The organism is Streptomyces sp. NPDC058291, assembly GCF_042880855.1.
In the GTDB taxonomy this organism is placed as follows: Bacteria; Actinomycetota; Actinomycetes; order Streptomycetales; family Streptomycetaceae; genus Streptomyces.
Genome location: NZ_JBHVYK010000050.1, coordinates 1 through 55888, shown reverse-complemented (window position 1 = coordinate 55888; position 55888 = coordinate 1). Strand labels below are relative to the sequence as shown.

Annotated in this window: 54 protein-coding genes and 1 pseudogene (1 of these 55 cut by a window edge); 33 read left to right on the top strand and 22 right to left on the bottom strand. The window is 72.3% G+C overall.

The genetic code is table 11. The annotated features are described in order from the left end of the window. From ACFVYK_RS24060 to ACFVYK_RS24050, 3 genes are all read right to left on the bottom strand, one after another. The coding region annotated (locus tag ACFVYK_RS24060) for a gamma-glutamyl-gamma-aminobutyrate hydrolase family protein (protein ID WP_389777460.1) crosses the window boundary (this coding region is incomplete at its 3' end): on the bottom strand, nucleotides 1-322 show 322 of its 1275 nt. 953 nt of the annotated region lie to the left of the window's left edge. Between the two features lie 30 nt (nucleotides 323-352). After that, nucleotides 353-931: a hypothetical protein gene (locus ACFVYK_RS24055; protein ID WP_389777458.1), complete on the bottom strand. Its 579-nt coding sequence runs from the start codon at nucleotides 929-931 to the stop codon at nucleotides 353-355. Nucleotides 932-1140: 209 nt separating this feature from the next. Continuing rightward, on the bottom strand, nucleotides 1141-1989 hold the full coding sequence (locus ACFVYK_RS24050) for a hypothetical protein (RefSeq protein ID WP_389777475.1): 849 nt from the start codon (nucleotides 1987-1989) through the stop codon (nucleotides 1141-1143). Nucleotides 1990-2117: 128 nt separating this feature from the next. On the opposite strand from ACFVYK_RS24050, the gene ACFVYK_RS24045 reads away from it, so the two are divergent. The 5 genes from ACFVYK_RS24045 to ACFVYK_RS24025 all read left to right on the top strand — a co-directional run bounded on the left by ACFVYK_RS24045 (nucleotide 2118) and on the right by ACFVYK_RS24025 (nucleotide 7193). Then, entirely contained in the window at nucleotides 2118-2474 is a 357-nt protein-coding gene (locus ACFVYK_RS24045; protein WP_389777455.1) for a hypothetical protein, read from the top strand. 55 nt (nucleotides 2475-2529) lie between these two features. After that, on the top strand, nucleotides 2530-3732 hold the full coding sequence (locus ACFVYK_RS24040) for a glutathionylspermidine synthase family protein (protein WP_389777452.1): 1203 nt from the start codon (nucleotides 2530-2532) through the stop codon (nucleotides 3730-3732). A gap of 154 nt (nucleotides 3733-3886) precedes the next feature. Next, nucleotides 3887-5338 carry a glycine hydroxymethyltransferase gene (locus ACFVYK_RS24035; RefSeq protein WP_389777472.1) on the top strand — a complete coding sequence of 484 codons (1452 nt, stop codon included), beginning with the start codon at nucleotides 3887-3889 and terminating at the stop codon, nucleotides 5336-5338. 78 nt (nucleotides 5339-5416) lie between these two features. Beyond that, nucleotides 5417-6430, top strand: coding sequence for a tryptophan--tRNA ligase (gene trpS, locus ACFVYK_RS24030; RefSeq protein ID WP_389777450.1), 1014 nt, complete (start codon nucleotides 5417-5419; stop codon nucleotides 6428-6430). A gap of 184 nt (nucleotides 6431-6614) precedes the next feature. After that, nucleotides 6615-7193: a 2'-5' RNA ligase family protein gene (locus ACFVYK_RS24025; RefSeq protein ID WP_389777447.1), complete on the top strand. Its 579-nt coding sequence runs from the start codon at nucleotides 6615-6617 to the stop codon at nucleotides 7191-7193. Between the two features lie 226 nt (nucleotides 7194-7419). On the opposite strand, the gene ACFVYK_RS24020 is transcribed toward ACFVYK_RS24025, so the two are convergent. Together ACFVYK_RS24020 and ACFVYK_RS24015 are read right to left on the bottom strand one after the other, a co-directional pair. Continuing rightward, nucleotides 7420-8175, bottom strand: coding sequence for a decaprenylphospho-beta-D-erythro-pentofuranosid-2-ulose 2-reductase (locus ACFVYK_RS24020; protein WP_389777446.1), 756 nt, complete (start codon nucleotides 8173-8175; stop codon nucleotides 7420-7422). Further along, the gene (locus ACFVYK_RS24015; RefSeq protein WP_389777444.1) at nucleotides 8172-9545 is read right to left on the bottom strand and encodes an FAD-binding protein; all 1374 of its coding nucleotides are present in this window, start codon (nucleotides 9543-9545) and stop codon (nucleotides 8172-8174) included. The genes ACFVYK_RS24020 and ACFVYK_RS24015 overlap by 4 nt, the downstream gene beginning before the upstream one ends. Nucleotides 9546-9678: 133 nt before the next feature. On the opposite strand from ACFVYK_RS24015, the gene ACFVYK_RS24010 reads away from it, so the two are divergent. The 3 genes from ACFVYK_RS24010 (at nucleotide 9679) to ACFVYK_RS24000 (ending at nucleotide 12165) form a co-directional block, all read left to right on the top strand. Next, nucleotides 9679-10206 carry a phosphatase PAP2 family protein gene (locus ACFVYK_RS24010; RefSeq protein WP_389777441.1) on the top strand — a complete coding sequence of 176 codons (528 nt, stop codon included), beginning with the start codon at nucleotides 9679-9681 and terminating at the stop codon, nucleotides 10204-10206. Next, the gene (locus ACFVYK_RS24005; RefSeq protein ID WP_389777438.1) at nucleotides 10199-11149 is read left to right on the top strand and encodes a decaprenyl-phosphate phosphoribosyltransferase; all 951 of its coding nucleotides are present in this window, start codon (nucleotides 10199-10201) and stop codon (nucleotides 11147-11149) included. Before ACFVYK_RS24010 ends, ACFVYK_RS24005 begins: the two co-directional genes overlap by 8 nt. 98 nt (nucleotides 11150-11247) lie before the next feature. Then, nucleotides 11248-12165 (top strand): YihY/virulence factor BrkB family protein, encoded by a 918-nt coding sequence (locus ACFVYK_RS24000; protein ID WP_389777435.1) that lies wholly within the window; start codon nucleotides 11248-11250, stop codon nucleotides 12163-12165. Here the strand turns inward: ACFVYK_RS24000 and ACFVYK_RS23995 are convergent. Then, nucleotides 12119-13480, bottom strand: a complete 1362-nt coding sequence (locus ACFVYK_RS23995) for a D-alanyl-D-alanine carboxypeptidase (RefSeq protein WP_389777432.1) — start codon at nucleotides 13478-13480, stop codon at nucleotides 12119-12121. The genes ACFVYK_RS24000 and ACFVYK_RS23995 overlap by 47 nt on opposite strands. A gap of 91 nt (nucleotides 13481-13571) precedes the next feature. Between ACFVYK_RS23995 and ACFVYK_RS23990 the strand changes: the two genes are divergently transcribed. The 3 genes from ACFVYK_RS23990 to ACFVYK_RS23980 all read left to right on the top strand — a co-directional run bounded on the left by ACFVYK_RS23990 (nucleotide 13572) and on the right by ACFVYK_RS23980 (nucleotide 17142). Then, nucleotides 13572-13811, top strand: a complete 240-nt coding sequence (locus ACFVYK_RS23990) for an SCO4848 family membrane protein (protein ID WP_389777430.1) — start codon at nucleotides 13572-13574, stop codon at nucleotides 13809-13811. A gap of 2 nt (nucleotides 13812-13813) precedes the next feature. Beyond that, complete coding sequence (locus ACFVYK_RS23985; RefSeq protein WP_389777428.1) at nucleotides 13814-15403, top strand: metallophosphoesterase; 1590 nt, start codon at nucleotides 13814-13816, stop codon at nucleotides 15401-15403. Between the two features lie 185 nt (nucleotides 15404-15588). Next, nucleotides 15589-17142 (top strand): ABC transporter substrate-binding protein, encoded by a 1554-nt coding sequence (locus tag ACFVYK_RS23980; RefSeq protein ID WP_389777426.1) that lies wholly within the window; start codon nucleotides 15589-15591, stop codon nucleotides 17140-17142. Nucleotides 17143-17245: 103 nt separating this feature from the next. Here ACFVYK_RS23980 and ACFVYK_RS23975 read toward each other — a convergent pair whose 3' ends face one another. Then, nucleotides 17246-18691: a sensor histidine kinase gene (locus ACFVYK_RS23975; protein WP_389777423.1), complete on the bottom strand. Its 1446-nt coding sequence runs from the start codon at nucleotides 18689-18691 to the stop codon at nucleotides 17246-17248. Then, complete coding sequence (locus ACFVYK_RS23970) at nucleotides 18688-19377, bottom strand: response regulator transcription factor (RefSeq protein ID WP_389777421.1); 690 nt, start codon at nucleotides 19375-19377, stop codon at nucleotides 18688-18690. The genes ACFVYK_RS23975 and ACFVYK_RS23970 overlap by 4 nt, the downstream gene beginning before the upstream one ends. Before the next feature lie 164 nt (nucleotides 19378-19541). Between ACFVYK_RS23970 and ACFVYK_RS23965 the strand changes: the two genes are divergently transcribed. Next, the gene (locus ACFVYK_RS23965) at nucleotides 19542-21950 is read left to right on the top strand and encodes an MMPL family transporter (protein ID WP_389777469.1); all 2409 of its coding nucleotides are present in this window, start codon (nucleotides 19542-19544) and stop codon (nucleotides 21948-21950) included. 22 nt (nucleotides 21951-21972) lie between these two features. Here the strand turns inward: ACFVYK_RS23965 and ACFVYK_RS23960 are convergent, their stop codons facing one another. From ACFVYK_RS23960 to ACFVYK_RS23915, 10 genes are all read right to left on the bottom strand, one after another. Next, on the bottom strand, nucleotides 21973-22809 hold the full coding sequence (locus tag ACFVYK_RS23960) for a TetR family transcriptional regulator (RefSeq protein ID WP_389777419.1): 837 nt from the start codon (nucleotides 22807-22809) through the stop codon (nucleotides 21973-21975). A gap of 11 nt (nucleotides 22810-22820) precedes the next feature. Further along, a complete protein-coding gene (locus ACFVYK_RS23955) occupies nucleotides 22821-23348 on the bottom strand; it encodes a thiol-disulfide oxidoreductase DCC family protein (RefSeq protein ID WP_389777416.1) in 528 nt (175 codons plus the stop codon). Between the two features lie 5 nt (nucleotides 23349-23353). Continuing rightward, a complete protein-coding gene (locus ACFVYK_RS23950; protein ID WP_389777413.1) occupies nucleotides 23354-23770 on the bottom strand; it encodes a hypothetical protein in 417 nt (138 codons plus the stop codon). Between the two features lie 102 nt (nucleotides 23771-23872). Next, on the bottom strand, nucleotides 23873-24280 hold the full coding sequence (locus ACFVYK_RS23945; protein WP_389777410.1) for a VOC family protein: 408 nt from the start codon (nucleotides 24278-24280) through the stop codon (nucleotides 23873-23875). A 274-nt stretch (nucleotides 24281-24554) separates the two neighbouring features. Continuing rightward, nucleotides 24555-25172 (bottom strand): Uma2 family endonuclease, encoded by a 618-nt coding sequence (locus tag ACFVYK_RS23940; protein ID WP_389777407.1) that lies wholly within the window; start codon nucleotides 25170-25172, stop codon nucleotides 24555-24557. A gap of 165 nt (nucleotides 25173-25337) precedes the next feature. After that, nucleotides 25338-26117 carry a succinate dehydrogenase iron-sulfur subunit gene (locus tag ACFVYK_RS23935; protein ID WP_389777405.1) on the bottom strand — a complete coding sequence of 260 codons (780 nt, stop codon included), beginning with the start codon at nucleotides 26115-26117 and terminating at the stop codon, nucleotides 25338-25340. Further along, nucleotides 26117-27871, bottom strand: coding sequence for a succinate dehydrogenase flavoprotein subunit (gene sdhA, locus ACFVYK_RS23930; protein WP_389777402.1), 1755 nt, complete (start codon nucleotides 27869-27871; stop codon nucleotides 26117-26119). The genes ACFVYK_RS23935 and sdhA overlap by 1 nt, the downstream gene beginning before the upstream one ends. A 19-nt stretch (nucleotides 27872-27890) precedes the next feature. Further along, nucleotides 27891-28373: a succinate dehydrogenase hydrophobic membrane anchor subunit gene (locus ACFVYK_RS23925; RefSeq protein WP_389777400.1), complete on the bottom strand. Its 483-nt coding sequence runs from the start codon at nucleotides 28371-28373 to the stop codon at nucleotides 27891-27893. A 5-nt stretch (nucleotides 28374-28378) separates the two neighbouring features. Beyond that, entirely contained in the window at nucleotides 28379-28759 is a 381-nt protein-coding gene (gene sdhC / locus ACFVYK_RS23920) for a succinate dehydrogenase, cytochrome b556 subunit (protein ID WP_078504082.1), read from the bottom strand. Between the two features lie 271 nt (nucleotides 28760-29030). Continuing rightward, complete coding sequence (locus ACFVYK_RS23915; RefSeq protein WP_389777397.1) at nucleotides 29031-29585, bottom strand: 2-oxo-4-hydroxy-4-carboxy-5-ureidoimidazoline decarboxylase; 555 nt, start codon at nucleotides 29583-29585, stop codon at nucleotides 29031-29033. A gap of 242 nt (nucleotides 29586-29827) precedes the next feature. Between ACFVYK_RS23915 and ACFVYK_RS23910 the strand changes: the two genes are divergently transcribed. The 9 genes and pseudogenes from ACFVYK_RS23910 to ACFVYK_RS23870 all read left to right on the top strand — a co-directional run bounded on the left by ACFVYK_RS23910 (nucleotide 29828) and on the right by ACFVYK_RS23870 (nucleotide 39646). Beyond that, nucleotides 29828-31444, top strand: coding sequence for a glycoside hydrolase family 20 protein (locus ACFVYK_RS23910; RefSeq protein ID WP_389777467.1), 1617 nt, complete (start codon nucleotides 29828-29830; stop codon nucleotides 31442-31444). A 122-nt stretch (nucleotides 31445-31566) separates the two neighbouring features. Beyond that, nucleotides 31567-32121: a hypothetical protein gene (locus ACFVYK_RS23905; protein ID WP_389777394.1), complete on the top strand. Its 555-nt coding sequence runs from the start codon at nucleotides 31567-31569 to the stop codon at nucleotides 32119-32121. Nucleotides 32122-32566: 445 nt separating this feature from the next. Continuing rightward, nucleotides 32567-32911, top strand: coding sequence for a hypothetical protein (locus ACFVYK_RS23900; protein WP_389777392.1), 345 nt, complete (start codon nucleotides 32567-32569; stop codon nucleotides 32909-32911). Nucleotides 32912-33141: 230 nt separating this feature from the next. Then, nucleotides 33142-33768, top strand: a complete 627-nt coding sequence (locus ACFVYK_RS23895; RefSeq protein ID WP_389777390.1) for an RNA polymerase sigma factor — start codon at nucleotides 33142-33144, stop codon at nucleotides 33766-33768. A gap of 115 nt (nucleotides 33769-33883) precedes the next feature. Continuing rightward, nucleotides 33884-34984, top strand: coding sequence for a hypothetical protein (locus ACFVYK_RS23890; protein WP_389777388.1), 1101 nt, complete (start codon nucleotides 33884-33886; stop codon nucleotides 34982-34984). 164 nt (nucleotides 34985-35148) lie between these two features. Then, nucleotides 35149-35577: pseudogene (locus tag ACFVYK_RS23885) on the top strand (ATP-binding protein); the annotation flags it as partial. Between the two features lie 343 nt (nucleotides 35578-35920). Further along, nucleotides 35921-36580 carry an RNA polymerase sigma factor gene (locus tag ACFVYK_RS23880; protein ID WP_389777385.1) on the top strand — a complete coding sequence of 220 codons (660 nt, stop codon included), beginning with the start codon at nucleotides 35921-35923 and terminating at the stop codon, nucleotides 36578-36580. Beyond that, a complete protein-coding gene (locus tag ACFVYK_RS23875; protein ID WP_389777383.1) occupies nucleotides 36580-37695 on the top strand; it encodes a hypothetical protein in 1116 nt (371 codons plus the stop codon). The genes ACFVYK_RS23880 and ACFVYK_RS23875 overlap by 1 nt, the downstream gene beginning before the upstream one ends. Nucleotides 37696-38065: 370 nt before the next feature. Continuing rightward, nucleotides 38066-39646 carry a methylmalonyl-CoA mutase gene (locus ACFVYK_RS23870; protein ID WP_389777380.1) on the top strand — a complete coding sequence of 527 codons (1581 nt, stop codon included), beginning with the start codon at nucleotides 38066-38068 and terminating at the stop codon, nucleotides 39644-39646. A gap of 80 nt (nucleotides 39647-39726) precedes the next feature. On the opposite strand, the gene ACFVYK_RS23865 is transcribed toward ACFVYK_RS23870, so the two are convergent. Next, on the bottom strand, nucleotides 39727-39957 hold the full coding sequence (locus ACFVYK_RS23865; protein WP_389777377.1) for a hypothetical protein: 231 nt from the start codon (nucleotides 39955-39957) through the stop codon (nucleotides 39727-39729). A 211-nt stretch (nucleotides 39958-40168) separates the two neighbouring features. Here ACFVYK_RS23865 and ACFVYK_RS23860 point away from each other — a divergent pair, with 211 nt between their 5' ends. The 9 genes from ACFVYK_RS23860 (at nucleotide 40169) to ACFVYK_RS23820 (ending at nucleotide 49770) form a co-directional block, all read left to right on the top strand. Further along, nucleotides 40169-41398 carry an amidohydrolase gene (locus tag ACFVYK_RS23860; RefSeq protein WP_389777465.1) on the top strand — a complete coding sequence of 410 codons (1230 nt, stop codon included), beginning with the start codon at nucleotides 40169-40171 and terminating at the stop codon, nucleotides 41396-41398. Between the two features lie 287 nt (nucleotides 41399-41685). Then, on the top strand, nucleotides 41686-42744 hold the full coding sequence (locus ACFVYK_RS23855) for a BMP family protein (RefSeq protein ID WP_389777374.1): 1059 nt from the start codon (nucleotides 41686-41688) through the stop codon (nucleotides 42742-42744). Nucleotides 42745-42911: 167 nt separating this feature from the next. Further along, complete coding sequence (locus ACFVYK_RS23850) at nucleotides 42912-44471, top strand: ABC transporter ATP-binding protein (protein ID WP_389777462.1); 1560 nt, start codon at nucleotides 42912-42914, stop codon at nucleotides 44469-44471. Beyond that, the gene (locus ACFVYK_RS23845; RefSeq protein ID WP_389777371.1) at nucleotides 44468-45595 is read left to right on the top strand and encodes an ABC transporter permease; all 1128 of its coding nucleotides are present in this window, start codon (nucleotides 44468-44470) and stop codon (nucleotides 45593-45595) included. The genes ACFVYK_RS23850 and ACFVYK_RS23845 overlap by 4 nt, the downstream gene beginning before the upstream one ends. After that, a complete protein-coding gene (locus ACFVYK_RS23840; RefSeq protein ID WP_389777369.1) occupies nucleotides 45595-46881 on the top strand; it encodes an ABC transporter permease in 1287 nt (428 codons plus the stop codon). The genes ACFVYK_RS23845 and ACFVYK_RS23840 overlap by 1 nt, the downstream gene beginning before the upstream one ends. After that, nucleotides 46878-47279 (top strand): cytidine deaminase, encoded by a 402-nt coding sequence (locus tag ACFVYK_RS23835; protein WP_389777366.1) that lies wholly within the window; start codon nucleotides 46878-46880, stop codon nucleotides 47277-47279. The genes ACFVYK_RS23840 and ACFVYK_RS23835 overlap by 4 nt, the downstream gene beginning before the upstream one ends. Nucleotides 47280-47364: 85 nt before the next feature. Next, entirely contained in the window at nucleotides 47365-48648 is a 1284-nt protein-coding gene (locus ACFVYK_RS23830; RefSeq protein ID WP_389777363.1) for a thymidine phosphorylase, read from the top strand. A 131-nt stretch (nucleotides 48649-48779) separates the two neighbouring features. After that, nucleotides 48780-49364, top strand: coding sequence for a Uma2 family endonuclease (locus tag ACFVYK_RS23825; protein WP_389777360.1), 585 nt, complete (start codon nucleotides 48780-48782; stop codon nucleotides 49362-49364). A 52-nt stretch (nucleotides 49365-49416) separates the two neighbouring features. Beyond that, a complete protein-coding gene (locus ACFVYK_RS23820) occupies nucleotides 49417-49770 on the top strand; it encodes an STAS domain-containing protein (protein ID WP_389777358.1) in 354 nt (117 codons plus the stop codon). Here ACFVYK_RS23820 and ACFVYK_RS23815 read toward each other — a convergent pair. Both ACFVYK_RS23815 and ACFVYK_RS23810 read right to left on the bottom strand, forming a co-directional pair. Further along, the gene (locus ACFVYK_RS23815; RefSeq protein ID WP_389777355.1) at nucleotides 49654-50670 is read right to left on the bottom strand and encodes a sigma-70 family RNA polymerase sigma factor; all 1017 of its coding nucleotides are present in this window, start codon (nucleotides 50668-50670) and stop codon (nucleotides 49654-49656) included. The two genes, ACFVYK_RS23820 and ACFVYK_RS23815, sit on opposite strands and share 117 nt — an antisense overlap. A 184-nt stretch (nucleotides 50671-50854) precedes the next feature. Further along, a complete protein-coding gene (locus tag ACFVYK_RS23810) occupies nucleotides 50855-52174 on the bottom strand; it encodes an MFS transporter (protein ID WP_389777352.1) in 1320 nt (439 codons plus the stop codon). A 63-nt stretch (nucleotides 52175-52237) separates the two neighbouring features. Here ACFVYK_RS23810 and ACFVYK_RS23805 point away from each other — a divergent pair, with 63 nt between their 5' ends. Then, a complete protein-coding gene (locus ACFVYK_RS23805; protein ID WP_389777349.1) occupies nucleotides 52238-53200 on the top strand; it encodes a LysR substrate-binding domain-containing protein in 963 nt (320 codons plus the stop codon). Between the two features lie 18 nt (nucleotides 53201-53218). Here ACFVYK_RS23805 and ACFVYK_RS23800 read toward each other — a convergent pair whose 3' ends face one another. Further along, entirely contained in the window at nucleotides 53219-53980 is a 762-nt protein-coding gene (locus ACFVYK_RS23800) for a prolyl oligopeptidase family serine peptidase (RefSeq protein ID WP_389777346.1), read from the bottom strand. A 112-nt stretch (nucleotides 53981-54092) separates the two neighbouring features. On the opposite strand from ACFVYK_RS23800, the gene ACFVYK_RS23795 reads away from it, so the two are divergent. Both ACFVYK_RS23795 and ACFVYK_RS23790 read left to right on the top strand, forming a co-directional pair. Next, nucleotides 54093-55256 (top strand): adenosine deaminase, encoded by a 1164-nt coding sequence (locus ACFVYK_RS23795; RefSeq protein WP_389777344.1) that lies wholly within the window; start codon nucleotides 54093-54095, stop codon nucleotides 55254-55256. A 139-nt stretch (nucleotides 55257-55395) separates the two neighbouring features. Beyond that, complete coding sequence (locus ACFVYK_RS23790) at nucleotides 55396-55749, top strand: ATP-binding protein (protein ID WP_389777341.1); 354 nt, start codon at nucleotides 55396-55398, stop codon at nucleotides 55747-55749. Nucleotides 55750-55888 lie beyond the last annotated feature (139 nt).

Sequence of the window (55888 nt, the reverse complement as noted above, 5' to 3'; positions counted from 1 at the left end):
TCGACAGATGACCGTGCCGGGGCTCCGGGGCGGCGGTCACCCGGGCGCCCTCCCCGTGCGCGATGCCCTGGTGACCCAGACAGACGCCGAGCACCGGCACCGGGGCCTCGGCGAGCACCCGGGCGCTGATGCCGAAGTCACGTGCCGTGGCGGGATGCCCGGGGCCGGGCGACACCACCACGTTGTCGAAGGCGGCGAGGTCGACGGCGTCCGCGGGGGCGTCGTTGAGGACCACCACCGGCTCCTCGCCGTTCACCTCGGCGATCAGCTGGAACAGGTTGTACGTGTACGAGTCGTAATTGTCGATGAGCAGGGTCTTCACCCGCCCACCTCCCTAGGGTCGTTCTTCGGCTTACGCGGTGCGTCGTTTGTGCCGTCCGCGCAGCGCCTGGAGCGGTGGATACAGCCATTTCTTGAAGAAACGCTGAAGGCGGGGCATGAGAATCCACGTGACGAGGGCCGTCACGCACAGACAGAGGAGCAGTGTGCGAACAATCGGATTGAGTCCGCCGAGATAGGGAAGCGCAATGAGATTGAAAAGGAGCACCGGCGGGAAAACCGCGCTCATGTTCACGAACCAGAGCTTCCATTTCGACGGCGGGGCCGGCGTCTTCGGTGCGGGGGACTGGGATTCGAACCAGGCCTTGGAGCCCCGTACGCTTCTGCGGTCGGTCTGCCGGGCGATGCCCAGTGCCCGTTCGTCCCACTCCACCTTGGCCGTGGAGGCCTCCCAGGCGCGGGCGGTGCCGTCGCTCGCGAAGCGATAGACCACATGCCATTCCGCCTCTCCGTCGACAAGGACACCGCCCCCCAGGAATCCGGGCTGCTGTGCGCTCGCGCCCAGCATGGCCCACCCCCAGGAATGGAAGTCGGCCTCTCGGCCCGGCACCACTCGATATGCGGCGGTGACGGTGACGGGATTACTGGTCACACCGACGAGTACGCAGGAGAGAGCGCTTGCGTTCACAGGTTCTTCAAAGTTCTACGACTGTCGCGGACTGTCCGAAAAGCGGCTTTGGGTGGGGCTCGTCACTTGTGTGGGCGGAATCGAAAAGAAAAAAGCGGCTGCGCATCCGATTCATCAGCGGACGAGCAGCCGGGAGCACAGGGGCGCAGGTGACCTCAGGGGACGGACGGCCTTCACTCAGCGGGCGGCGAAGCTTCCGGCGCCTCCCCGAACCGGGCCAGCGCCAACGCGCCCGCGACGGCGACGGCGAACCCCAGCACGGCCAGCCAGGCCAGCCCCTCGCGGGTCCGGTCCCCCAGCCACACCACCCCGACCAGCGCCGGCCCGATCGTCTCCCCGATCACTGTCCCGGCCGTGGCCGTCGTCACCGACCCGCGCTGCAGAGCCGTCGTCAGCAGCAGGAACGCGGCACCGCCGCCCACCAGCAGGGCGTACAGGGCCGGGTCGGCGAGCAGCTTCACGGGGGAGACCGAGTCGATCAGCCGGACCGACACCTCCACCACGCCGAACCCGCAGCCGGCGCCCAGACCCAGCGTCAGCGCCCGCCCCCGCTCGGGCAGCCGCCCGCCGGCCAGCCCCAGCAGCAGCACCGCCCCCGCCGCGCCGAGCATCCACCACGGCAGCGCCGCCGGCCCGCTCTCCTCGCCCTCCGCCCCGGAGGCCAGCCCCAGCATCGCCAGCCCCGCGCACACCACCGCCACAGCCGCCCACTCGGTCCGGCTCAACCGCACGTGCAGCAGCCGGGCCGCGACCACCGCCGTCACCGCGAGGCTGGACGCGAGGGCCGCGCCCACGGCGTAGATCGGCACCGAGCGCAGCGCGACGATCTGGAACACGAAGCCCAGTCCGTCCAGCCCCAGTCCGGCCACGTACCGCCACTGGCGCACGGCCCGCAGCAGCAGCGCCACGTCCGCCGCCGCACCGCCCCCGGCGTCCGACTCGGCGGCCGCCGCCCGCGCGGCCACCGCCTGCAACACCGTCGCCGCACCGAAGCAGACCGCCGCGCAGAGCGCGCACACCATTCCCAAGAGCACGAGAGGACTGTAGGCGAGGGCCCGCCGACGGGCCGCCATGGACCGGCTTCTCACCGGTGTCTAGGCTGTCGGCCGGACATCGCGCGTAGGGGCGATCCGACACGGGGAGACAGGACATGGCGGACATACGTCGACGGTTTCGTTCGGGCACGGTCGTGCTCGGGGGCGTGAGCCTGCTGGCCACGGCCCTCACCGCCTGCTCCTCCGACCCGGACAAGCGCTGTGTCGACCGCGACAGTTACACCCGCGCCAAGGGGTACAAGGTCGTCGCCGACAAGAACTGCAAGTCCGGCTCGACCACGTCGCACGGCGTCTGGTACTACGGCGGCAGCAAGAAGGGCTCCTTCGTCGACGGCGGCTCCCTCACCAAGTCCGGCAAGGGCTCGGGGGGTTCGAGCAGCGGCGGCGGCTCCGGCGGCGTCGATCGCGGCGGCTTCGGCGACGGCGGCCACAAGGGCGGCTCGGGCGGCTGAGCCGCCGGGCGACCGCAGGACCGGACGACCGACCGCCGAACAGGACACCGTCACCATGCGACGCCACACCGTCGAACCCCGCCCCGACTGGCAGCGCACCGTCGAGGAGCAGGGGCTCGTCTACCCCCTCACCCGTCATCCCGACGGTGTGCTGCGCCCCTACTGGGACGAGAGCGCCTACTACGCGTTCACCCTCGACGAGATCGAGGCGCTGGAGGAGACCGTCGAGGAACTGCACGCCATGTGCCTGGCGGCGGCCGCCCACCTCGTCGACTCCGACCGCCTCGGCGACCTCGGCATCACCGACCCGCGCGTCGCCGCGGCGGTCGCCGAGGCCTGGCGGCGGCGGGCCGAACTCCCTTCCGTCTACGGCCGGTTCGACCTCCACTACGACGGGACCGGCCCGGCCAGACTCCTGGAGTACAACGCCGACACCCCCACCTCCCTGGTCGAGGCCGCCTCCCCCCAGTGGTTCTGGATGGAGGACCGCTTCCCCGGCGCCGACCAGTGGAACTCCCTGCACGAACGCCTGGTCGCCGCCTGGCGCGGACAGGCCGCCCTGCTGCCGCCCGGCGCCCCGCTGCACTTCGCGCACTCCTCGGCCGACGAACTCGGCGAGGACCTCATGACGGTCGCCTACCTCAAGGAGACCGCGGAGCAGGCCGGCCTGGACACGGCCTGGACGTCGATGGAGGAGATCGGCTGGGACCCGCTGTCCGGCCGCTTCGTCGACGGCGGGCTCCGCTTCATCCGCAGCTGCTTCAAGCTCTACCCCTGGGAGTGGCTCACCACCGACCGCTTCGCCGGTCATGTCCTGGACACCCTCGACAACGGCGGCGGCACCGGCTCGACGCTGTGGATCGAGCCGGCCTGGAAGATGCTCCTCAGCAACAAGGCGCTGCTCGCCGTCCTGTGGGAGCTGTACCCCGGCCACCCCAACCTGCTGCCCGCCTACCTGGACGGCCCGCGCGAGCTGGCGCGCACCACCGGCTACGTCGCCAAGCCCCTCCTCGGCCGCGAGGGCGCCGGCGTCACGATCCACGAGAAGGGCGCCGCCCCCGTCGACGGCCCGTCGGGCGCACCGGACGGCGAGCTCCGCTGCTACCAGGAGCTCGCCCCGCTGCCCGCCTTCGACGGCAATCACGTCGTCCTCGGCGCCTGGGTCGTGCAGGACGAGCCGGCCGGGCTCGGCATCCGCGAGTCCTCCGGCCTGATCACCGACGAGTACGCCCGCTTCGTCCCGCACGTGATCCTCTGACCGGCACCCGGTAGGCTGGCGAGCGGGTCGTGACTGGCGCGCTGGGATGGGACGGACCATCGGGGAGCGGCCCTTGAGCAGTGAGAGTGCCGTGCGCCTGGGCCAGACCGAGACCGTGACCGCTCGCACGCCACGCAACCCGGAGGCCGACGACATGTCCGAGCACCAGCCCCTCTCCACCGAGTCCACCGCCTTCCGCGCCGCCCTCGACGTGATCCGCGCCGTCGAGCCGCGCGTCGCCGACGCCATCGGCCAGGAGGTGCACGACCAGCGCGAGATGCTCAAGCTGATCGCCTCCGAGAACTACGCCTCCCCGGCCACCCTCCTGGCGATGGGCAACTGGTTCAGCGACAAGTACGCCGAGGGGACCGTCGGCCGCCGCTTCTACGCCGGCTGCCGCAACGTCGACACCGTCGAGTCGCTCGCCGCCGAGCACGCCCGCGAGCTCTTCGGGGCCCGCCACGCCTACGTCCAGCCGCACTCCGGCATCGACGCCAACCTGGTCGCCTTCTGGGCCGTCCTCGCCGACCGGGTCGAGGCCCCCTTCCTGGAGAAGACCGGCGCCCGCCAGGTCAACGACCTCTCCGAGGCCGACTGGGCGGAACTGCGCCAGGCCTTCGGCAACCAGCGCATGCTCGGCATGTCCCTGGACGCCGGCGGCCACCTCACCCACGGCTTCCGCCCCAACATCTCCGGCAAGATGTTCGATCAGCGCTCCTACGGCACGGACCCCGCGACCGGCCTCATCGACTACGACGCGCTGCGCACGTCGGCCCGCGAGTTCCAGCCGATGATCATCGTCGCGGGCTACTCGGCCTACCCCCGCCTGGTGAACTTCCGGATCATGCGGGAGATCGCCGACGAGGTCGGCGCGACGCTGATGGTCGACATGGCGCACTTCGCGGGCCTGGTCGCGGGCAAGGTCCTCACCGGCGACTTCGACCCGGTCCCGCACGCCCAGATCGTCACCACCACCACCCACAAGTCGCTGCGCGGCCCGCGCGGCGGCATGGTCCTGTGCGACGACTCCCTCAAGGACCAGGTCGACCGCGGCTGCCCGATGGTCCTCGGCGGCCCGCTCCCGCACGTCATGGCCGCCAAGGCCGTCGCCCTCGCCGAGGCCCGGCAGCCCTCCTTCCAGGACTACGCCCAGCGCATCGTCGACAACTCCCGCGCGCTGGCCGAGGGCCTGATGCGCCGGGGCGCGACCCTCGTCACCGGCGGCACGGACAACCACCTGAACCTGATCGACGTCGCCTCCTCCTACGGCCTCACCGGCCGCCAGGCCGAGGCCGCGCTGCTCGACTCGGGCATCGTCACCAACCGCAACGCCATCCCCGCCGACCCCAACGGCGCCTGGTACACCTCCGGCATCCGCATCGGCACGCCCGCGCTCACCACCCGGGGCCTGGGCACGGCCGAGATGGACGAGGTGGCGGGCCTGATCGACCGGGTCCTCACCACCGCGGAGCCGGGCGTCACCAAGTCGGGCGCCCCGTCCAAGGCCTCCCACGTCCTCGACGAGAAGGTCTCCGACGAGATCTCCCGCCGGGCGACGGACCTGGTCGCCGGCTTCCCGCTCTACCCCGAGATCGACCTCGGCTGACACGCCGTCCCGGGCGGCCCCGCCCAGGCCGCCCGGGACGCGTTCCGGCCGCTGTCCGGGCTCTGCGACAATGTGGGCATGGCCTCAGACCGACCTCGCGTGCTCTCCGGAATCCAGCCCACCGCAGGCTCGTTCCACCTCGGCAACTACCTCGGCGCCGTCCGTCAGTGGGTGGCCCTGCAGGAGTCCCACGACGCGTTCTACATGGTCGTCGACCTGCACGCGATCACGGTCCCGCAGGACCCGAAGGAGCTCAGCGCCAACACGCGGTTGGCCGCCGCCCAGCTCCTCGCGGCCGGTCTCGACCCCGAGCGCTGCACGCTGTTCGTCCAGAGCCACGTCCCCGAGCACGCGCAGCTCGCCTGGGTGATGAACTGCCTCACCGGCTTCGGCGAGGCCAGCCGGATGACGCAGTTCAAGGACAAGTCCGCCCGGCAGGGCGCCGACCGCGCGAGCGTCGGCCTGTTCACGTACCCGATCCTGCAGGTCGCCGACATCCTGCTGTACCAGGCCGACGAGGTCCCGGTCGGCGAGGACCAGCGCCAGCACATCGAGCTCACCCGCGACCTCGCCGAGCGCTTCAACGGCCGCTACGGCGACACCTTCACGATCCCGAAGCCGTACATCCTGCGCGAGACGGGCAAGATCTACGACCTCCAGGACCCGTCGATCAAGATGAGCAAGTCGGCCTCCACGCCGAAGGGCCTCATCAACCTGCTCGACGAGCCGAAGACCACCGCCAAGAAGGTGAGAAGCGCGGTCACGGACACCGACACGGTGATCCGCTACGACGCCGAGAACAAGCCGGGCGTGAGCAACCTGCTCGGCATCTACTCGACCCTCACCGGCACGAGCGTGGCCGAACTGGAGCGGCAGTACGAGGGCAAGCTCTACGGCGCGCTCAAGACGGACCTCGCCGAGGTCGTCGTCGACTTCGTGACGCCGTTCCGGGACCGCACCCAGCAGTACCTGGACGACCCCGAGACGCTCGACTCGATCCTCGCCAAGGGCGCGGAGAAGGCGCGCGCGGTCGCCGCGGAGACGCTCTCGCGCACGTACGAGAGGGTGGGCTTCCTGCCCGCGAAGCACTGAGGGCGCTCGGAGGCGCCCGGGGCGCACCGCACACACGTTCCTGCGGGCAGAGCGCTGCACATCACTTCCCCTGCGCCTGCCCACAGCACAGCCGTGGCCGTACAGTCGATAGCCGTACGACTGAGCACGAACCCGGCGCCACACCCCGCCATCACGACATGACGACATGACGACAGGAGAAGACGTGGGGACCGTAACGATCGGCGTGTCGATCGCGGTCCCGGAGCCTCACGGCAGCCTGCTCCAGGAGCGGCGCACAGGCTTCGGCGACGCCGCGGCTCACGGCATCCCCACCCACGTCACGCTGCTGCCGCCGACCGAGATCGAGGCGGGCGCGCTGCCGGCCGTGGAGGCGCACCTCGCCGCGGTCGCCGCGGCCGCCCGGCCCTTCCCGATGCGGCTGTCCGGCACCGGCACCTTCCGGCCGCTGTCGCCGGTGGTGTACCTGAGGGTCGTCGAGGGCGCCGAGACCTGCGCCCGGCTCCAGCAGCGCATCCGCGACGCCTCCGGGCCCCTGGTGCGCGAGCTGCAGTTCCCCTACCACCCGCACGTCACCGTCGCCCACGGCATCGACGAGGCGGCGATGGACCGGGCCTTCGAGGAGCTCGCCGGCTACGAGGCCGAGTGGCCCTGCACCGGGTTCGCCCTCGCCGAGCAGGGCTCCGACGGCGTCTGGCGCAAGCTGCGCGAGTACCCCTTCGGCGGCGCGGTGGTCCCCCCGCAGGCCGCCCGCCTGGACTGCGACTCTTTGCGGACGCGTTAGCGGCGGCTCGGGCCTGTCGGTTTGGTCAGTTTGCAGACGCGGGGCCCGGCACGCGCATCTGCGGCGTTGTCGTCGGTCGCCGATTCCCGCTCTCGGCTTCGCACGAGCGGGAGGGGCCCCACCGCGTCGACTCCCTCCTCCGCCTCGCGCCCGCACGCACCAAGCCCCGCTCACGGCGGTGACCAGGCGCCGTCGGACTCCCGCAGCCTGATCCAAACGACAGGCCCTAGATCGGCAGCCGTCGGAACAGTCCCCGCGGGACGTGCCGCAGGGCGGCCATCGCCACGCGCAGCAGGCCCGGCGTCCACACCGTCTCCGAGCGGCGGCGCAGTCCCAGCTCGACGGCGCCGGCGACCGCCTCCGGCGTCGTCGCGAGCGGCGGCTGCGGCATTCCGGCGGTCATCCTGGTCCGGACGAACCCGGGGCGCACCACCATGACGTGCACGCCCGTGCCGTGCAGCGCGTCGCCCAGACCCTGGGCGAAGGCGTCGAGCCCGGCCTTGCTGGAGCCGTAGATGAAGTTCGAGCGGCGGGCCCGCTCGCCGGCGACGGAGGACAACACGACCAGCGAGCCGTGTCCCTGCGTCTGCAGGGCGCGCGCGGTGATCAGGCCCGCCGACACCGCCCCCGTGTAGTTGGTCTGCGCGACGCGCACCGCGGCCGCGGGCTCGCGTTCGTCGTTCGCCTGGTCGCCGAGGACGCCGAAGGCGAGCAGGACGAGGTCGACGTCGCCCTCGGCGAACACCTTGCCGAGCGCCGCCTCGTGGGCGTCGGGGTCCAGCGCGTCGAACGGGACGGTGTGCGCGTCCGCCCCCAGCAGGCGCAGTTCCGCGGCCGCCGCCTCCAGGGCGGGCGACGGGCGGCCCGCCAGCCACACCGTGCGGGTGCGGCGGGCGATCAGCCGGCGCGCGGTGGCCAGGGCGATCTCGGACGTGCCGCCGAGGACGAGCAGGGACTGGGGGAGGCCGAAGGCGTCCTTCATGCTGGCTCCTGGAAGTTGAGGCGACGGGCGAGGTCCGAGACGAACACCCCGCGCGGGTCCAGCTCCGCGCGCAGCGCGCGGAAGTCGTCCAGCCGCGGGTACATCGCGGCGAGCAGGTCCGGCCGCAGCCGGGAGTCCTTGGCGAGGTAGACGCGGCCCCCGGCCGCGGCCACCTCCTCGTCGAGCTCGTCGAGGAGGACCCCGAGGCCGGGCAGCCCGGCCGGGACGTCCAGGGCGAGGGTCCAGCCCGGCCGCGGGAAGGACAGCCAGCCCGGGTCGGCCTCCCCGAACCGCTTGAGGACGGCGAGGAAGGACGGGCAGCGGCGGTCCGAGACCCGCCGCACGATCCGGCGCAGAGCGTCCTCCCGGCCGTGTCCGACGACGAACTGGTACTGCACGAAGCCGTCGCGGCCGTAGACGCGGTTCCAGTGCGGGACGCCGTCCAGGGGGTGGAAGAAGGCGGAGAGCCGCTGGAGTTCGCCGGTCCGTGCGCGGGGAGCCCTGCGGTACCAGAGTTCGTTGAACAGTCCGACGCTCGTGCGGGTGAGCAGCCCCTGCGGCAGGAAGGCGGGCGCGGCCGGCAGCCGGGACGGGCCGAACGACAGCGGAGTCCGGCGCGCGCGGCGGGGCAGCGCCTCCAGCGGCGCGTGGTCGCCGCGGGTCAGCACCGCGCGCCCGGTGGCCGCGCCGCGGGCGAGGAGGTCGATCCACGCCACGGAGTAGCGGTAGCGGTGGTCGCCGGTCGTCAGCCGGGCCATCAGGTCGTCGAGGTCGGCGGCGCGCTCGGTGTCGACCGACATCAGTGAGGTCTCCACCGGCTGCAGCCGCACCGTGGCCGTCAGGACGATCCCGGTCAGGCCCATGCCGCCGGCGGTCGCGTCGAACAGGGGGCTGCCCGGCCGCACCGTGCGGATCGTGCCGTCGGCGGTCAGCAGTTCGAAGGACGTCACATGGCGGGCGAAGGAGCCCGAGACATGGTGGTTCTTGCCGTGGATGTCGGCGGCGATCGCCCCGCCCACGGTCACGTAACGGGTGCCGGGGGTCACCGGCACGAACCAGCCGAGCGGCAGCAGCACCTCCATGAGCCGGTGCAGGGAGACGCCCGCGTCGCACAGGACGACGCCGGCGTCGGCGTCCACGACATGGATCCGGTCCAGTCCCGTGACGTCGATGACCGTCCCGCCCGCGTTCTGCGCCGCGTCCCCGTAGGCCCGCCCCAGACCCCTGGGGATGCCGCCCCGGACCCCGCAGTCGCGGACGGCCGCCACGGCCTCCGGATAGCTCCGGGGGCGGATCACCCGAGCGGTGGTGGGAGCCGTACGGCCCCATCCCGTGACGGAAACTGTCTCGGAAGCGGTCTCGGCAGGCATGTCCGCGACCGTATCGCCCTGATGTGAACGAATAGTTCTGAAACATGAAAGACATCCCCGAAATGGGTGATTAATGGGATGTCGCCCCATATTGCCGGAGTTCCGCCGGGGTCGACGGGAACAGTGGATCCCCATGGACGAACTGGATGACCTGGGCCACCCGGGCGACCTCGACCATCGGATCCTGACGGCGCTGCGCGCCCGGGGCGCGGACCCCGGCGTCGCCCGCGCCGCACGCACCCTGTCCCGGGCGGGCGAACACGGCGCGCTGTGGATCGCGGCGGGCGTCGTGGGAGCAGCGCTGGACGGCCCGCGCCGCGCCGTCTGGCTGCGCGCCACCGCGCTCACGGCCGGCGCGCACCTCGCCAGCATGGGCGTGAAGCGGATCGTCCGCCGCCCGCGCCCCACCCACGTCGAACCGCTGGTGCGCACCGCCGGCCGGCACTCCTTCCCCAGCTCGCACGCCGCCTCCGCGGCCGCCGCCGCCGTCGCCTACGGCGCGCTCGGCGCCCACGCCGTCCCCCCGCTGGCCGCCGCGATGTGCCTCTCCCGGCTCGTCGTCGGCGTCCACTACCCCTCCGACGTGGCGGCCGGCGCGGCCCTGGGCGCCCTCACCGCGTGCCTCGGAGCGCGCTGGACGAAGGGAGGCCGACGTGGCTGAGGCACTGCTGCACCAGCAGCGCACGCGCCGCCCGCAGCCGCCCCGGCCACCGGTCCGCCCCGGCACCCTCCTCGGCGGACTCCTGCGCACCGCCCGCCCACGGCAGTGGATCAAAAACGTGCTGGTCGTCGCCGCCCCCGCCGCCGCGGGCCGGCTGTTCGCGCCGCACACCCCCGCCCGGCTCGCGCTGGTCTTCGTCCTGTTCACCGCCTGCTCCGCCGCCGTCTACCTGGTCAACGACGCCCGCGACGCCGAGGCGGACCGGGCCCACCCCACCAAACGGCACCGCCCGGTCGCCGCCGGACAGGTGCCCGCGCCCGTCGCCTACGCCGTCGGGGGCGCCCTCGCGGTCCTCGCGCCGCTCGCCGCGGCCCGGCTGACCACTCCCGCCGTCGCCGCGCTCCTGGCCGCCTACCTGGTCATGCAACTGGCGTACTGCCTCAGCCTCAAGCACGTCCTGGTCCTCGACCTCGTCGTCGTCACGACCGGCTTCCTGATGCGCGCCACGGCCGGCGGACTCGCCCTCGGCATCCCCCTGTCCCGCTGGTTCCTGATCACCACCGGGTTCGGCGCGCTGTTCATGGTCGCGGCCAAGCGCTACTCCGAGGCCGTCCAGATGGCCGGGCGCCCGGGCGCGACGCGCGCCCTGCTCACCGAGTACACCACCGGGTACCTGCGCTTCGTCTGGCAACTGGCCGCCGGGGTCGCCGTCCTCGGCTACTGCCTGTGGGCCCTGGAGGAGGGCGGCGTCGCGCACACGAGCCTGCTGCCCTGGCGGCAGCTGTCCGTCGTCGCCTTCGTCCTGGCGGTCCTGCGCTACGCCGTCTTCGCCGACCGGGGCGCCGCCGGAGAGCCCGAGGAGGTCGTCCTCGGCGACCGCGCCCTCGCCCTCATCGCGCTGGCCTGGCTCGCCATGTACGGGCTCGCGGTGGCCGATTGGTAGCCGCCCGCGGCGCCCCGCCGGCGACTGCCCCGCGCTTTCGGGGTACCCGGGCCCGAGGACTTCCGCGTCAGCCGCGCGGAGCGGGGCAGAGTGGGATCATGGACTGGCTGAAAAAGCTTCCCGGAGTGGGGCCGTGGGTCGCGCGCCTCATGGCCACGCACGCGTGGCGCTCGTACGAGCGCCTGGACCGGGTGAAGTGGACGCGACTGGCCGCCGCCATGACCTTCGTCAGCTTCGTCGCCCTGTTCCCGCTGCTCACCGTCGCCGCGGCCATCGCCGCCGCCACGCTGAGCCAGTCCCAGCAGCAGGAACTCCAGGACAAGATCGCCGCCCAGGTCCCCGGCATCTCCGACCAGCTCGACGTCCACAGCCTCGTCCAGAACGCCGGCACCGTCGGCTCCATCGCCGGCGCGCTCCTGCTGCTCACCGGCATCGGCTGGGTCGGTCAGATGCGGGACTGCCTGCGCGCCGTGTGGGAGTGCCCCGACAAGGACCAGAACCCGGTCCTCGCCAAGGCCAAGGACGCGGGCGTCCTCGTCGGCCTCGGCGGCGCGGTCCTGCTGACCATCGCCATCTCCACCCTGGCCTCGGCCCTGGTCGGCTGGATCACCGACGAGCTGGGCATCGACCAGGCCGGCTGGGGCAGCGTCCTGCTGCGCGTCGCCGCGTTCTCCGTCGCGGTGCTCGCCGACTTCCTGGTCCTGCTGTACGTCCTGACGCTGCTGCCCGGCGTCGAACCGACCCGGCGCCGGCTCGTCGTCGCCGCCCTCATCGGCGCCGTCGGCTTCGAACTGCTGAAGCTGCTGCTGAGCGGCTACATGCAGGGCGTGGCCGCGAAGAGCATGTACGGCGCGTTCGGCGTGCCCATCGCCCTGCTGCTGTGGATCAACTTCACCTCGAAACTGGTCCTGTACTGCGCGGCCTGGACGGCGACGGGCAGCGCCCCCGACAACCCGCGGGACATCGACGTCAGCGACGACGTCGTACCAGGTCCGGCAGCGGCCAGCGGCGGTTGACCAGGAACGCGCCGCCCGCGAGCAGCACCAGCAGACCGCCGGTGATCGCCAGCGCGATCCACATCCCGCCGGATCCGCTCCCGGCCACCGCGCCCGCCACCGGCTTGTGCGACGCGTTCCCCGCGCCGCCGGCCTGGCCGTCCTGCGCGGCGGACGACGGGTTCGCGCCGGGCTGCGCGCTGCCCTGCGCGCCCTGCGGCCGGACCAGCTCGCCCACCGGCGTCACCTTGCCGGCCGCCTGGAAGCCCCAGTCGAGCAGCGCGGCGGCCTCCTTGTAGACCTCGTTGTGGTCCGTCTTCGACGGGTTCATGACCGTCACCAGCAGCACCTTGCCGTTGCGCTCGGCGACGCCGGTGAAGGTGGCCCCCGCGTTGGTGGTGTTGCCGTTCTTCACGCCCGCGATGCCCGGGTACTGCGTGATGTCGTAGTCGCCGCTCAGCAGCCGGTTGGTGTTCTGGATCGCGAACGACCCGCGGGTGAGCCTGCCCTTCTTGTTCTTCGTCGTCTCGCCGGGGAACTTGGCCGAGACGGTCGAGCAGTACTCCCGGAAATCCGCCTTCTGCAGGCCCGAACGGGCGACCAGCGTCAGGTCGTACGCCGAGGACACCTGCCTCGGGGCGTCGTAGCCGTCGGGGGAGACGACGTGCGTGTCGAGGGCCTGCAGCTCCTCCGCGTGCTCGTTCATCTCCTCGACCGTGGCCGCCACACCGCCGTTCATCGCCGACAGCACGTGCACGGCGTCGTTGCCGGAGCGCAGGAAGACGCCGAGCCACAGGTCGTGGACCGTGTACGTCTCGCCCTCCTTTATGCCGACGAGGCTGGAACCCGACCCCATGCCGGCCAGGTCCTTCGGGTCGACCTTGTGCACGGTGCTCTTGGGGAACTTCGGCAGCACGGTGTCCGCGAAGAGCATCTTCATCGTGCTCGCCGGGGGCAGCCGCCAGTGCGCGTTGGACGAGGCCAGCACGTCGCCCGACTCGGCGTCCGCGACGATCCACGACCGCGCGGTGAGGCCCCCCGGCAGCACCGGCGCACCGCCCGCGAGGGCCACCTGCGTCCCGGGCCGCCCGAGCCTCGCGCCGCCCACGGTCGACATGTCCGCCGGGGGAGTGGCCGACGGACTGCCCGTCGGCGAGGCCGAGGGCGAGCCGGTGGGCGACGCGGACGCCCGCGCGGACGGCGAACCGGACGCCGCGGGCGAGGGCGAGGGCCTCGGCGCGGCGAGCGAGACGGGCGCGGTCAGCGCGAGAGACGCGAGGGTCGCGGAGGTGACCAGCAGGGCACGCCTGACGGTCTGTTTCATGGGTGCGGGCACGACGGAGAAATTACCCGGCGGACGACGGGAAGTCGCGCCGCCCTCCCCACCCCGGTCACGGAACAGGACACCGGACGGCGATACTGAACGCATGACGCTCAGCCGCCGCCTCTCCTGGTTCCTGCTCGTCTTCGGGGTGTGGAGCTGGATCATCTGGATCACTTTCGTCAAGAACCTGGTCAAGGACGGCAGCGGACTCGCGTTCGACGACGGCCGGCCCACCGCGTACTTCTGGGTGCACCTCACGCTCGCCGTCGTCTCCTTCGTATGGGGGACGGCCATCGGAGCCCTCGGGTTGCGTGGTCTGCGCGCACTGCGGCGGGCGTCATAACCGTGGTGATCGTCTTCGCGCTGCTCGCCCTCACCGTCGTGGCCGCCGCCAACTGGTACCTGTGGCGGCGACTCTTCCGCGACACGACCCGCGGCCCCGGCCGGGCGCGCCGCGGCGGCGCGACGCTGATCGCGGGCGGCTGGACACTGGCGATCGGCGCCCTGGTCGCCGAACGCACCGGCGCGCCCTTCTGGCTGCAGCGGATCCTGGCCTGGCCGGGCTTCCTGTGGCTGGCCCTCTCGATGTACCTGCTGCTGGCCGTGCTCGCCGGCGAGGCCGTACGGCCGCTGCTGCGCCGCCTTCTGGAGCGGCGGCCCCGCGTCGGCACGCCCGCCGAGGCGTCCGGCGCCCGCCCGCGTCCGCGACCCGCCCCGGTGGGAGCACCCGCCCCCGAACAGCCCGCCCCCGAACAGCCCGCCCCCGAACAGCCCGCTCCTGGACAGCCCGCTCCTGGACACTCCGGCCCCGACCGGCCCGCCCCCGGACAGCCCGGCTCCGACCGGCCCGGCCCCGAACGGCCCGAGGCCGGACAGCCGGAACCCCGGCAGGGCGAGTCCGAACGGCCGAAGCCCGGACAGCGGGAGCCCGAGCGCCGGGGGCCCGGGCAACGGGGTCCCCAGCGGCGGAAGTCCGAACAACAGCAGTCCGAGGGGCTGGAGTCCGAGCAGCGGGTGGAGCCCGGGCCGGTGGAGGCCGGGGTGGCGGGGGCCGGGCAGTCGGGGGCCGGGCCGGCGGCTCTCGGGGCGCCGCTCGCCGGGACCGCGTCCGGGCCGTCCCGGCGACTGTTCGTCTCCCGCGCGGTGGCGGGCGCGGCGGCCGCGGCCGCCGTGGGCACGGTCGGCTACGGCACCTACGGCGTGCTGCGCGGCCCCCGCGTCAAACGGGTGACCGTACCCCTCGCCAAACTCCCGCGCGCCGCCCACGGCTACCGCATCGCCGTCGTCAGCGACATCCATCTGAGCCCGGTCCTCGGCCGGGGCTTCGCGCAGAAGGTCGTCGACACGATCAACGGGACCCAGCCGGACCTGATCGCGGTGGTCGGCGACCTCGTCGACGGCAGCGTCAAGGACCTGGGCCCGGCCGCAGCTCCGCTCGCGCAGTTGAAGGCGCGGCACGGCAGCTACTTCGTGACCGGCAACCACGAGTACTTCTCCGGCGCCGCGCAGTGGGTCGAGGAGGTGCGGCGGCTCGGCCTGGACCCGCTGGAGAACGCCCGCACCGAGCTGCCCTGGTTCGACCTGGCCGGCGTGAACGACGTCGCCGGCGAGAGCGAGGGCCAGGGCCCCGACTTCGGCAAGGCGCTCGGCGACCGCGACACCGCGCGCGCCTGCGTGCTCCTCGCCCACCAGCCCGTCCAGATCCACGACGCCGTACGCCACGGCGTCGACCTCCAGCTGTCCGGGCACACCCACGGCGGCCAGCTGTGGCCCGGCAACCTCCTCGCCGCCGCCGCGAATCCGACCGTCGCGGGCCTGGAACGCCACGGCGACACGCAGCTGTACGTGTCCCGCGGCGCGGGCGCCTGGGGCCCGCCCACGCGCGTGGGCGCCCCGTCCGACATCACCGTCGTCCAGCTGGCCTCGAGGCGCTGACGCGAACCTGAGAAGAACCTGTGAAACCCGGCGGAAACACCCGTCGGTAAGTTCTTTCTCATCTCGTCAGAATTCTCTTCCGCCACCAGAAACTCCTGTGGTTAGGTGAGCCCGCCGCCAAGGGGAGCGGCACTTTTTCTTGTGGACTGGGCCCTTCTGGCGGCCTGGGGAGGCAGGACACCACCATGCGATCTGTTCGCATGCGGATACTCATGACGCTGCTGGTTCTCGCGGTGATCGGGGTGGGCGGCTGGCAGTTGCTGCCGTCGAAGGAGAACAGCGAGGCGGCCATCACGGTCGGCACCACGGACACCGTCAGCTCGCTCGACCCGGCAGGCGCCTACGACGCCGGTTCCTGGGCCCTGTTCAGCAACGTTTTCCAGTCGTTGCTGACGTACGAGCCGGGCGGCGTCTCGCCCGTGCCGGACGCGGCCAGGAGCTGTGACTTCGCCAAGGGCAACCTGACGACGTACACGTGCGAGCTGCGCGACGACCTGACGTTCGCCGGCGGCGGCAAGGTGACGGCCGAGGACGTGAAGTTCTCCTTCGACCGGGTCAGGACGATCGACTCGGACGTCGGTCCGACGTCCCTGTTCTCGACCTTGAAGTCGGTCACCGCCAAGGGCCTGACCGTCACCTTCCACCTGGGTTCGCCGGACGCCACCTTCCCGTTCAAGGTGGCCACCGGAGCCGGTTCGATCGTCGACCGCACCCGCTACCCGGCCGACGCCCTGCGCGAGGGCGGCGACGTCGACGGCACCGGCCCGTACGAGCTGACCGGGTACACCAAGGGCAAGAAGGCCGAGCTGTCGCCCAACCCGCGCTACCGGGGCGCCGTGGCCACCGGCTCGCCCGTCGAGCTGCGCTACTACGCCGACCCCGAGGCCCTCCAGAAGGCCTGGAAGGCCAAGGAGGTCGACGCCGCCACCCGGCAACTGCCGCCCGCGGCCCTCGCCGCCCTCAACACCAGCGACCCCGGCCAGCGGGTGACCGAGGCCGACAGCTCCGAGACCCGCAACCTGTACTTCGACACCCGCTCCGGCTCGCCGCTGCACGACAAGGACGTCCGCAAGGCGATGGCCTGGCTGATCGACCGAGAGCAGCTGGCGTCGACCGTCTACGACGGAACCGTCGAGCCGCTGTACTCGCTCATCCCGACCGGCATCACCGGCCACACCACCTCCTTCTTCGACAGCTACCCGGACCAGAACTCCGAGAAGGCGCGCAGGCTCCTGCGGAAGGCCGGCGTCGGCATCCCGGTGACGCTCACCTACGGCTACGGCCTGGGCAGCGGAGCGGCGGCGGCCGAGGCGGCGGAGCTCAAGCGGCAGCTGGAGGCGAGCGGCCTGTTCGAGGTGAACGTCAAGGGTTACGAGTGGACCGACTTCCAGAAGCGCTGGGCCACCGGCAAGCTCGACGCGTACGCCGTCGGGTGGGTCGCCGACTATCCCGACCCGGACACCTTCGCCGCCCCGCTCGTCGGCACCGGGTCGACCATGAACACCGGGTACAGCGACAAGGCCGTCGACGGGTTCATCGCCGACAGCCGGCAGTTCGCCGACCGCAGCCGGGTCGCCGACGACTTCCGCGAGCTGCAGCAGGCCATCGCCGACGACGTGCCGGTCATCCCGCTGTGGCAGCGCAAGGAGTACGTCGTCACCACCGCCGACGTCGGCGGCGGCCAGTACCTGGCGGACGGCAACGGCGTCTTCCGCCTCTGGAAACTCGAGTGGATCTGAGCCGTCCGGGCCCTGGCCGTGCCCCCGCCGGATCCGCGGACGGCCGCGCGGGACATCGGGACCGGCACGCCCACCGCACACCCGGGCGCCGCGCCCGCGCGGCTCAGGCGCAGGTCCGGGTGTGGACCGGCAGGGTCACCGTCACCTCGAGGCCCTCGCCCGGCGCCGTGCGCACCGTCACGTCACCGCCGTGGGCCTGGACCACCCCCTGCACGATCGCCAGCCCGAGGCCGCTGCCCGCGCCGCCGCCGGCCCGGAAGAAGCGGTCGAAGACCCGCGCCGCGTCCTCCGGCCCCAGCCCGGGCCCCTTGTCCTCGACCGACAGCCGCACGAGCCCGTCCGTGCGCAGCACACCGAGCCGCACCGGCACGTCCGCCGCCGTGTGGGTGCGCACGTTGGCCACCAGGTTCCCCAGCACCTGCCGCAGCCCCGACTCGTCGGCCCGCACCAGCACCGCCCCGTCCGCCTCGACCGTGACCGGCCGGCCGGGCTGCTGCGCCCGCAAATCCTGCGCCGCGTCCCGCGCCAGCCGGCACACGTCGACGTTGCGCAGCCGAAGCTCCGGCCGCTGGTCCAGCCGGGCCAGGGTGAGCAGCTCGTCGACGAGCCGGCCCATCCGGTCCACCTCGCCGTTCATCCGGTCCCAGGCCCGCCTTCGCTCCTCCGGCTCGCGCAGCATCCCCTGGTCGTACAGCTGGAGATAGCCGCGGATCGCGGACAGCGGGGTGCGCAGCTCGTGCGAGGCGTCGGCGACGAAGCGGCGCAGCTGGGCCGCGCTGCGCTCGCGCGTGCGGTAAGCCGTCTCCACCTGGTGGAGCATGGAGTTCAGGGCCAGCCGCAGCTGCTCGACCTCCTGGGTGGGATGGTGGCTGGAGGGCACCCGCCGGGTGAGGTCCCCCTCCGCGATCGCCGACGACGTCTCCACCATGTCCTCCAGCGGCCGCATCCGCCGCCGCACGCTGAACAGCGTCAGACAGGCCAGCAGGGCCAGCAGCAGGGTCCCCATGGCGAGATCGAGCCGCAGGGCCTTGGCGATGCCCTTGTGGAGGGCGTCCGTCGAGGTCGCCAGCAGGACGTACGTGCCGTCGGACAGCCGGGTCGCCGTCACCCGGTAGGCCGCCCCGTGCACGCTCACGTCGTGCGGATCGGCGTCACGGGTGAGCGCGCCCGGGTCCGTGACGGCGTCCGCCAGCCCCCGCTGGGCCTCGGTCGGCGCGACGCCGAAGAGGGCCACCGCCTCGCCCCGGCCGTCCACGGCGGTGAACACGGAGTCCGGCGCCGGCCGGCCGCCGGAGCCCTCGGGCGCCAGCCGGTCCCGTACGAAGCCCAGCACGCTGAGCGAGTCGATCTGGCGCAGGGTGAGCTGCGAACTCCCCAGCGAGGTGCGCGTCTTGGTGAGCTCGGAGTCGACCTGGCCCAGCAGGTAGTGCCGCATCGCCATGAGGCTGACGGCGGTGGCGGCGACGATGCCGAGCGCCAGCAGGCCCACGTTGGCCGCCGTCAGCTTGGCCCGCAGCGAATGCACGCCGTGCCGGTGCGCCCGCCTCATGCCAGCCTGTATCCCACGCCCCGCCGGGTGGTGATCACCGGCGGCCCCAGGGCGTCCAGCTTGCGCCGCAGATAGCTGATGTAGGTCTCGACGACCGTCGACTCCGGCGGCGTGTGCTCGTACTGCCAGACGTGGCGCAGGAGTTGCTCCTTGGGCACGACCCGGCCGCCGTTGCGCACCAGGAAGCGCAGCAGCGCGTACTCGGTGGGCGTGAGCTCGACCGAGCGGCCCGCGCGGTGCACGCTGTACGTCGTCTCGTCCAGCTCCAGATCGCCGTAACGCAGCGGCGGCCGCTGGGGAAGGACGTCGGCCGGCCGGGTGCGGCGCAGGACGGCGGTGATCCGCGCGACCACCACGTCGATGTCGAACGGCTTGGTGATGTAGTCGTCGCCGAAGCCGAGGGCGCCGACGATCTCGGCGGGCGCGTCCCGCGCGGTGAGGAACACCAGCGCCAGGTCGGGACGGCGGCCGCGCAGTTCACGCCCGAGCGCCCGTCCGTCGCCGTCGGGCAGCATCACGTCGAGCAGCGCCACGTCCGGCCGGGTCCGCTCGGCGAGCGCGAGGGCCTCGCGGACGCCGCCCGCGACCATCACCTCGAAGCGGTGGTAGCGCAGGGCGATGGCGAGGACGTCCGCGATGCTCGGTTCGTCCTCCACGACCAGCACGGTGCCGGAAGCCGTTGTCATGCCCCCAGTATCGGGGGGTCGCGGGCGTCCGGGCCGGTTCGCGCTTTGGAGTTCCTTGAGAGTCACGGCCGTCACATGTCGCCGCGCGCCCCCCGCCGCCGATCCTGGTGCCCAGGACCTGGGGGACCCGTCGATCTGTGTGAGGAGTTGCGACCGTGGCGGCATTGGCTCGCTGGTGCTACCGGCATCGGCTGGTGGTCCTGTTGGTGTGGGTGGGGGCGCTGTTCGGCCTGGGATTCTCGGCCTCGACGGCGGGCACGGACTACGCGAACGTCTTCTCCCTCCCCGACACGGACTCCAAGAAGGCGTACGACCTGATGGAGAAGGCGTTCCCCGCGCGCGCGGGCGACACCGACACGGTCGTGTGGAAGGTCGACGAGGGCTCGGTCCGCGACCGGGACGTGCGGTCCCGGATCCAGCCCGCCCTCGACGACATCGCGAAGATGCCGGGCGTCGGCGGCGTCACCAGCCCCTACGCGGGGGCGGTCACGCAGGTCTCCGGCGACGGCCGGATCGCCTACGCCCAGATCACCTTCACCGAGCAGGCGAACGCGGTGCCCAAGGAGCTCGTCCAGGACGTCATGGACACCGCACAGGGCGCCGAACGCGGCGGTCTGGAGGTCGAGTTGGGGGGTCAGGCGATCCAGCGGGTGCAGGAGCCGCCCACCGGCCTCGCCGAGATGGTCGGCCTCGCGGCGGCCGCGGTCGTGCTGTTCCTCGCCTTCGGCTCCCTGTTCGCGATGCTGCTGCCGCTCGCCGTGGCGGTCTTCGGCGTCGGCATGGGCCTGTTCTCGACCCAGCTGCTCAGCCACGTCACCGACATCCCCGACCTGGCCCCGCTGCTCTCCTCCCTGATCGGCCTCGGCGTCGGCATCGACTACGCCCTGTTCATCGTCACCCGGCACCGCAAGGGCGTCCTGCGCGGCCTCGACCCCGAGGAGTCGGCGGTCACCGCCCTCAACACCTCCGGGCGGGCGGTGCTGTTCGCGGGCGGCACGGTGTGCATCGCGCTCGCCGGCATGCTGGTGACGAACCTGCGCTTCCTGGACGGCGTCGTCATCGGCACGTCCCTGACGGTGGTGCTGAGCGTCCTGGCCGCCACCACGCTGCTGCCCGCCCTGCTGGGCTTCCTCGGCGTGCGCGTGCTCAGCCGCAAGCAGCGCAAGCGTCTCACCGCGTCGGGCCCGGAGCCGGAGAAGGCGAGCACGCCCGCGGCCCGCTGGTCGGCGAGGGTGCAGCGCCGGCCCCGGACGATCGCCGCGATCGCGGTCGTCGTCATGGCCGTTCTCGCGCTCCCCGTGCTGTCGCTCCGCCTGGGCGCCACCGACCAGGGCAACGACGACGGCGCCACGACCACCCGGAAGGCCTACGACCTGCTCGCCGAGGGCTTCGGACCGGGCTTCAACGGCCCGCTCCAGGTCGTCGTGGACGGCGGCGACGCCACCGCGCTCGTCCAGGGCGTCAAGGGCGCCCCGGGCGTCGCCCAGGTGGCCGCGCTGCCGCCCGCGCACGGCGTCACCGTGATCCAGGTGGTCCCCACCACCTCACCGCAGTCGAAGGAGACGGACGCCCTCATCGACCGGCTGCGCGAGGACGTCGTCCCGCAGGCCGGGGTGACGGCGCACGTGGGCGGCGTCACCGCGGTCTCCAAGGACTTCGCGACGGTCACCGGGGACCGCCTGCCCCTGTTCATCGCCACCATCATCGGCCTGGGCTTCCTGCTCCTGCTGGTCGCCTTCCGCTCCCTGGTCGTGCCGCTGACGGCCGCGGTGATGAACCTGATCGCGGCGGCGGCCTCCTTCGGCGTCCTGGTCGCGATCTTCCAGTGGGGCTGGGGCCTGGACCTGCTCGGCCTCGGCAAGGAGGGCCCGATCAACGCCTTCCTGCCGGTCATCATGCTGTCCCTGCTCTTCGGCCTGTCGATGGACTACCAGGTCTTCCTGGTGAGCCGGATGCACGAGGAGTGGGTGCACACCCGGGACAACGCGCGAGCGGTCCGCGTGGGCCTGGCGGAGACCAGCCGGGTCATCAACTCCGCCGCCCTGATCATGGTCTGCGTGTTCCTCGCGTTCGTGCTCAGCGGCGACTCGGGCGCGGCGATGGCGGGCGTCGGTCTCGCGGCGGCCGTCGCCCTGGACGCGTTCATCCTGCGCACGGCCCTCGTCCCGGCCGCGATGCACCTGCTCGGCGACTCCAACTGGTGGCTGCCGCGATGGCTGGAGACGCGGCTGCCCCACCTGGCGGTGGAGCCGAAGGAGGACGAGCCGCGCGAGGCGCCCGCCACGGCCGACGGCGGCCCCGCCTCCGCCGTCCACGGCTTCGTGCGGGACGCGGCCGGCGACCCTGTCGAGGGGGCGACGATGACCCTCATGACGCAGGGCGGCCGGCGGCTGGACCGTGTGACCTCCCTCGCCGACGGCTCCTACATCCTCTCGGTACCCGGCCCGGGAACGTACCTGCTGTCGACGACCGCCTCCTCGTCGGCCGCCCACGCGCGGCGGCTGACGGTCACGACGGACCCCCTGGTCTTCGACGTCGAACTCACCCAGGACGAACTGGACAGCGTGAACTGAGCGGCGACGGGGCCGCCGCGGTCTACACCCCGGCGGCCTCGTCGCCCCCGTCGCCCCATTCCTCGTCCTGCCCGGCCTCGCCCTCGGCGGCCCCCTTCTTCGGGGTCCTCCCGGCGGGGTCCGGCAGGGCGTTGGTCATGCCGGGGAGGAAGTCCGTGAACAGCTCATGCACCTCGAGGACGAGCGGACGCAGCACCCGGAACCGGGCCAGCGCCACACCCCGCGCGGTCAGCCGCGCTCCCCGGCCGGCCAGCCGGTAGCTGCGCTCGCGCCCCTCCGTGCGGTCGTAGATCCAGTACATGACGAGGCCCATCTGCGAGAGCCACATCAACTCGGGGAGGACCTCGCGCAGTTCCGCCGGCACCTTCGCCTTCGACCCCGCGAGCACCTCCCGGTGGACGGCGATGGCCTGCACGCGCGCGGGCTCCGACTCCGCGGAGAACGGGCTGAGCGGGCTGTCGGGGTCGGCGGCGTTCTTGAAGAACTGGACGGCGAACTCGTGGTACGGCCTCGCCACGTCCAGCCAGGTCCGCAGCACCCCCGCCAGCCGGGCCTCCAGGCTCGTCTCCCGCGCCAGGATGTCCCGCACGGCCTCCCGGTGCTCCGCGGCCAGCCGGTCGTAGAAGCCCTGGATCAGGTGCTCCTTGCCGGCGAAGTAGTAGTACGCGTTGCCGACCGACACCCCCGCCTCCTGGGCGATGGCCCGCATCGTCGTCCGGTCGTAGCCGCGTTCCTGGAACAACCGCATCGCGGTCTCCAGGATCAGCGCGCGCGTCTGCTCGGACTTGGACGCCGGAGCGCCCTCGGAGGGCTGGGGCGGGGGAGCGGCCTCGGCGGGACCGTCGTTGTCAGCGGGCACGGAACGAGAGCCTAGTCAGTGCGGCAGTGGCCGTCTGCACAGGTGGGCGGGTGGTGGGTCCAGCCGTCGAACGGGTCGTACGTCCACCCGTCGCCGCGGCGGTAGACGCCCCCGCCCCAGCCGGCGCCGCGCCGGCGACCCTGCCGCCACCTGGCGGCGGAGAGCACGGCGGCCCGCGCGACCTTCGCCCCGGCGGGAGTGCACAGCCGGTGGGACAACGGGCGGTGCTCGCGCAGCGCCCACAGGGTGACGATCCAGGCGGCGGCGCCCTGGTAGACCTGGCCGGCGTCGCCGACGACGGTGATCTCGTCGAGGGTGGCGCGATGGTCGAGGCCGGGGTAGCGGGCGCACGCCTCGGCGGAGCCCGCCGGCACGAACTCCAGCGGCACCAACTGCGGCTGTCCGCGCAGCCAGTCGCTCAGGAACCCGCACAGCGGGCACTCGGCGTCATGGAGGACGGTGAGCCGGCGGACCGGGACGCGGCGGGCGTCCCGGTCGGCGGTGGCCTGTGCGGCCGGTGCGGCCTCAGGGGCCGTCATGGTGTTCACGCCCCGGTCGCGGGCGCCGACGGAGCGGTCCAGCCCTGCGGGGCGACCGGCGGCACCTGCTCGCGCTCCATGATCCCGCGCCGCCGGATCCGGTTCAGCACGTAGACGTTGGCCAGGTGCATCGCCCCGAGCACCAGCAGCACCACGCCCAGCTTCGTCGACAGGGCCTCGAAGACGCCTCGGACGTCCTCGACGGTGTCGTCGCCGCTCAGGTAGAGGGCGACGAAGCCGAGGTTGACGAGGTAGAAGCCGACCACCAGAAGGTGGTTGACGGCGTCGGCGAGCTTCTCGTTCCCCTGGAGCACGTCGGCGAGGAAGACCCGCCCGTTGCGGCTGAGGGTCCTGGCCACCCAGATCGTCAGGCCGATGCTGACGATCAGGTAGATGACGTAGGCGATGACCGTGCGGTCCATGTTCCCCACCTTTATCTTGAACGCGTTCAAAACGCTGTCGAGGTTGACTGTAGCGCTGTTTTTGAACACGTTCAACACTGCGTCGGGACGGAGCCGCGGCCCCTAACGCCGGCCCAGCTCGGGCCGCTTGGAGTAGTCCGTGAAGCCCAGGACGTTCCCCCAGGGGTCGGCGATCTCGACGGTCCATCCGGTGGCCACGGCGAACGGCGGGTCGAGCGGGGGGATGCCGGCCTCGGCCAGCCGACCGGCCGTCGCCCGCGCGTCCGCCACCTCCAGCCATACGCGCGTGGCCGGCCACGGCGGCGGACGGCGCCCGAGGGCCTCCTCCCGCCGCAGCAGGACGCCGGGGGTCTCGCCCCCGACCTTCAGCGACGCGATCCCGCCCTCGTCGAACCGGAACGCCACAGTGAACCCGGCCCGCTCGTAGAACCCCACGGCCTCGCCGAGATCCCCGACCGGCAGCAGCACGTTGTCGAACCCGAGCAGGTCGTACGACTGATCGTCTGACATGCAGTCAGATTAAGTACGGAGGCGCGGACGGCTGCCAGGACCTGACCGGGGGGTCACCCGGCCGGAGGACGGGCCGCGCGCGACAGCCGCCGCTGGGTCGCAGGCGACCCGGAGGACTGCCCGCGCCGCCGGCTCGGCCCCGACCCGCAGTGGTACACGTCGTGGTGACGGGGGGTCAGTCGCTCGCCCTCGGCCGGCCCGCCGCGAGGATCTCGGCTGCGCTCAGAGTGACCTCGGCGCGGACCCGGAGTGGTACATGTCGTGGTGACCCGGCTCAGTCGCTCTTCTTCGGGCGGCCCGCCGCGAGGATCTCGGCGGCCTCCAGCGTGACCTTGGCCCCGATGACGTCGGGCAGCGTGACGGACTGGCCGGGCGCGTAGAACTGGTGGTTGTCGTAACCGCCCACGACCGGCTCGGTGAGGACGTGGACGCGCTGGTGCCTACGGTCGACGATGACGTAGACGGGCACCTTCGCCTGGGCGTACGCGGCGACCTTCGTCCTGAGGTCGTCCTTCCGGTTCCCCGAGGTCACTTCCAGGACCAGACGGAAGCAGCCGGGGTCGTACGCGTTGTTCTCCACGAAGTGGTCGTCGATGTCGGCGTCGACGATCACGAGGTCGGGAATGGCATAGTCCTCCGCGCCCGTCGGCAGCCACAGCCCGACGTTCTGCAGGACCTCGGTCTCCGTGCCGTGCAACCCAGCAGCGATGAAGGGAATCATGAGCTGGGTCAGGGCGCGGGCGTGCGGGGCGTCCGGTGACGGTGTCACGAGGAGGTGGCCTCCGATGATCTCGACGCGGTAGCCCGGATGACGCTCCATGATCTCGTCGGCGATGGCCGTCAGCGAGAACGGCTCGTCGGCGTAGGGCTGCTCGACGGATGCAGCGGACATCGCGTGCCTCCTCGGGGCTGGTGTCGAGACCATCATCGTAGGCCGGGCACCACGCCGGTGTCCTTCTTGATCACGTCCACCCGATCGTGGCGCCGGCACGCCGAAGGGCCCCGCCCCGGCGTGAACCGGGAGACGAGGCCCTCGACGACGTGCCGGAGAAAGGCGTCAGAAGCGGCGCGTGATCAGCGCCCGCTTCACCTCCTGGATCGCCTTGGTGACCTCGATGCCACGCGGGCAGGCGTCCGTGCAGTTGAACGTCGTGCGGCAGCGCCAGACGCCGTCCTTGTCGTTCAGGATCTCCAGCCGCTGCTCGCCCGCCTCGTCACGCGAGTCGAAGATGAAGCGGTGGGCGTTGACGATCGCCGCCGGGCCGAAGTACTGCCCGTCGTTCCAGAACACCGGGCAGGACGACGTGCAGGCCGCGCACAGGATGCACTTCGTGGTGTCGTCGAACCGCTCGCGGTCCTCCGCGGTCTGGAAGCGCTCGCGCGTCGGCTCGTTGGTGTCCTTCGTGATCAGGAAGGGCATCACGTCGCGGTAGGCCTGGAAGAACGGCTCCATGTCGACGACCAGGTCCTTCAGGACCGTCAGGCCCTTGATGGCCTCGACCGTGATCGGCTTCTCGGGGTTGATGTCCTTGATCAGCGTCTTGCACGCCAGACGGTTCTTGCCGTTGATCCGCATCGCGTCCGAACCGCAGATGCCGTGGGCACAGGAGCGGCGGAACGTGAGGGTGCCGTCGACGTCCCACTTGATCTTGTGGAGGGCGTCCAGGACGCGCTCCTTCGGGTCGATCTCCAGCTGGAAGTCTTCCCAGACCGCCTCGGCCGAGACCTCGGGGTTGAAGCGGCGCACGCGGAGGGTGACCGTGATGTACGGGGAGTCGGCGAAGCCGGGCTCGGGGGCGCCGGCCGCGTCCGCCTTGTCGAGGGTCGGGGTTGCCATCAGTACTTACGCTCCATCGGCTGGTAGCGGGTCTGGACGACCGGCTTGTAGTCGAGACGGACCGTCTCGGTGCCGTCGTCGCCCACCTCGCGGTACGCCATGGTGTGGCGCATGAAGTTGACGTCGTCGCGGTTGGGGTAGTCCTCGCGGTAGTGACCGCCGCGGGACTCCTTGCGGGCCAGCGCGGAGATCGCCATGACCTCGGCCAGGTCCAGGAGGTTGCCCAGCTCGACGGCCTCCAGCAGGTCCGTGTTGAACCGCTTGCCCTTGTCCTGGATCGACACGTTCCGGTAGCGCTCGCGCAGCTCGGCGATCTTCTCGACCGCCGTCTTGATCGTCTGCTCCGTGCGGAACACCATGACGTTCGCGTCCATGGTCTCCTGCAGCTCGCGGCGCAGGACCGACACGCGCTCGGTGCCCGTCGACGCCCGCAGCCGCTCCACCTGGGAGACGACCAGCTCGGCCGGGTTCTCCGGCAGCTCGACGAAGTCCGCCTTCTGGCTGTACTCGGCGGCGGCGATGCCCGCCCGGCGGCCGAACACGTTGATGTCCAGCAGCGAGTTCGTGCCCAGACGGTTGGCGCCGTGCACCGACACGCAGGCGACCTCGCCGGCCGCGTACAGGCCCGGGACGACCGTGGTGTTGTCGCTCAGGACCTCGCCCTCGACGTTCGTCGGGATGCCGCCCATCGCGTAGTGCGCGGTGGGCTGGATCGGGATCGGGTCCGTGTACGGCTCGATGCCGAGGTAGGTCCGCGCGAACTCGGTGATGTCCGGGAGCTTCGCGTCCAGCTGCTCCGGCGGGAGGTGCGTGAGGTCCAGGTAGACGTGGTCGCCCTCGGGACCGCAGCCGCGGCCCTCGCGGATCTCCGTGTAGATGGACCGGGACACGACGTCGCGGGACGCCAGGTCCTTCATGACCGGCGCGTACTTCTCCATGAAGCGCTCGCCGTCCTTGTTGCGCAGGATGCCGCCCTCACCGCGGGCGCCCTCCGTCAGCAGGATGCCCATGCGCCAGATGCCGGTCGGGTGGAACTGGAAGAACTCCATGTCCTCCAGCGGCAGCCCGCGCCGGTACACGGCCGCCTGGCCGTCACCGGTCAGGGTGTGCGCGTTCGACGTCACCTTGAAGAACTTGCCGCAGCCGCCGGAGGCGTAGATCACGGCCTTCGCCTGGAAGACGTGGATCTCGCCGGTGGCCAGCTCGTACGCGACGACGCCCGCCGACCGCTTGACGCCGTCGACCTCGGTGATCAGCTGGTCGAGGACGTAGAACTCGTTGTAGAACTCCACGCCCTCCTTCACGCAGTTCTGGTACAGCGTCTGCAGGATCATGTGACCGGTGCGGTCGGCCGCGTAGCAGGACCGGCGGACCGGGGCCTCGCCGTGGTTGCGGCTGTGACCGCCGAAGCGGCGCTGGTCGATCGTGCCGTCGGGCGTCCGGTTGAACGGCAGGCCCATCTTCTCCAGGTCGAGGACGGAGTCGATGGCCTCCTTCGCCAGGATCTCGGCGGCGTCCTGGTCGACCAGGTAGTCACCGCCCTTGACCGTGTCGAAGGTGTGCCACTCCCAGTTGTCCTCCTCCACGTTGGCGAGCGCGGCGGCCATGCCGCCCTGCGCGGCGCCCGTGTGGGAGCGGGTGGGGTAGAGCTTGGTCAGCACGGCGGTGCGGCTGCGCTTCGTCGACTCGATGGCGGCGCGCATACCGGCGCCGCCGGCGCCGACGATGACGGTGTCGTACTTGTGGATCTTCATGATTCTCGCAACCCCGTGCCTAGCGGATGTTCGGGTCGAAGGTGAAGATCACCAGCGTGCCCAGCAGGATGGTGAACACCGTGGCGGTGTAGAGCAGGCCCTTCAGCCAGAGCCGGGTGTTCGCGCGCTCCGCGTAGTCGTTGACGACCGTGCGCAGACCGTTCGCGCCGTGCAGCATCGCGAGCCACAGCATCAGCAGGTCCCAGACCTGCCAGAACGGGGAGGCCCAGCGGCCGGCCACGAAGGCGAAGCCGATCTTGGAGACGCCGCCGTCCAGGACGAGCTGGATCAGCAGGTGCCCCAGGACCAGGACGACCAGCACGACGCCGGACAGGCGCATGAACAGCCAGGCGCCCATCTCGAAGTTGCCCCGGGTGGACTTCGGGGTCTTCCTCGTGCGCTGGCGCGGGGCCTCGATGACGGGCGCCGGGTTGTCGACGCTGTAGAGCGGGCCGCCCTCGACGGGGCCGACGCCGGCTGCGGTGGATTCAGTGGTGGCCATCGGTGTCAGCTCCCGAACAGTTCACGAGCGGCGTGGCCGAGGACGGGGTAGATCGCCCCGAGCATCAGCACCAGCCACAGGCCGACGACGCTCCAGAGCATCTGCTTCTGGTAGCGCGGGCCCTTCGACCAGAAGTCGACGGCGATGACGCGCAGACCGTTGAGCGCGTGGAAGAGGATGGCGGCGACGAGGCCGTACTCCAGCAACGCGACGATCGGGGTCTTGTAGGTGGCTACGACCTTGTCGTAGTCCTCGGGGGAGACACGCACGAGCGCGGTGTCGAGCACGTGGACGAACAGGAAGAAGAAGATGAGGACGCCGGTGACTCGATGAGCCACCCAGGACCACATTCCTTCCCGGCCGCGGTACAGCGTTCCAGCCGGCACGGAAGAACCCTCCGGGAGCGGGGATCAGGGCCTGCCGGCTTCGGCGTCGGACGGGCCCGGCCGGGTACGGTCCACCGGCCCCCAGCATCGTAGCGATGCGTCGGCGCCGGGCTTACGCCGGGCCTACCGGTGTGATCAAAGTGGCACGCGGATGGGTGAGCGTCCCCGGCTCCCGGGGCGGGTTGTGCGGGCATGTGCCCCGGGCTGTGGCGTTATGCGCCCTCTGCGGATCCGTCGTGCCCGGCCGCGCCGTGCGGCCGTGTCGCCCGGGTCAGAGCCCCGCGCCCCGGAAGCGGCTCGCCAGACGTGCCTTCCCGAGGCGGCGAAGCTCCTCCGCCGCGACCACCCGTTCGTCCTCCGGATCGTTCGCCAATCGTGACCGGATGCCCTGCAGGACGTGGTCCAGGCGCTCGTCCGGCGGGACGGCCGCCAGGCAGATGACGAAGGCGTGGCCGAAGCGCGCCTCGTAGGCCGCGTGCGCCGCGCTCAGCGCCGTGTGGGCCGCGCCGTACGCGTCCTCCGGCAGGGCGGGGAGGGCCTCCGCGGCCAGCGCCTCCGCCAGATCGCCCGACGTCAGGTCGTACGCGGCCTCGTCCGACGCGGCCAGCAGGGCGTCCAGCGTCGGGTAGGGGCGGTGGTCGGCGACGCGACGGGCCCAGCTGAGACTGCGCAGGCAGGCGAGGAGGGTGCGGTGCGCCTCGTCGACGGGGGCGGTGTTGAAGCCGTCGAGCAGGGGCACGCGTGAGGTCCGGGTCTGCGCCGGTATGGCGAGGCAGCCGGAGAGCGGGGAGGGAGGGTGCGCAGGCAGCGTGGATCCTCGCGTCACGTGTGATGTGGCAGGGGATGCCGTGAAAGATGTGTCGCTACGTTATCGAGAGCGGTCAGGACGTGTCCGACGGACGCTCGAACTTCACTCGAACGAGAGAGTTTCCGAACGTGTCGTAGACCCCGTCGCGCGGTCTCGACGCGCCTCCCCGGGGTGAGGGTCGTACGGTGGGCGGGGTGAGCAGGCACAGGCATCGGCGTCCGACGCCGAACGGGAAGCCACAGCGCGGGCCGCAGCGGACGGTGGCGCTGCGGGCGCTGACGGCGGGCGGACTGGTGGCCGCGCTGGGCGTCGGACTGGGCGTGTGGGCCTCGTCGGGGCAGGACTCCGGCACGTCGGCCGGGTCGGCCGCCTCCCGGCAGGCCGCCGGCACCTCGGCCGGCGACTCCGCCGCCGTACCGCCGCCGGCCGCCCCGACGCCCAGCCGCTCGTACGCCCTGTCCACCGTCCCCCGGACCATCCCCGCCGTCCGCGCGCACACCCCGGCCCGCGGCCCCGGCTGGCGTCCCGCCTCCACCCGCCGGGTCGTGGTGAGCGACGCCGCCCTCGCCGACGAGGGGCGGCTGATCGCCGGCGAGCTGGGACTGACGTACGCCGGCCGCAAGAACGACGTGCGCGCCGGGGACCTGCGGCTGGCTCTCAACGACGACGAGGGCGCGAACCCGCAGTCGTACACCATGACCGTGCGCGGCGGGCGGGTCACCATCAGCGGGCCCTCCGACGCCGGCGTCTTCTACGGGACCCGCACCCTCAAGCAGGAGGTGCACGGCGGCCGAACCGCGCCGGAGGGCGTCGTGCGCGACCAGCCGGCCAAGCCGCAACGCGGGTTCACGCTGGACATCGCGCGCAAGTACTTCAGCCCCGGCTGGATCGAGGACCGGGTGCGCGAGCTCGGCGACCTCAAGTACAACCAGCTCGGCCTGCACTTCTCCGACGACCAGTCCTTCCGGATCCAGTCCGACACCCACCCGGAGATCGTCGCCCGCCAGCACCTAACCAAGGCCCAGGTGAAGAAGATCGTCGACCTCGCGGCGAGCCGGCACATCACCGTCGTGCCGGAGATCGACTCGCCCGGCCACCTGGGCGCCGTCCTCGCCGCCCACCCCGAGCTGCAGTTGCGCAACGCGGGCGGAGCGGCCACCCGCGGCGCGATCGACATCTCCAGGGACGACTCCGCGAACCTCCTCGACGACCTGCTGGACGAGTACGCCGGCGTCTTCCCCGGCGCCTACTGGCATCTCGGCGGCGACGAGTACCAGGCGCTGACGGTGTCCGACCCGGCCGCCTCCTACCCCCAGCTCGCCGCCGCCGCGAAGGCCCGGTACGGCTCCGGCGCGGGCGTGGCCGACCTGACCACCGGCTGGCTCAACGACCGCGCCGACACCGTCCGCGCCCACGACCGGACCCTGCGGGCGTGGAACGACGGCTTCTTCCGCGGCACGTCGGTCAAGCCGGCCTCCGACCTCGTGGTCGCGTACTGGACGGGCAAGGAGATCGGGGCCCGCCCGCCCGTGGAGTACCTGAGCGCGGGGCGCAAGATGCTCAACTACAACGACGAGTACCTCTACTACGTCCTCGGCGAGCCCAACGACTTCGCCTACCCGACCGGGCGGCGCATCTACGAACAGTGGACCCCGCGGGTGCTGCGCGGCACGACGCCGGTGCCCGCGAAGTACGACGCCCAGATCCTCGGCGGCTCCTTCTCGGTCTGGTGCGACCTCGCGAACTCCCAGACACAGGACCAGATCGCGGCCGGCATCCGCATGCCGCTGCGGGCGACCTCGCAGAAGCTGTGGGACGCCGGGACACCCGAGCTGTCCTGGACGCAGTTCACGGCACTGGCGAACAGGCTCGGCTGAGCACCTCCCCGGACGACTCGCACGTGGCCGAAACCAACCGCCTGTGACACTCCTGGCCCGTCGCACGCAGTAAGGGGAACTGCGGGCTCCGTAAGGTAGGCGCCCTGGCGAGGGAGGCGTGGATGAGCCTGGTGGAACTGATCGCTCAGGCCGACGAGCGCGGACTGGCCGCCAGCGGGCTGGCTTGTTTGGATCGCTGCATACCCCTGCTGGGGGGTGACGACGAGATCCTGCGCCCCCTGTGGGGCAATCTCACGGAGGACTCCGACGCCGCCGACTGGGGCGAGCTGGTGGGGCGGGCGCGCGACAAGCTCGGCGCCGCTCCGGAAGAGGGCGACGAGGCCGGACTCCTCGCCCACCGGATGCTGGCCGCCGCCCCGGACGACCGCAGCGCCGCGGGTGTGCGGGTGTGGGCCGACGCCTGCTCCGTCGCCTCGCTCCAGATCCATCGCCTCCTCGACCCGACGACGGACGGCGTCCCGGTCGACTCCCGCCGCGAGGGCCGCACCGAGGGCATGTCGCCCCTCGTCGCCGCAGAACTGCGCCGCCAGGTCACCGTCCTGGAGGTCCTCGCCGGCCACGGCGCGAGCGGCCTGCGCCGCGCGCTGGAGGTGTCCACGGAGGGCCGCCGGGTACTGCGCGCGGTGGTGTCCCGGCGGGCCCGTGGACGTACGTGAGCGCGGTGCGGGGGACCTGGGGCGGTCCTGCGCCGGTTACGGGAAGACGCCGGATCCGAGTGACGCGACCGGCGGCGGCCCCGCTCTACGAAGTGTGACGCGTAGGACGACCGACCACACCGACCGGACCGGCCACACCGACCGGACCGAGCAAACCCACCGGACCGGCCACACGGACGGGACCGGCCACACCGACCGGACCGAACAAACCCACCGGACCGGCCGCACGGACGGGACCGGCCACACCGACCGGACCGAGCAAACCCACCGGACTGGCTACACCGACGAAACCGGTCGGCTCGACGGGATCGACCGGGCCGATGGGATCGACCGGGCCGATGGGATCGACCGGGCCGATGGGACCGATGGGACCGATCGGGCCGATGGCCGCGATCGGAGGGATCCGCCCGAGCGGCCCGCCCGCCCCTCCGCCGCCGCAAGACCCGTGCGGTGGGCGGCCGAGGCGGTGGCCGCCGTGCCCGAGGGCATGCGCCCGCAGCTCGACCGCTCGGCGCAGAGCCTGTGGCGCGTCGACCGCCTGATCGAGGACCTGCGGCGCGAGAGCCCGCCGTACGCGGCCGTGGAGGGCGTCCTGCGCGGGCTCGGCGCGTACGCCGGCGAGGTGATCGTCCGGCAGACCGGCGCCGAGTGGTGGGCCACCGGGGGTGACCACTGGATCCGCACCCCCGACGGCCGCCTCTGGGACCCCCTGGACGAGGCCCGCCGCTGCTTCGCCGGCCACGGCTCGCTGCGGTTGCTGTGCCGGGACGCGATGCGGGGGCGGCGGTGACCGCGGGCTGACGGGAGCTCCGATGGGACGGTCGTGACGAACGAGGCCTCCCGGGGCTCGTGACGTCCCGGCTCCGTCCTGCCGGGTACAGCGGGCCGCGGCGCGACCGCGCGCTGTGACACTTCCGTGCGGTCCGGCGCTGATGACCGTGGGGGCGCGGTCGCATCCGGACCGGTGTTCGGCGGGGGAGCCGCGTGCCCGCACCGAACTCCGTACGAACGAGGAAAGTCTTGGGCCAGGGAGGGGAACCCCGGCGCGCGCACGCCTGCGACGGGGAACTGGGGGCGGCCGTGGCGCGGGCCCAGGACGGGGACGAGGCGGCGTTCGCCGTGGCGTACCGGATCGTCCAACCCGGACTGCTCGGCTATCTGCGCGGGATCGTCGGCGACGAAGCGGAGGACGTGGCCTCGGACGCCTGGCTGGAGATCGCCCGGGACCTGGGGCGGTTCCGCGGCGACGGGGCCGGGTTCCGGGGCTGGACGGCGACCATCGCCCGGCACCGGGCCCTCGACCACCTGCGCCGGCTGCGGGTGCGGCCGCGCTCGGCGGCGCTGGAACAGGACGCCGTCCTCGACCTGCCCGGGCCGCAAAGCACCCATGACCTGGCGCTGGAGTCCCTCTCCACCGCGCAGGCCATGGAACTGCTGCGCGGGCTGCCGCGGGACCAGGCGGAGGCCGTGCTGCTGCGGGTCGTCATCGGACTGGACGGCCCGGCCGCGGCCCGGGTGCTCGGCAAGCGGCCCGGCGCCGTGCGCACGGCCGCGCACCGGGGACTGAAGCGACTGGCCGGTCAGCTGGGCGTCGCGGCCGGGGGTGTGACGGATGGCGGGTCCGCGACGCTGGGGGAGTCGGCGTGAACGCCGGCGTCCACGAGCCGTATGGATCACCGAGTGATCGGTGCGCGGCCGGTGGACCGGCGGCGACGAACGGGCCGAAACGGACATCGGGGACGGGACAGAGGCGGGAACGGACATGGGTGAACGGCTGAACGACGGCGCGGGCCACAGCCGTCGGCGCGCACGCCCTGACGACGCCCTCGCCGGCCCGCCGGAGCTGGAGGCGCTGCTCGCCCGGGCCCTGTGCGCGCCGGACGACCGCCTGCACGAGGGCGGTGAGGGCGAGCGGCGGGCCGTCGCCGCCTTCCGTGCCGCCCGTGCCGCCCGGGACGCCCGGGACGCCCGTGCCGCCCGTGCCGCGGGGGCCGCGGGGGCCGCCGGGGCCGCGGGGGCCGCCGGGGCCGCGCGGACGCACCGGCTCAGCAACCGGCGCCGGGACGACTGGCGGCCCCGGGCCCGTCGGCACACCGCCCGCTCGCTGCGGGTCACGCTCTGCGCGCTGATCGCCGGTCTCGCGCTGGGCGGCGCGGCGTTCGCCGCGATCGGCTCCGGCACGGACGGCGACGGCGACGGCGGGGTCGCGGTCGGGATCCGCGGTGGCGACGACGGTGACCGGGGCCGGCCGCGGCCGTCGGCGGGGGCGGCCACGGATCCGCCCGGGGCGCTCGTCGGCCCGTCCGCCACGGGCGACGACGACCGGGACCGTCCCGCGCGGCCCGAGGACGCCGAGGCCCGCTGCCGCGCCTACGAGAAGGTCCGGGGACGGCGTGACGCCCTGGACTCCACCGCCTGGAAGCGGCTGGTGACGGCGGCGGGCGGCGAGCAGAACGTCGAGGCGTACTGCGATGGGGCCGACGGCCCGGGCAAGGCCGGCAAGAGCGCCCTTGCCCGGAAGACCGGGAAGACCGGGAAGACGGGCGAGAGCAACCAGACCAGTCAGGCCGGGAAGGCCGGGAAGACGGGCGAGAGCAGCCAGACCAGTCAGGCCGGTAAGGCCGGCAAGAGCGGTAAGAGCGGTAAGAGCGATAAGGCCGGCACGGGCGAGGAAACGGACGGGGGCGGCAGGTCCATCCAGCCGGACGCGTCCGCGCAACCCGGCAGGTCGGCCGAACCCGAGACCTTCGAGACCTCCGAGACGCCCGAGAAGCCCGGGAAGCCGTCCGCCCAGCCGAAGGCGGAGGCGAAGGGCGTCGGGGTCGGGGTCGGGGCCGGGGCCGGGGGCGGGGAAGAGGGATGACCGTGGCGGCCAAGGCAACGGCCGAGGCCGCCACCCCTGGCCTGGCAGCAGCACGAAGGGTCTCTGCAACAGCTCTACGACGAGCGCCGGCGGGGTGCCCGGCCCGGTGCCGGGCCGGGTCCGCGGCTGATCCTGTGCGGCTCAGCGATGAGCGTCATGCATGAACCTTCAACTCCAAGATCTTCGGGCCGCACTTCGAGGACCTGGCCCGCGACTTCACCCGTCGTCATGCCCACACCCTGTTGCCCGGTGGGCTGCCCGGCCCCATCGGCACCACCGAGGTCGCCGACCCGGCCGCCCGGACCAAGCACGAGGTCGATGTCATCGCCCTGGCCGCCGGCGAGCGCCCGCAGGCTCCCCGCGCGAGGATCGCGCTCCTGGGCGGGGCCAAGGCGACCGCCGCCCGCCGCGGGACCGGTGACCTGGAGCGCCTGGAACGTATCCGTACGCTCCTCGCGGACCAGGGGTACGACACCGCTGCCACCACGTTGGCCCTGTACTCATTGCAGGGCTTCCAGCCCGACCTGGTTGAACTGGCGCACGGTCGTGGCGACGTCCTCCTGGTCGATCTGCCCACCCTCTACAGCGGCTGACAAGGGCGGCCCCCAGACCTTCGTCAACGGCCGCACAAAGCAGCAGTCAGAGCGGGGAGTCCGCGACAACGGCCGGAGCCGCCACCCCCCACAGGAGAGGCCCCGGCCGTCGCGCGGTACGGGCCGCGCGGCGGCCCGTACTCCCTACAGCGCCGTGAGTGCGATTTCTGTCACACCCCGAGCACGTCCACTGCGTCACGAGTTAGTTGCATGTTCTACGGACATGGACGTGCGGCTGTTTCAGGTCGTAACGTGCCTTTCGCGCCGGACGGCCAAGCGGCAGACCACCGCACACGACCTGCGGTCCTCAGAAACCGCGCACCATCGACCGAGGAACCACGACGTGGGGGACGACGCGGAGCTGACAGCCGCGGTGCTCGCGGCACAGGACGGGGACGAGAGCGCGTTCCGCACCGTGTACCGCGCGGTGCACCCGCGGCTCCTCGGGTACGTGCGCACGCTGGTCGGCGATCTCGACGCCGAGGACGTGACCTCCGAGGCCTGGCTGCAGGTCGCCCGGGACCTGGACCGCTTCAGCGGCGACGCGGACCGCTTCCGCGGCTGGGCCGCCCGGATCGCGCGCAACCGGGCCCTGGACCACATACGCATGCGCGGCCGGCGCCCGGCGACGGTCGCCGACGAGACCGAGCTGACCGGCCGGGCCGCCGAGTCCGACACCGCGGGTGAGGCCATGGAGGCGCTGGCCACCGGCCGCGCCCTCGGCCTCATCGCCCGGCTGCCGCAGGACCAGGCCGAGGCCGTCGTCCTGCGTGTGGTGATGGGCCTGGACGCCAAGACGGCCGCCGAGACGCTCGGCAAACGGCCCGGCGCGGTCCGCACGGCCGCGCACCGCGGCCTGAAGAGGCTGGCGGAACTGCTCGGGGACGATCCGGAGTCGGCCGGGGCGCTCGACGCGCTGCCGCCTCAACGAGGGCCGCGTTCACGCGCGGTGACGTCGGCGGGTGTGACGCATGTGCGCACGCGGACGCAGAAGGACATGTGATGGCCGACGAGCAGGACAGGTGGCTGGACCGCGAAACGGCGGAGCGTCTGCTGCGCGGTGAGTCACCCGACAACGCTGTCGACGGCACGGCCCGGGACGAGGCCGAGCGGCTCGCCCGGACCCTGCGCGCACTGTCCGCGCTGTCCGCGCCGGCCCCGCAGCCCCCGCGCGACGACGAGGAGCTGCCCGGCGAGGCCGCGGCCCTGGCCGCCTTCCGCAAGGCGCACGCGGACCGCACGGACCTCGCGCGGCCCGAGACGTTCGCCGCCGGCGCCGGGGCGGACGCCGGCCTGGTGCGCATCGGCGGTCCGGTCCGGGACTCCGGCCGCCCGCCCCGCTGGAGCCGCCCCGCGCGGCTGGGGCTGGCGGCGGCGCTGGCCGTCGGGATGGTCGGCGGGGTCGCGGTGGCGAGCGGGACGGGCGTCCTGCCGACCCCGTTCGGCCGCGCGGAGCCGGGCCGCCCGGTGACCTCCGTCTCCACCCCGGCGTCCCCGGACCGCGCGCTCGCCCCGTCGTCCGCGGACGCCTCGGACCGTCCCGTCCCCGGCGGCCCGGCCGGGACGACGACACCCGGGGACGACGGGATCTCCGGCGGCTCGGCCGCCGGAGGCGGCACGGCGAGCGAGGGCGCCTCGGCGGCCCCGGGCCCTCGCGCGGCGTGGCCGCCCGCCGCGGCCGCGTCCTGCCGTGAGCTGAACGCGGGCAAGACCCTGGACTCCGAGCACCGGCGCGCCCTGGAGCACCGCGCGGGCGGTTCGAAGCGCGTGGCGGCGTACTGCGCCGGCGTTCTCGACGGCGCCGGCGGGAGCGCCCGCGGCGAGGACCGCGGCACGGGCAAGGGGCGCGGCACGGGCAGGGACGCCAAGGGCGGGGACACCGCGAAGGGGCGGGGCGACCGAGGGAGCCAGGGCGGGGCGAGCGGCTCGGGCGGCGCGTCCGGCCGGGGCGACGCCGACGACGATCGCGACGGCGGCCACGGACGCCAGGGCGTCTCCCCTGGCGGCAGGAGCGGCAACGGCGGGAAGGCCGGGAACGGCGGGAATTCCGGGAACGGGAAGGGCGCAGGCGGCGGTGGCCGCGGCCACCACGACGGCCGCCGTCACCATGGCCACTGACGTCGCTCGCTTCACTGACGTCACTGACGCCTCTCTGTCATAGACGCCGCTGACCTGCGGTTTTCCCAGTCCTCGAAATTTTTCGGCGCGAGGTGTGACGTTTTCCGCTGGTGGAACGCAGTAACAAGTGAGCCGACTGGTCATCGGCCCTTGCACTGAGCCGGGGTTCCCCCCGTACCTTCGGCTCGTGCGCCTGGCGCGGGCGGGACACGTTCCCCCGGTCCCGTCCGCGCCCCTGAAGCCTTTGAACGTCTCCGGGCGCGCCCCGCGCTCTCCTGCATGGTGAGGACCGGCGTCTGCGGCCATCCTGTGAGGAAGGTCCCAGCGCGGAGACACCAGCGGGGAGACACCGGCGGGAGGCATCGCACCCATGGCGCGTGAGTCGGAGTCCGGACTGCCCATCGAGCCCGTCTACGGCCCGCAGGATCTGGCCGGCTGGGATCCTTCCGAGAAGCTGGGCGAGCCCGGCGGCTACCCCTTCACCCGGGGCGTGTACCCGTCGATGTACACCGGCCGCCCCTGGACCATGCGCCAGTACGCGGGCTTCGGCACCGCGGCGGAGTCCAACGCCCGCTACCGGCAGCTCATCGCCCACGGCACGACGGGCCTGTCGGTCGCCTTCGACCTGCCCACCCAGATGGGCCACGACTCCGACGCCCCGATCGCCCACGGCGAGGTCGGCAAGGTGGGCGTGGCCGTCGACTCGGTCGAGGACATGCGGGTGCTGTTCGGCGGGATACCGCTGGACGAGGTCTCGACGTCGATGACGATCAACGCGCCCGCGGCGCTGCTCCTGCTGATGTACCAACTGGTCGGCGAGGAACAGGGCGTCCCGGCGGCGCGGCTCGCCGGCACGGTCCAGAACGACGTCCTCAAGGAGTACATCGCGCGCGGGACGTACATCTTCCCGCCGAAGCCCTCGCTGCGGCTGACCGCCGACGTCTTCCGGTACTGCAGGGCCGAGATGCCGAAGTGGAACACCATCTCGATCTCCGGCTACCACATGGCGGAGGCGGGGGCCTCGCCCGCGCAGGAGATCGCCTTCACCCTGGCGGACGGCGTCGAGTACGTGCGGACGGCGGTGGCGGCGGGGATGGACGTGGACGACTTCGCGCCCCGGCTCTCCTTCTTCTTCGTGGCCCGCACGACGATCCTCGAAGAGGTCGCCAAGTTCCGCGCCGCGCGCCGGATCTGGGCCCGGGTGATGAGGGAGGAGTTCGGCGCGCGCAACCCGAAGTCGCTGATGCTGCGCTTCCACACACAGACGGCGGGCGTCCAGCTGACGGCCCAGCAGCCCGAGGTGAACCTGGTCCGGGTCGCGGTCCAGGGCCTGGCCGCGGTCCTGGGCGGCACCCAGTCCCTGCACACCAACTCCTTCGACGAGGCGATCGCGCTGCCGACCGACAAGAGCGCGCGCCTCGCCCTGCGCACCCAGCAGGTGCTGGCCTACGAGACGGACGTGACGGCGACCGTCGACCCCTTCGCGGGCTCCTACGTCGTCGAGAAGATGACCGACGACGTCGAGGCGGCGGCCGTGGGGCTGATGAGGAGGGTCGAGGACCTCGGCGGGGCGGTGGCGGCCATCGAGCACGGCTTCCAGAAGAGCGAGATCGAGCACAACGCCTACCGCATCGCCCAGGAGACCGACTCCGGCGAGCGGGTCGTGGTCGGCGTCAACCGTTTCCGCCTCGACGCCGAGGAGCCCTACGAGCCGCTCCGGGTCGACCCGGCCATCGAGGCCCGGCAGGCCGAACGGCTCGCCGGTCTGCGGGCCGGGCGCGACCGGCGGGCGGTGGACGCGGCCCTGGACGCCCTGAAGAAGGCCGCGGAGGGCGAGGACAACGTCCTGTACCCGATGAAGGACGCGCTGCGCGCCCGGGCGACGGTGGGCGAGGTGTGCGACGCCCTCCGAGGGGTCTGGGGGACGTACGTGCCGTCGGACACGTTCTGAGCCCGACGGCGGCCGCCCCTGGCCCCCAACAGATGGAGGGCCACCGGCCAGGTTTCCCTGGCGAGGTCCTGTGTTGGTCCCTAGCGCGGCCCGCGGCGGGCGCGGTACCCGGCCGTCCCCGCCTCCGTCTCGCCCGCCCAGCCCACATAGCCGTCCGGGCGGACCAGGAAGACCCCGTCGTCCAGCGTGCGTCGTCGCCGGGATCGCCGCGCGCCACGGGGTCGGATGGACCGGGGCCCGCACGTGGCGGTTCGGCGGCCGGGCGCGCTCCGGCGGGACCCGGCGCCGCCGGAAGATCGATCCCGGAACATGGACAGATCCGGCGTGCCTCGAGTGGTCCGTGGTATCCGTGAAGGGAGGAAGAAGTGTGGGAGCCGACCGGAAATCGGCGGAGTTTACCCATCTCCCACAGCAGCCATGCGCCGCGCGGCCGACTTTTCTTCGCCTGACGGGTTGAAGTTTTGTTGATCGTAGGTCGGTCGACCGCTTCGGCGTCCTACCCTTCAGAGGGTGAAGCAACTGATGTCCCGAGAGTCCGAGGCCGATCCCTCAGGGGAAGACACCCTCCCCGGCGTCCTGCCGGAGGCGCTGCGCGCAGAGCTCGTGGCCTTCCGCCGCGACCTGCACATGCACCCTGAGCTGGGAAACCAGGAGTTCCGTACGACGGCCGCGATCAAGGCCCGCCTGGAGAAGGCGGGGCTCGCACCACGCGTGCTCGCCGTCGGGACCGGCCTCATCTGCGACATCGGGACCGTGGGCGCGGCCGACGGCGTGCCCGTCCTCGCCCTGCGCGCCGACATCGACGCGCTCCCCATCCCGGACACCAAGGCCGAGTGCGCCTACCGGTCCACCGTCCCCGACCGCGCGCACGCCTGCGGCCACGACGTCCACACCACCGTCGTCCTGGGCGCCGGACTCGTCCTGGCCGACCTGCACCGCCAGGGCCGGCTCCCGCGACCCGTGCGGCTGATCTTCCAGCCCGCCGAGGAGGTGCTGCCCGGCGGCGCCGCCGACGCCATCGCGGACGGCGCGCTGAAGGGCGTCGGCCGGATCATCGCCGTGCACTGCGACCCCCGGGTCGACGCGGGCCGGATCGGTCTGCGCGAGGGCGCCATCACCTCCGCCTGCGACCGGCTGGAGATCTCCCTGGACGGGCCCGGCGGCCACACCGCCCGACCCCACCTCACCACCGACCTGGTCACGGCGGCCGCCCGCGTGGTCACCGACGTGCCCGCGCTGGTCGGACGACGGGTCGACACCCGGGCCGGGCTCGCGGTCACCTGGGGCCGGATCGAGAGCGGCCACGCCCCCAACGTGATCCCCCAGCACGCCGAGCTGTCCGGCACCGTCCGCTGCCTGGACCTCGACGCCTGGCGGCAGGCCCCGGACATCGTCGTCGCCGCCATCGACGAGGTCGCCAACCTGCACCGCGCCAAGTCCGAGATCAACTACGTGCGGGGCGTCCCGCCGGTCGTCAACGACGCCGACGTCACGGGCCTGCTGCGCGACGCCATGATCGCCCGGCGCGGCGAGACGGCCGTCGAGGCCACCGAGCAGAGCCTGGGCGGCGAGGACTTCTCCTGGTACCTGGAGCGGGTGCCCGGCGCGATGGCCCGCCTCGGCGTGCGCCCGCCCGGCGAGCGGACGGTGCGCGACCTGCACCAGGGCGACTTCGACGCGGACGAGTCGGCGATCACCGCCGGCGTGGAGCTCTTCACCGCGGCGGCCCTGCTGGACGCGGCCGGCAGGTGAGCCATGGGCGGCGCAAGGGTCCGTGAGGGCCGTTGCGCCGTCTGGCGCAACACTGTTGTAAGCCATTCGTCCCCGGTTCGAAATCAACGGCGCGAAGCTGTAAGGGACCGAGTTCAGACGGTGTTCGCCTCGAATCGATAACGGCGTCGCGAGGGGTGTTTTTCTGACATCTACGCGCGTTACGATGCCGCGAAGCCGACGCCGCCAAGGCGTCCTGGCTCGAGCACTGGCATGGTGCTCACATCAAGCGCCTACGAGGCGCTCAGGTCAGGTGAAGGAGCCTTCCCGTGCGCCGGGTAGCCAAGCTTTCCGCTGCGTGTATCGCTACCGCAGCTCTCGCACTGACTGCCACAGCATGTGGCAGCACCTCTTCCGACAGCGACAGCTCGTCCTCCGCCTCCGCGGGCAGCGGCTCGGGCGTCAAGATCGGTCTCGCCTTCGACGTCGGCGGCCGTGGTGACCGTTCCTTCAACGACTCCGCCGCGCGCGGCGCCGACAAGGCCAAGTCCGAGTTCGGCGGCTCGACCAAGGAGCTGACCGCCAAGAACTCCGACACCGAGGCCGACCGCGAGCAGCGTCTGACGGACCTCGCCCAGGCCGGCTACAACCCCGTCGTCGGCGTCGGCTTCTCCTACGCCGCCTCGATGGCCAAGGTCGCCGCGAAGTTCCCGAAGGTCAGCTTCGGCATCGTCGACTCGGTGGTGGACGCCAAGAACGTCGACAGCATCACCTTCACCGAGGAGCAGGGTTCCTACCTGGCCGGTGTCGCCGCGGCGCTGAAGACGAAGAAGGACCACGTCGGCTTCGTCGGCGGTGTCGACACCCCGCTGATCAAGAAGTTCGAGGCGGGCTACGCCCAGGGCGTCAAGGACACCAAGCCGAAGGTCAAGGTCGACGTCCAGTACCTGACCCACGGCTCCGACCTGTCCGGCTTCTCCAGCCCCGACAAGGGCAAGGAGGCCGCGTCCGGCATGCTCGACAACGGCGCCGACGTCATCTACACGGCGGCCGGCTCCTCCGGCAACGGCGCCATCGAGGCCGTGGCCGGCGCCAAGGGCGCCTGGGCCATCGGCGTGGACTCGGACCAGTACAACATCCCGGGCCTGGCCAAGTACAAGAACGCGATCCTGACCTCGATGGTCAAGAACGTCGACGTCGGCGTGTACGACTTCATCAAGTCCGTCCACGACGGCAAGCCGCTGACGGGCCAGAACAACTACACCCTCGCGAAGAACGGTGTCTCGCTCGCCACCAGCGGTGGCTTCATCGACGACATCAAGACCCAGCTGGACGCGGCGAAGAAGAAGATCGTCGACGGCACCATCACGGTCAAGACCACCCCGTGATCTGACGGTCCACCCGGACCCCGGCTCGACGAGGGGGGTGTACGAGAACCCCCCTCGTCGAGCCATAACAATGTGTCAACTCTACGCGTGTAGCATGGAGTTGCCGCGCTAGCGTCGCCGACGCCTGCCCTCCCCACGCAGCCCCTTTTCCCCGAGGAGAGTGCGCCATCAACGCGTCCAGCCCTCCCGCTGCCGTCGAACTGCGCGGCATCACCAAGCGCTTCCCCGGCGTCGTCGCCAACCGCGACATCGACATCACCGTGCGCACGGGCACCGTCCACGCCCTGTGCGGTGAGAACGGCGCCGGCAAGTCCACCCTGATGAAGATCCTCTACGGCATGCAGCAGCCGGACGAGGGCACCATCACGGTGAACGGCGAGCGCGTCGCCTTCGGCAACCCCGCCGACGCCATCGCCCGCGGCATCGGCATGGTGCACCAGCACTTCATGCTCGCCGACAACCTCACCGTCCTGGAGAACGTGGTCCTCGGCGCGGAGAAGCTCCACGGCATCGGCGCCAAGGCCCGCGCCAAGATCCGGGAGATCTCCGACGCCTACGGGCTGAACGTCCGGCCCGACGTGCTGCTGGAGGAACTCGGCGTCGCCGACCGCCAGCGCGTGGAGATCCTCAAGGTCCTCTACCGCGGCGCGAAGACGCTCATCCTCGACGAGCCCACCGCCGTCCTCGTGCCCCAGGAGGTCGACGCCCTCTTCGACAACCTGCGCGAGCTGAAGGCCGAGGGCCTCACGGTCATCTTCATCTCCCACAAGCTGGGCGAGGTGCTGTCCGTCGCCGACGAGATCACCGTCATCCGGCGCGGCACCACGGTCGGCACGGTCGAGCCGGCGGGCACCACCCCCAAGCAGCTCGCAGAGCTGATGGTCGGCAGCGAACTGCCCACGCCGGAGACGGAGGAGTCCACGGTCACCGACGTCCCGCTGCTGACGCTGGACGGGCTGCACCTGACCCAGACGGACCTCGACGGCGTCGAGCGGATCATCCTCGACGAGATCTCCTTCACCATCCACAAGGGCGAGGTCCTCGGCATCGCCGGCGTGGAGGGCAACGGCCAGTCCGAGCTGGTCGAGGCGATCATGGGCATCCGCGACCCGGACGCCGGCGTCATCACCCTCGACGGCGCCGACATCTCGCACACCCCCACCCGCCGCCGCCGCGAGGCCGGCGTCGGCTACATCCCCGAGGACCGGCACCGCCACGGCCTGCTCCTCGAAGCGCCGCTGTGGGAGAACCGCATCCTCGGCCATGTCACCGAGAAGCCCAACTCCCGCGGCCAGCTGCTCGACATCAAGGCCGCCCGCACCGACACCGACCGCATCGTCCAGGCGTACGACGTCCGCACGCCCGGCATCGACGTGACCGCCGCCTCCCTCTCCGGCGGCAACCAGCAGAAGCTGATCGTCGGCCGCGAGATGAGCCACGCGCCCAAGCTCCTCATCGCCGCCCACCCCACCCGCGGTGTGGACGTCGGCGCGCAGGCCGCGATCTGGGACCACATCCGCGAGGCCCGCCGTGAGGGCCTGGCCGTGCTGCTGATCTCCGCCGACCTGGACGAGCTCATCGGGCTCTCCGACACCCTGCGGGTGATGTACCGCGGCCGGCTGGTCGCCGACGCCGACCCCGCCACGATCACCCCCGAGGAGCTGGGCTCCGCCATGACGGGCGCGGCCAGCGGCCACCTGGAGCACACAGAGGACGACGCCCGATGAACAAGCTGACCAAGCGGATCGACAAGGAGCGGCTGCTCCTCGGCATCGCGGCGCCGCTGCTGGCGCTCGTCGCCGCGATCGTCGTCACGACCCTGGTGATCCTGGCCACCGGCAAGAACCCGGGCGCCGCCTTCAGCGACATGCTGACCTACGGCTCCGCCAGCGACAGCCAGGTCTACATCCTCAACAAGGCGACGACGTACTACCTGGCAGGCGTCGCGGTGGCCATCGGCTTCCGCATGAACCTGTTCAACATCGGCGTCGACGGCCAGTACCGGCTCGCCGCGTTCTTCGCCGCCGTCCTCGGCGGCGCGCTTACCACGCCCGGCTGGATCTCCATCCCGCTGATCATCCTGTGCGCCATGGCGACCGGCGCCGTGTGGGCGGGCATCGCCGGCGTCCTCAAGGTGACCCGCGGGGTCAGCGAGGTCATCTCGACGATCATGCTCAACGCGATCGCCACCGCGCTCATCGCCTTCCTGCTGCAGCCCGGAAAGCTCGCCGAGCTGCAGAGCGGCGGCACGGTCATCTCCACCAAGCCGCTGGCGAAGTCCTCGTACTTCTTCAGCATCGACACCGGCCCGGCCGGCGTGCTGTGGGGCTTCGTCGTCATCGCCGTGCTCGTCGGCGTCGCGTACTGGTTCGTGCTCGGCCGCACCCGGTTCGGCTTCGACCTGCGCACGGTCGGCCAGTCCGAGAGCGCCGCCGCCGCGAGCGGCGTCTCCGTCAAGAAGATGATCGCCACCAGCATGGTCATCTCCGGCGCGGTGGCCGGTCTGATCGGCATGCCGACCCTGCTCAACGACAGCCACCAGTTCAGCAACGACTTCCCGTCCGGCATCGGCTTCACGGGCATCGCCATCGCCCTGCTCGGCCGCAACAACCCGGTCGGCATCGCGCTCGGCGCGCTGCTCTGGGGCTTCCTGGAGCGCACGACCAACCACCTCGAGTTCGAGGGGTACGACAAGGAGATCCTCGGCGTCATCCAGGGCGTCATCGTCCTGTGCGTCGTCATCGCCTACGAGCTCGTCCGCCGCTACGGCCTCAAGCGTCAGCAGCAGCGCGTCGGCGCCGAGCTCGCCGCCCAGGCCGCTGCCACGACCCAGAAGCAGGAGGTGGCGTGATGACTGCCACGATGACCGACACGCCGCCCCCCGCGGCGCCCAAGGCCGACGCCCGGGACGGCCGGTCGGGCCGTTCGGTCGGCCAGATCCTCATGATCGTCGCCGGCGCGCTGCTGCTCGTCGCCGCGGTCCGGGTCGCCACCGGGGCCAACCAGCTCACCTCCGACGGCCAGGTCTCCGCCGCCCTCGGCCTGGCCGTGCCCATCGGCCTCGCCGGTCTGGCGGGTCTGTGGTCCGAGCGGTCCGGCGTGGTCAACATCGGCCTCGAGGGCATGATGATCCTCGGCACCTTCGGCGCCGGCTGGATCGGCTGGCAGTCCAACCCCTGGCTCGGCCTGCTGTGCGGCATCGGCTTCGGCGTCCTCGGCGGTCTGGTGCACGCCGTCGCGACCATCACCTTCGGCGTCGACCACATCGTCTCCGGTGTCGCCGTCAACCTGCTCGCGCTCGGCACCACCCAGTACCTCGCCAAGATCTTCTTCTCGGAGGGCAAGCCGGCCGAGGCCGGCGGCAACCCCAAGCAGTCCCCGCCCGTGGAGGCGCTGCCCGACATCAGCGTCCCCGGTCTCTCGGACGCCCTGCAGTCCCTCGAGAACCACCACTGGTTCCTGATCTCCGACCTCGCGGGCATCCTCGGCGGACTGGTCACCCACCTGTCCGTGGTGACGCTCTTCGCCATCCTGCTCTTCGTGGGCAGCTGGTGGCTGCTGTGGCGCACCCCGTTCGGCCTGCGGCTGCGCTCCTGCGGTGAGAACCCGGTCGCCGCGGAGTCCCTCGGCGTCAACGTCTACAAGTACAAGTACGCGGCCGTGGCGGTCTCCGGCGGCCTCGCCGGCCTCGGCGGCGCGTTCCTCGCCCTGGTCACCTCCCACACCTACCTGGAGGGCCAGACCGGCGGCCGCGGATACATCGGCCTCGCGGCCATGATCTTCGGCAACTGGCGTCCCGGCGGGCTGGCGATGGGCGCGGGCCTGTTCGGCTACTCCGACGCGCTGCAGCTGCGCAACGGCGGCGAGACCGTCCACGCGCTGCTGCTCCTGCTGGTCGTGCTGCTCGCCGGACTGGCCGGCTGGAAGCTGTACCGCAAGGCGCACTGGCAGGGCGGCACCTGCCTCATCGTGGCCGCGCTCGTCCTGCTCTGGTACCTGTTCACCGACGAGGTCCCCAGCGACTTCGTGGGCGCCACCCCGTACGTCGTCACGCTGCTGGTGCTGTCGCTGTCCGCACAGCGGCTGCGCATGCCGAAAGCCGACGGCATGCGCTACCGGAAGGGCCAGGGCAAGTGACCCCGCGGCCCGGCGTCGACTGGGCGGCGCTGCGCGAGCTGGCCCGCGAGGCCATGTCCCACGCGTACGCCCCCTACTCGGGCTACCCCGTCGGGGTCGCCGCCCTGGTCGACGACGGCCGCACGGTCTCCGGCTGCAACGTCGAGAACGCCTCCTACGGGCTCGGCCTGTGCGCCGAGTGCGGGCTGGTCTCGGAGCTGCAGCGGACCGGCGGCGGCCGGCTGACGCACTTCACGTGCGTCGACGGCCGGGGCGAGATCCTCGTCCCGTGCGGCCGCTGCCGGCAGCTCCTGCACGAGTTCGGGGGCCCCGACCTGCTCCTGGAGACCCCGGCGGGCATCCTGCCGCTGTCCGAGATGCTGCCCCAGGCCTTCGGTCCGGACCATCTCACCAAGTAATTCCCGTGCGGCCCCTCTGCGTTGCTCACGCGACACGCTCAGAGGGGCCGTGCGGCTTCTGGAACCCTCGGAAGGAAGCCAAGTCATGGCCATGGACGCCATCTCCGTCATCCGCACCAAGCGGGACCGCGGCGAGCTCAGCGACGAGCAGATCGACTGGGTCATCGACGCGTACACCCGCGGGGAGGTCGCCGACGAGCAGATGTCCGCGCTCGCGATGGCCATCCTCCTCAACGGCATGAACCGCCGTGAGATCGCCCGTTGGACCGCCGCGATGATCGCCTCCGGCGAGCGCATGGAGTTCTCCTCGCTGTCCCGCCCGACGGCCGACAAGCACTCCACGGGCGGTGTCGGGGACAAGATCACCCTCCCCCTGGCCCCCCTGGTGGCGGCCTGCGGCGCGGCGGTCCCGCAGCTCTCCGGCCGGGGTCTCGGCCACACCGGCGGCACGCTGGACAAGCTGGAGGCGATCCCCGGCTGGCGCGCCCTGCTCTCCAACGAGGAGATGCTGTCCGTGCTGGACGGCACGGGCGCGGTGATCTGCGCGGCGGGCGACGGCCTGGCCCCGGCCGACAAGAAGCTCTACGCGCTGCGCGACGTGACCGGCACGGTGGAGGCGATCCCGCTGATCGCCTCGTCGATCATGTCGAAGAAGATCGCGGAGGGCACGGGCTCGCTGGTCCTGGACGTGAAGGTCGGCACCGGCGCCTTCATGAAGACCATCGAGGACGCCCGTGAGCTCGCCTCGACGATGGTCGGCCTGGGCACCGACCACGGCGTGAAGACGGTCGCGCTGCTGACGGACATGAGCACCCCCCTCGGTCTGACCGCGGGCAACGCGCTGGAGGTCCGCGAGTCGGTCGAGGTCCTGGCCGGCGGCGGTCCCGCGGACGTCGTGGAGCTCACCCTCGCCCTGGCCCGCGAGATGCTGGACGCGGCGGGCGTGAAGGACGCCGACCCGGCGAAGGCCCTGGCCGACGGCTCGGCCATGGACGTGTGGCGCCGCATGATCGCGGCCCAGGGCGGCGACCCCGACGCGCCGCTGCCCACGTCGAAGGAACAGCACGTGATCAAGGCCCCGTCGACGGGCGTCCTGACCCGCCTCGACGCCTACGACATCGGCGTCGCCGCCTGGCGGCTCGGCGCGGGGCGCGCCCGCAAGGAGGACCCGGTGCAGGCGGGCGCGGGCGTGGAACTGCACGCCAAGCCGGGCGACACGGTCACGGCCGGCCAGCCGCTGCTCACCCTGCACACCGACACCCCGGAGCGCTTCGCGTACGCGCTCCAGGCGGTCGAGGGCTCGTACGACGTCAGCGCCCCCGGAACGGCGTTCACCGCCTCCCCCGTCGTGCTGGAACGTATCGCCTGACCTGGCCTGACCTGACCCGCGGCCGGAGGCCGCTGGTGTCACAGCCCCCTTGCGGGTGAACGGGATCGGTGGACCGCCGCCGGTCCCGTTCGGCATGCTGGACTCGGTGACGCACCGACAAGGAGACCGCCATGAGCGCACTCACCGTGGGCCACGACCCCGAGCAGAGCTGGGACGACCTCGTCCGGTTCTGGGAGGAGATGGAATGGCCCGAGGGCAGCAAGGTGGAGATCATCGAGGGGATCGTCACCGTGTCACCTGCTCCCGCGTACCGCCACAACGTGATCGCTGAACGCATTCAGCGTCGTCTGTATTCGGTCGTCCCCGATGACTGGGGGATCTTCCAGACGCTGGCCCTCGCCGTGCCGTCCCGTCTGGGCATGCTCATCCCGGATCTCGTCGTGGCCCCGGTCCGGGAGCACACGGAGGCGGACACGCACATCCCGGCCGCACTGGCCGAGCTCGTCGTCGAGGTCACGTCCAAGTCCAACGCCCGGCACGACCGCATCAGCAAGCCCGCCGCCTACGCCTCCGCGGGCATCCCGTTCTACCTCCTCGTCGACCGCTGGGCCCCCGAAGGCCCCAGCGCGACGCTCTACGGAGAACCGAAGGGCGACGTCCACCGCCTACTGAGCACCGCGAAGTTCGGCGAGGCTCTCAAGCTCCCCGCGCCCTTCGACCTCGTCATCGACACCGGTGAGTTCCCCGCCGAGTAGGTCGCCCCGGCCCTTCCCGATGAGTTGAGGCGTCGCGCACGGTCTACCGATCGTGGAAGCGACGACACCCCCCGTGCTCACCCTGACCGGCCCGGTCGCCCGAGAACAGGCGACCGGGCTCGGCGACGCCGTGTTCGCACTGCTGGCCGACGCCGACGCCCGGGTCGTCGTCTGCGACGTCGCCGGGATCGGGCCGCCGGGGCTGGCCGCCGTCGAGCTGCTGGCGCGGCTTCAGCTGGCCGCCCGGCGGGCCGGCGGGCGGATACGGCTGCGCGCCCCCGATCCCGCGCTACGCGCCCTGCTCCGTCTCGTCGGGCTCCCCGTCGAGGTGGAGGGGGAGGCCGAAGAGGGGGAACCAGCGCTGGGTGTCGAGGTAGAAGTGGAACCCGGTGAGGCGGCCCTCTGAGATCTCCAGGACCTGGATCGCCCAGGGGGTGTGACCGCCCTTCTCCGGGTCCGGCTTGTACTGGGCGAAGCCCGGCAGGCCGTTGACCTGGACCGGCAGCAGCCGTGAGCCCTCGCAGGCGGAGCCGAACGTGGTCATGAAGCCGGCGATGTCGGCATGGCCGGTCAGCCACAGGTCGAACGGCGGCATCGTCATGACGGCGTCCTCGTGCAGCAGGGCCGTCAGCGCCGTCATGTCATAGCCCTCGAAGGCCGCCACATAGCGTTCGAGGAGCTTGCGCTGCTCCTCGTCCAGCGGGTCCGACACCGCCGCGTCCGCGCCGGAGGCCTTCTGCTCGGACAGGGTCGCCCGCGCCCGCTGCAGCGCGCTGTTGACCGAGGCGACCGAGGTGTCGAGCAGTTCGGCGACCTCGCTCGCCCGCCACGCCAGGACCTCCCGCAGGATCAGCACGGCCCGCTGCTTCGGCGGGAGCTGCTGCAGCGCGGCCATGAACGCCAGCCGCACCGACTCCTTGGCGACCGCCGCCTCGGCCGGGTCCTGCACCGTGGGCAGCACTCGGGCGTCGGGCATCGGCTCCAGCCAGGTGGTGTCGGGACGGGGGGAGAGCGCGGCCTGGGCGAGGGGGGTGGGGCCGGAGAGATCCATCGGACGGGCCCGCTTGTTGCCGGCGTTCAGCATGTCCAGACAGACGTTCGTGGCGATCCGGTACAGCCAGGAGCGCAGGCTGGAGCGGCCCTCGAACTTGTCGTAGCTCCGCCAGGCGCGCACCAGGGTGTCCTGCACCGCGTCCTCCGCCTCGAAGGAGGAGCCGAGCATGCGGTAGCAGTAGCCGGTCAGTTCCGTCCGGTGCTTCTCCAGTGCGACGTCGAGGTCCGTCGTCGTCGCCGTGCTGTTGCCCATCGTCCACCCACCCCTGTGGCCGTCCTGTCACGCGTCTTCGCGCCCAGCACCTCGGAAGCTACCGCAGCCCACTGACAATGGCCTGCCGAGTCGATGAAAGCGCAGGTGGAAGGGGGTGCGCCGACCCGGTCGCACCGCATGAAAAGCCCCCCGCCCGGACGGGGCGGGGGGATCGGCCCGGAGGTCAGCGAGCGGCCACCAGCGTGTCCCGCCGTGCGGCGACCCGCGCCGCGCGGGTCCCGAGGGCGGTGATCGCCACGACGCCGAGCACCGCCAGGACGCCCACGCCGACCGTGCCGCTCCAGCCGCTCGCGTGGAAGGCCGTCGCCCCCACCGTGGAGCCGACGCTGGAGCCGACGTAGTAGGAGGACTGGTAGAGCGCGGAGGCCTGGGCGCGACCGGTCGTCGCCGTCTTGCTGACCGCCGAGGACGCCACCGCGTGCCCGGCGAAGAAGCCCGCCGTGATCAGGACCAGGCCCAGCAGGACCGGCGCCAGCGAGTCCGCCAGGGACAGCAGCAGGCCCGTGGCCGTGGTGCCGCCCGCCAGGTAGAGCGCGCCCCGGCGGCCGAGCCGGCCGACCAGCCGGCCCGCCGTCGACGCGGACACCGTGCCCACCAGGTAGACCAGGAAGATCGAGCCGACGATGCCCTGCGGCAGGGAGAACGGCGCCTCCGTCAGGCGGTAGCCGATCACCGTGTACACACCGCCGAAGACGGTCATGAACAGCGCGCCGATCGCGTAGAGCCGGCGCAGCAGCGGATCGGCCAGGTGGTCGCGGACGGTACGGGCCAGGACGCGGGGGGCCAGGGAGCCCGCCGTGAAGTGCCGCGGCGCCGGCAGCAGCAGCCGGAAGGCGACGGCGCAGGCCACCGCCAGCGCGCCGATCACGCCGACCGCGATCCGCCAGCCCCACTCCTGCGCGACCCACCCGGTGATGACCCGGCCGCTCATCCCGCCGACGCTGTTGCCCGCCACGAACAGGCCGATCGCCGTCACGAGCGCCTTGGGCCGGACCTCCTCCGCGAGGTACGCGGTCGCCGACGCCGGGAGCCCGGCCAGCGCGGCGCCCTGCACCGCCCGCAGCACGACGAGGGAGCCCAGGGAGGGGGCGAAGGGGACCAGCATCCCCACGGCCACCGCGACCGCCAGCGAGGCCGTCATCACCGTGCGGCGGCCGTAGCGCTCCGACAGGGCGCTCATCGGCAGCACGAACAGGGCCAGTCCACCGGTCGCGGCCGCCACCGTCCAGCTCGCCTGGCTCGCCGGCACCCCGAGGTCGCCGGAGATCAGCGGCAGCAGCGCCTGCGTGGAGTAGAGCAGGGCGAAGGTCGCCACTCCGGCGAGGAACAGGGCGAAGCTCATCCGGCGGTAGCCGGGGCCGCCGGGCGCCAGGCGGGAGTCGGGGGAGGGGCCGGCGGCGAGGGGGGCGGCGGTGAGGGCGGCGACGGGGGCGGACGAGGCGGCGCCCACGATCGTGGACGCCCCGGTACTGGCGGGAGACATGCCTCGAAACTACGGACGCCCCCGCTCATCCGTCCAATGCACGGAATGGCCATAATCGTTCCCATGGTGCATCAACAGAGGTCACAGGCTCGCCTGTCACCGTCCGGTGACACAGAAGACACGACGGACATGTCGAGGCTGCTGGCCCCCCGGCTCGCGTACTTCGCCGGGGTCGCCCGCACCGAGCACGTCACGCGGGCCGCCCAGGAGATGAACGTCCCGCAGTCGACGCTCTCGCGGGCCATGGTCCGCCTGGAAGAGGACCTCGGCGTCGACCTGTTCGCCCGCCGCGGCCGCACGGTCTCCCTCACCCCTGCCGGGCGCACCTTCCTCGCGTCCGTCGAGCGGGCCCTCGCCGAGGTCGAGCGGGCCGCCGACGAGGTGCGGGCCGACGCCGACCCGGCCACCGGCAAGGTCGCGTTCGGCTTCCTGCACACGATGGGCGCGGAGACCGTCCCGGGCCTGATCCACGCCTTCCGCGCGGATCACCCGCGCGTGCGGTTCAGCCTCGTCCAGAACTACGGCGAGGCGATGATCGAGCGGCTGCGGGCGGGCGAGCTGGACCTCTGCCTGACCTCCCCGGTCCCGGACGCCCCCGATCTGGTCGCCCGCCGGCTGGACGAGCAGAAGCTGCGTCTGGTCGTGCCGGCCGACCACCGCCTCGCCGCCCGCAGGAGGGTCCGCCTGGCCGAGGCCGCCGACGAGACCTTCGTGACCCTGGAGCCGGGCTACGGCCTGCGCCGCATCACCGACGATCTGTGCAAGGAGGCCGGCTTCCGGCCCCGGGTCGCCTTCGAGGGCGAGGAGGCCGAGACCCTGCGGGGGCTGGTGGCGGCCGGCCTCGGGGTGGCGCTGCTGCCGCCGCCCGCCGTGGCCCGCCCGGGGGTCGTGGAACTGACCGTGACCGCCCCGCGCGCCGCCCGCGAGATCGGCGTCGCCTGGCTGGACGGCCACCCCGACACACCGCCGGTGGCCGCGTTCAAGAAGTTCCTGCTGTCGAGGAGGGGCAACCTGCTGCCGACCTGACGGCCGACGGGGGCGCCGTCACCGGCGCAGCGACCTGCCGAACCCCGCCGCCAGCGGCATCCGCAGCCCCAGCGGCGGCGGAGCCGCCAGCGCGTCCACCACCGGCCGGGACAGCGCCCGCCCGAACAGCGTGCCCATGACGAAGTCCTCGGCCAGGGCGAGGACTTCCGCCCGGTACTGGCGCAACCCGTGGCCGTCGGCGTGCACTTCGAACCGGCACACGTCCCGGTTGGCCTTCTTCGCCCGAGCCGCGAGCCTGAACGACAGCTCCGGGTCGCAGCGTTCGTCGTGCGTGCCGTGCACGATCAGCACCCGTCGCCCCGCCAACTGCTTCACCGGTTCGGGCGGCGCCGCCAGGTCCTCCTCGGGAAGCCACGGAGCGATCGCCAGCACCGAGTCGACGGCCTGGTGGCCGGCCGCGCGCAGAGCCGCCCGCGCCCCCATGCCGACGCCGGCCAGACACACCGGTACGTCGCCGTAGCGCCGGACCACCTCGTCCGCCGCCCAGGTCGCGTCGGCCGCGAGGTGCGCCTCGCCGCCGTTCCAGCCGCGGTAGCGGTAGTGCACGGCGTGGACGGCCAGACCCTCCTGGCGGCCGGCCCGCGCGAGCTTGCGCCCGAGGCCCCGGACGGAGGCGGAGGCCCGCACGGAGGACGGTCTGCGGCTGGAGTCCTCCTCGCCGCCCGGGAGCAGCAGCACCGCCGCGCCCACCGTCGCCGGCTCCGGGCCGAGCGCCCGCCCCAGCCGGACCGTCCGAACCGGCGTCACTTCCTGTCCCATGACAGAACAGTGTCAGAAGCGCCGATGTACTCCACCCGTCCGTGCGGTCACCGTTACATATCGGCGCAGGTGTAAACGCGCCGTCTACGCGCGTAGGAGTTAGAGTGCGGCCATGACGAGCCAGAGCATCCAGGCGGGCACCGCCCCCAGCTCGGACCAGATCCGGCGGGCACCCAAGGTTCTGCTGCACGACCACCTCGACGGCGGGCTGCGTCCCGGCACGATCGTCGACCTCGCCCGGGAGACCGGCTACGGCCAACTCCCGGAGACCGACGCCGACAAGCTCGGCGTGTGGTTCCGCGAGGCCGCCGACTCCGGCTCCCTGGAACGGTACTTGGAGACGTTCTCGCACACCGTCGGCGTGATGCAGACCAGCGAGGCGCTCGTGCGGGTCGCCCGCGAGTGCGCCGAGGACCTCGCCGAGGACGGCGTCGTCTACGCCGAGGTGCGCTACGCGCCCGAGCAGCACCTCGACGGCGGACTGAGCCTCGAAGAGGTCGTCGAGGCCGTCAACGAGGGCTTCCGCGAAGGCGAACGCACGGCCCGGCACAACGGCCGCCGCATCCGCGTCGGCGCGCTGCTCACGGCCATGCGGCACGCCGCCCGCGCGCTGGAGATCGCCGAACTCGCCAACCGCTACCGGGACAACGGAGTCGTGGGCTTCGACATCGCCGGCGCGGAGGCGGGCTTCCCGCCCACCCGGCACCTCGACGCCTTCGAGTACCTCAAGCGCGAGAACAACCACTTCACCATCCACGCCGGCGAGGCCTTCGGGCTCCCGTCCATCTGGCAGGCCCTGCAGTGGTGCGGCGCCGACCGGCTCGGACACGGGGTGCGCATCATCGACGACATCGAGGTCGCCGCCGACGGGAGCGTGAAACTCGGCCGGCTCGCCTCCTACGTCCGCGACAAGCGCATCCCGTTGGAGCTGTGCCCCAGCTCCAACCTCCAGACCGGCGCCGTCGCCTCCTACGCCGAACACCCCATCGGGCTGCTGCGCCGGCTGCACTTCCGGGCCACCGTCAACACCGACAACCGTCTGATGTCCGCCACCGGCATGAGCCGCGAATTCGAGCACCTGGTCGACGCGTTCGGCTACACGCTCGACGATCTGCAGTGGTTCTCCGTCAATGCTATGAAGTCAGCATTCATTCCTTTCGATGAACGACTGGCCATGATCAATGACGTGATCAAGCCCGGCTATGCCGAGCTCAAGTCCGAATGGCTGTTCCAGCAGACCGTCTCCACCAGCGGTTCCGTCGCCGCGGAGGACTGAATCCCGGGTTTTACCGGGTGCGGAATGCGGGCGGGTGTTCACCATCCGCCCGCATTTCGATGTTTGCCGCCGACCCCTCCACGTGTTTACGGTCGAGAACCGCTCAGTTCCCCGTATCCCATCCGAGGACGCATTCATCATGAAGCAGTCTGCTGCCAAGACCCTCGGCGTCGCCGCTCTCGGCGCCGCCTTCGCCGCCGTCGGTGCGGGCGCCGCGAACGCCGCCCCCGCGGTCCCGGACGCCACCCAGGCCCTGGACGGCATCACCAAGACGCTGCCGGTGGAGAACGTGGCCCAGGCGCTGCCCGGCGCCGGGCAGGCGCTGACCCAGGCCCAGCCGGCGCTCGCCGCGGGCCTGACCGCCGTCCAGCCGGTCGCCGGGAAGGTGCTCTCCGAGGGCCCCACCGCGCCCGTCGCCGGTCTGCTCGGCGGACTGCCGCTGCAGGGCCTGCCCACGCACGGCCTGCCGGTCAACGGCATCCCGCTGGGCTGAGCGGCTCGCCCTTCGACGCGACGTGCCGTCGGGGCGCACCCGGTCCTCCCCGGGGGGCCCCGCCCGGCGGGGGGGGGGGGGGCCGGCCCCCGCCCGGGGGGGCGCCGGGTGGGCCGGCCGGGGCAGCACCCCCCCCCGC

Bases quoted from the DNA above. Each gene is read 5' to 3' on its own strand.
- ACFVYK_RS24050 (WP_389777475.1), bottom strand. From the start codon at position 1,989: ATGGTGTGCGCGCTCTGCGCGGCGGTCTGCTTCGGTGCGGCGACGGTG.
- ACFVYK_RS24045 (WP_389777455.1), top strand. From the start codon at position 2,118: ATGGCGGACATACGTCGACGGTTTCGTTCGGGCACGGTCGTGCTCGGG.
- ACFVYK_RS24040 (WP_389777452.1), top strand. From the start codon at position 2,530: ATGCGACGCCACACCGTCGAACCCCGCCCCGACTGGCAGCGCACCGTC.
- ACFVYK_RS24035 (WP_389777472.1), top strand. From the start codon at position 3,887: ATGTCCGAGCACCAGCCCCTCTCCACCGAGTCCACCGCCTTCCGCGCC.
- trpS (WP_389777450.1), top strand. From the start codon at position 5,417: ATGGCCTCAGACCGACCTCGCGTGCTCTCCGGAATCCAGCCCACCGCA.
- ACFVYK_RS24020 (WP_389777446.1), bottom strand. From the start codon at position 8,175: ATGAAGGACGCCTTCGGCCTCCCCCAGTCCCTGCTCGTCCTCGGCGGC.
- ACFVYK_RS24015 (WP_389777444.1), bottom strand. From the start codon at position 9,545: ATGCCTGCCGAGACCGCTTCCGAGACAGTTTCCGTCACGGGATGGGGC.
- ACFVYK_RS24010 (WP_389777441.1), top strand. From the start codon at position 9,679: ATGGACGAACTGGATGACCTGGGCCACCCGGGCGACCTCGACCATCGG.
- ACFVYK_RS24000 (WP_389777435.1), top strand. From the start codon at position 11,248: ATGGACTGGCTGAAAAAGCTTCCCGGAGTGGGGCCGTGGGTCGCGCGC.
- ACFVYK_RS23990 (WP_389777430.1), top strand. From the start codon at position 13,572: ATGACGCTCAGCCGCCGCCTCTCCTGGTTCCTGCTCGTCTTCGGGGTG.
- ACFVYK_RS23980 (WP_389777426.1), top strand. From the start codon at position 15,589: ATGCGATCTGTTCGCATGCGGATACTCATGACGCTGCTGGTTCTCGCG.
- ACFVYK_RS23975 (WP_389777423.1), bottom strand. From the start codon at position 18,691: ATGAGGCGGGCGCACCGGCACGGCGTGCATTCGCTGCGGGCCAAGCTG.
- ACFVYK_RS23970 (WP_389777421.1), bottom strand. From the start codon at position 19,377: ATGACAACGGCTTCCGGCACCGTGCTGGTCGTGGAGGACGAACCGAGC.
- ACFVYK_RS23955 (WP_389777416.1), bottom strand. From the start codon at position 23,348: ATGACGGCCCCTGAGGCCGCACCGGCCGCACAGGCCACCGCCGACCGG.
- ACFVYK_RS23950 (WP_389777413.1), bottom strand. From the start codon at position 23,770: ATGGACCGCACGGTCATCGCCTACGTCATCTACCTGATCGTCAGCATC.
- ACFVYK_RS23945 (WP_389777410.1), bottom strand. From the start codon at position 24,280: ATGTCAGACGATCAGTCGTACGACCTGCTCGGGTTCGACAACGTGCTG.
- ACFVYK_RS23940 (WP_389777407.1), bottom strand. From the start codon at position 25,172: ATGTCCGCTGCATCCGTCGAGCAGCCCTACGCCGACGAGCCGTTCTCG.
- ACFVYK_RS23935 (WP_389777405.1), bottom strand. From the start codon at position 26,117: ATGGCAACCCCGACCCTCGACAAGGCGGACGCGGCCGGCGCCCCCGAG.
- sdhA (WP_389777402.1), bottom strand. From the start codon at position 27,871: ATGAAGATCCACAAGTACGACACCGTCATCGTCGGCGCCGGCGGCGCC.
- ACFVYK_RS23925 (WP_389777400.1), bottom strand. From the start codon at position 28,373: ATGGCCACCACTGAATCCACCGCAGCCGGCGTCGGCCCCGTCGAGGGC.
- ACFVYK_RS23905 (WP_389777394.1), top strand. From the start codon at position 31,567: ATGAGCCTGGTGGAACTGATCGCTCAGGCCGACGAGCGCGGACTGGCC.
- ACFVYK_RS23890 (WP_389777388.1), top strand. From the start codon at position 33,884: ATGGGTGAACGGCTGAACGACGGCGCGGGCCACAGCCGTCGGCGCGCA.
- ACFVYK_RS23875 (WP_389777383.1), top strand. From the start codon at position 36,580: ATGGCCGACGAGCAGGACAGGTGGCTGGACCGCGAAACGGCGGAGCGT.
- ACFVYK_RS23870 (WP_389777380.1), top strand. From the start codon at position 38,066: ATGGCGCGTGAGTCGGAGTCCGGACTGCCCATCGAGCCCGTCTACGGC.
- ACFVYK_RS23865 (WP_389777377.1), bottom strand. From the start codon at position 39,957: ATGTTCCGGGATCGATCTTCCGGCGGCGCCGGGTCCCGCCGGAGCGCG.
- ACFVYK_RS23860 (WP_389777465.1), top strand. From the start codon at position 40,169: ATGTCCCGAGAGTCCGAGGCCGATCCCTCAGGGGAAGACACCCTCCCC.
- ACFVYK_RS23845 (WP_389777371.1), top strand. From the start codon at position 44,468: ATGAACAAGCTGACCAAGCGGATCGACAAGGAGCGGCTGCTCCTCGGC.
- ACFVYK_RS23840 (WP_389777369.1), top strand. From the start codon at position 45,595: ATGACTGCCACGATGACCGACACGCCGCCCCCCGCGGCGCCCAAGGCC.
- ACFVYK_RS23830 (WP_389777363.1), top strand. From the start codon at position 47,365: ATGGCCATGGACGCCATCTCCGTCATCCGCACCAAGCGGGACCGCGGC.
- ACFVYK_RS23825 (WP_389777360.1), top strand. From the start codon at position 48,780: ATGAGCGCACTCACCGTGGGCCACGACCCCGAGCAGAGCTGGGACGAC.
- ACFVYK_RS23815 (WP_389777355.1), bottom strand. From the start codon at position 50,670: ATGGGCAACAGCACGGCGACGACGACGGACCTCGACGTCGCACTGGAG.
- ACFVYK_RS23810 (WP_389777352.1), bottom strand. From the start codon at position 52,174: ATGTCTCCCGCCAGTACCGGGGCGTCCACGATCGTGGGCGCCGCCTCG.
- ACFVYK_RS23805 (WP_389777349.1), top strand. From the start codon at position 52,238: ATGGTGCATCAACAGAGGTCACAGGCTCGCCTGTCACCGTCCGGTGAC.
- ACFVYK_RS23800 (WP_389777346.1), bottom strand. From the start codon at position 53,980: ATGGGACAGGAAGTGACGCCGGTTCGGACGGTCCGGCTGGGGCGGGCG.
- ACFVYK_RS23795 (WP_389777344.1), top strand. From the start codon at position 54,093: ATGACGAGCCAGAGCATCCAGGCGGGCACCGCCCCCAGCTCGGACCAG.
- ACFVYK_RS23790 (WP_389777341.1), top strand. From the start codon at position 55,396: ATGAAGCAGTCTGCTGCCAAGACCCTCGGCGTCGCCGCTCTCGGCGCC.